Source organism: Pseudomonas nitroreducens (assembly GCF_010994165.1).
Taxonomy (GTDB): Bacteria; Pseudomonadota; Gammaproteobacteria; order Pseudomonadales; family Pseudomonadaceae; genus Pseudomonas; species Pseudomonas nitroreducens.
Genome location: NZ_WMBX01000006.1, coordinates 395264 through 450439 on the forward strand (window position 1 = coordinate 395264; position 55176 = coordinate 450439).

Annotated in this window: 55 protein-coding genes, 2 tRNA genes and 2 pseudogenes (2 of these 59 only partly in view); 24 read left to right on the plus strand and 35 right to left on the minus strand. The window is 62.4% G+C overall.

The features are described from left to right. The 3 genes in view from GJV37_RS25665 to GJV37_RS25675 are tightly spaced (at most 56 nt apart) and all read left to right on the plus strand, a layout consistent with a single transcriptional unit that may run on beyond the window. Positions 1-304, plus strand: the final stretch of a protein-coding gene (locus tag GJV37_RS25665) for an outer membrane beta-barrel protein (RefSeq protein WP_024763135.1). Its footprint begins 308 nt before the window's first position; only the last 304 of its 612 coding nucleotides appear in the window; the start codon falls outside the window, past its left edge; its stop codon occupies positions 302-304. A 56-nt stretch (positions 305-360) separates the two neighbouring features. Further along, the gene (locus GJV37_RS25670) at positions 361-1038 is read left to right on the plus strand and encodes a response regulator (protein WP_037009287.1); all 678 of its coding nucleotides are present in this window, start codon (positions 361-363) and stop codon (positions 1036-1038) included. Next, complete coding sequence (locus tag GJV37_RS25675) at positions 1035-2378, plus strand: ATP-binding protein (protein WP_193453071.1); 1344 nt, start codon at positions 1035-1037, stop codon at positions 2376-2378. The genes GJV37_RS25670 and GJV37_RS25675 overlap by 4 nt, the downstream gene beginning before the upstream one ends. A 61-nt stretch (positions 2379-2439) precedes the next feature. On the opposite strand, the gene GJV37_RS25680 is transcribed toward GJV37_RS25675, so the two are convergent. Then, positions 2440-3441 carry an AraC family transcriptional regulator gene (locus GJV37_RS25680; protein ID WP_024763137.1) on the minus strand — a complete coding sequence of 334 codons (1002 nt, stop codon included), beginning with the start codon at positions 3439-3441 and terminating at the stop codon, positions 2440-2442. A 363-nt stretch (positions 3442-3804) separates the two neighbouring features. On the opposite strand from GJV37_RS25680, the gene GJV37_RS25685 reads away from it, so the two are divergent. Further along, positions 3805-5106: a dicarboxylate/amino acid:cation symporter gene (locus GJV37_RS25685; protein WP_024763138.1), complete on the plus strand. Its 1302-nt coding sequence runs from the start codon at positions 3805-3807 to the stop codon at positions 5104-5106. 354 nt (positions 5107-5460) lie between these two features. Here GJV37_RS25685 and GJV37_RS25690 read toward each other — a convergent pair whose 3' ends face one another. The 3 genes from GJV37_RS25690 to GJV37_RS25700 all read right to left on the minus strand — a co-directional run bounded on the left by GJV37_RS25690 (position 5461) and on the right by GJV37_RS25700 (position 8547). Further along, a complete protein-coding gene (locus GJV37_RS25690) occupies positions 5461-6852 on the minus strand; it encodes an adenylate/guanylate cyclase domain-containing protein (RefSeq protein WP_170859724.1) in 1392 nt (463 codons plus the stop codon). 139 nt (positions 6853-6991) lie between these two features. Beyond that, positions 6992-7576, minus strand: a complete 585-nt coding sequence (locus GJV37_RS25695; RefSeq protein ID WP_024763139.1) for an HD domain-containing protein — start codon at positions 7574-7576, stop codon at positions 6992-6994. Between the two features lie 167 nt (positions 7577-7743). After that, positions 7744-8547: a helix-turn-helix transcriptional regulator gene (locus GJV37_RS25700; RefSeq protein WP_024763140.1), complete on the minus strand. Its 804-nt coding sequence runs from the start codon at positions 8545-8547 to the stop codon at positions 7744-7746. Positions 8548-8756: 209 nt separating this feature from the next. On the opposite strand from GJV37_RS25700, the gene GJV37_RS25705 reads away from it, so the two are divergent. Further along, a complete protein-coding gene (locus tag GJV37_RS25705) occupies positions 8757-10121 on the plus strand; it encodes an APC family permease (RefSeq protein ID WP_038803426.1) in 1365 nt (454 codons plus the stop codon). A 28-nt stretch (positions 10122-10149) separates the two neighbouring features. Continuing rightward, positions 10150-11247: a DmpA family aminopeptidase gene (locus GJV37_RS25710; protein WP_170859723.1), complete on the plus strand. Its 1098-nt coding sequence runs from the start codon at positions 10150-10152 to the stop codon at positions 11245-11247. A gap of 93 nt (positions 11248-11340) precedes the next feature. Here GJV37_RS25710 and GJV37_RS25715 read toward each other — a convergent pair whose 3' ends face one another. The 11 genes and pseudogenes from GJV37_RS25715 to gcl all read right to left on the minus strand — a co-directional run bounded on the left by GJV37_RS25715 (position 11341) and on the right by gcl (position 25848). Then, positions 11341-12339, minus strand: a complete 999-nt coding sequence (locus GJV37_RS25715) for a sulfate ABC transporter substrate-binding protein (protein ID WP_024763142.1) — start codon at positions 12337-12339, stop codon at positions 11341-11343. Between the two features lie 188 nt (positions 12340-12527). Then, a complete protein-coding gene (locus GJV37_RS25720) occupies positions 12528-14183 on the minus strand; it encodes a mucoidy inhibitor MuiA family protein (protein WP_281368016.1) in 1656 nt (551 codons plus the stop codon). Between the two features lie 151 nt (positions 14184-14334). Further along, positions 14335-15186: an ion transporter gene (locus GJV37_RS25725; RefSeq protein ID WP_170859722.1), complete on the minus strand. Its 852-nt coding sequence runs from the start codon at positions 15184-15186 to the stop codon at positions 14335-14337. Between the two features lie 76 nt (positions 15187-15262). After that, positions 15263-16507 (minus strand): serine/threonine transporter SstT, encoded by a 1245-nt coding sequence (gene sstT / locus GJV37_RS25730; RefSeq protein WP_037013914.1) that lies wholly within the window; start codon positions 16505-16507, stop codon positions 15263-15265. 204 nt (positions 16508-16711) lie between these two features. Continuing rightward, the gene (dapF, locus tag GJV37_RS25735) at positions 16712-17548 is read right to left on the minus strand and encodes a diaminopimelate epimerase (protein WP_024763146.1); all 837 of its coding nucleotides are present in this window, start codon (positions 17546-17548) and stop codon (positions 16712-16714) included. A gap of 32 nt (positions 17549-17580) precedes the next feature. Continuing rightward, the gene (locus tag GJV37_RS25740) at positions 17581-18495 is read right to left on the minus strand and encodes an urea transporter (RefSeq protein WP_170859721.1); all 915 of its coding nucleotides are present in this window, start codon (positions 18493-18495) and stop codon (positions 17581-17583) included. Between the two features lie 513 nt (positions 18496-19008). Continuing rightward, positions 19009-20439 (minus strand): pyruvate kinase, encoded by a 1431-nt coding sequence (gene pyk, locus GJV37_RS25745; protein ID WP_170859720.1) that lies wholly within the window; start codon positions 20437-20439, stop codon positions 19009-19011. A 271-nt stretch (positions 20440-20710) separates the two neighbouring features. Beyond that, a pseudogene (locus GJV37_RS25750) lies at positions 20711-21973 on the minus strand (glycerate kinase type-2 family protein); the annotation flags it as partial. A 220-nt stretch (positions 21974-22193) separates the two neighbouring features. Beyond that, the gene (locus GJV37_RS25755) at positions 22194-23084 is read right to left on the minus strand and encodes a 2-hydroxy-3-oxopropionate reductase (protein ID WP_024763150.1); all 891 of its coding nucleotides are present in this window, start codon (positions 23082-23084) and stop codon (positions 22194-22196) included. A 69-nt stretch (positions 23085-23153) separates the two neighbouring features. Continuing rightward, positions 23154-23936 (minus strand): hydroxypyruvate isomerase, encoded by a 783-nt coding sequence (gene hyi / locus GJV37_RS25760; protein ID WP_170859719.1) that lies wholly within the window; start codon positions 23934-23936, stop codon positions 23154-23156. A 136-nt stretch (positions 23937-24072) separates the two neighbouring features. Further along, positions 24073-25848 (minus strand): glyoxylate carboligase, encoded by a 1776-nt coding sequence (gcl, locus tag GJV37_RS25765; protein WP_054911137.1) that lies wholly within the window; start codon positions 25846-25848, stop codon positions 24073-24075. Positions 25849-26186: 338 nt separating this feature from the next. On the opposite strand from gcl, the gene GJV37_RS25770 reads away from it, so the two are divergent. Beyond that, positions 26187-26618 carry a GlcG/HbpS family heme-binding protein gene (locus GJV37_RS25770; protein ID WP_024763153.1) on the plus strand — a complete coding sequence of 144 codons (432 nt, stop codon included), beginning with the start codon at positions 26187-26189 and terminating at the stop codon, positions 26616-26618. 196 nt (positions 26619-26814) lie between these two features. On the opposite strand, the gene GJV37_RS25775 is transcribed toward GJV37_RS25770, so the two are convergent. Next, positions 26815-27468 carry a TetR/AcrR family transcriptional regulator gene (locus GJV37_RS25775; protein WP_037017082.1) on the minus strand — a complete coding sequence of 218 codons (654 nt, stop codon included), beginning with the start codon at positions 27466-27468 and terminating at the stop codon, positions 26815-26817. Between the two features lie 193 nt (positions 27469-27661). Here GJV37_RS25775 and moaA point away from each other — a divergent pair, with 193 nt between their 5' ends. The 5 genes from moaA to GJV37_RS25800 all read left to right on the plus strand — a co-directional run bounded on the left by moaA (position 27662) and on the right by GJV37_RS25800 (position 31486). After that, complete coding sequence (moaA, locus tag GJV37_RS25780; RefSeq protein WP_170859718.1) at positions 27662-28657, plus strand: GTP 3',8-cyclase MoaA; 996 nt, start codon at positions 27662-27664, stop codon at positions 28655-28657. 62 nt (positions 28658-28719) lie between these two features. Next, positions 28720-29550, plus strand: coding sequence for a substrate-binding periplasmic protein (locus GJV37_RS25785; RefSeq protein ID WP_193453072.1), 831 nt, complete (start codon positions 28720-28722; stop codon positions 29548-29550). Positions 29551-29609: 59 nt separating this feature from the next. Next, positions 29610-29945, plus strand: a complete 336-nt coding sequence (locus GJV37_RS25790) for a low molecular weight protein tyrosine phosphatase family protein (protein WP_170859716.1) — start codon at positions 29610-29612, stop codon at positions 29943-29945. Beyond that, positions 29942-30427: a hypothetical protein gene (locus GJV37_RS25795; RefSeq protein WP_037017080.1), complete on the plus strand. Its 486-nt coding sequence runs from the start codon at positions 29942-29944 to the stop codon at positions 30425-30427. Before GJV37_RS25790 ends, GJV37_RS25795 begins: the two co-directional genes overlap by 4 nt. A gap of 81 nt (positions 30428-30508) precedes the next feature. Continuing rightward, positions 30509-31486 (plus strand): formate/nitrite transporter family protein, encoded by a 978-nt coding sequence (locus GJV37_RS25800; RefSeq protein ID WP_024763158.1) that lies wholly within the window; start codon positions 30509-30511, stop codon positions 31484-31486. Positions 31487-31522: 36 nt separating this feature from the next. Here the strand turns inward: GJV37_RS25800 and GJV37_RS25805 are convergent, their stop codons facing one another. Next, positions 31523-32806, minus strand: coding sequence for an NAD(P)/FAD-dependent oxidoreductase (locus GJV37_RS25805; protein WP_054911130.1), 1284 nt, complete (start codon positions 32804-32806; stop codon positions 31523-31525). A 186-nt stretch (positions 32807-32992) separates the two neighbouring features. On the opposite strand from GJV37_RS25805, the gene GJV37_RS25810 reads away from it, so the two are divergent. Further along, a tRNA-Val gene (locus GJV37_RS25810) sits at positions 32993-33069 on the plus strand. Between the two features lie 139 nt (positions 33070-33208). Then, positions 33209-33730 (plus strand): DUF4946 domain-containing protein, encoded by a 522-nt coding sequence (locus GJV37_RS25815; RefSeq protein ID WP_170859715.1) that lies wholly within the window; start codon positions 33209-33211, stop codon positions 33728-33730. Positions 33731-33798: 68 nt separating this feature from the next. Here the strand turns inward: GJV37_RS25815 and GJV37_RS25820 are convergent, their stop codons facing one another. Both GJV37_RS25820 and GJV37_RS25825 read right to left on the minus strand, forming a co-directional pair. Beyond that, positions 33799-34023 carry a hypothetical protein gene (locus GJV37_RS25820; RefSeq protein ID WP_017516486.1) on the minus strand — a complete coding sequence of 75 codons (225 nt, stop codon included), beginning with the start codon at positions 34021-34023 and terminating at the stop codon, positions 33799-33801. A 443-nt stretch (positions 34024-34466) separates the two neighbouring features. Beyond that, entirely contained in the window at positions 34467-34820 is a 354-nt protein-coding gene (locus tag GJV37_RS25825; RefSeq protein WP_024763161.1) for a histone-like nucleoid-structuring protein, MvaT/MvaU family, read from the minus strand. A gap of 256 nt (positions 34821-35076) precedes the next feature. Here GJV37_RS25825 and GJV37_RS25830 point away from each other — a divergent pair, with 256 nt between their 5' ends. The 10 genes from GJV37_RS25830 (at position 35077) to GJV37_RS25875 (ending at position 43590) form a co-directional block, all read left to right on the plus strand. After that, positions 35077-35910: an alpha/beta fold hydrolase gene (locus tag GJV37_RS25830; protein ID WP_170859714.1), complete on the plus strand. Its 834-nt coding sequence runs from the start codon at positions 35077-35079 to the stop codon at positions 35908-35910. 241 nt (positions 35911-36151) lie between these two features. Further along, positions 36152-38074: a threonine--tRNA ligase gene (gene thrS / locus GJV37_RS25835; RefSeq protein WP_037015433.1), complete on the plus strand. Its 1923-nt coding sequence runs from the start codon at positions 36152-36154 to the stop codon at positions 38072-38074. Continuing rightward, complete coding sequence (infC, locus tag GJV37_RS25840; RefSeq protein ID WP_169887484.1) at positions 38074-38625, plus strand: translation initiation factor IF-3; 552 nt, start codon at positions 38074-38076, stop codon at positions 38623-38625. Before thrS ends, infC begins: the two co-directional genes overlap by 1 nt. A gap of 60 nt (positions 38626-38685) precedes the next feature. Next, on the plus strand, positions 38686-38880 hold the full coding sequence (rpmI, locus tag GJV37_RS25845) for a 50S ribosomal protein L35 (RefSeq protein ID WP_017516491.1): 195 nt from the start codon (positions 38686-38688) through the stop codon (positions 38878-38880). A gap of 21 nt (positions 38881-38901) precedes the next feature. Continuing rightward, positions 38902-39258 (plus strand): 50S ribosomal protein L20, encoded by a 357-nt coding sequence (gene rplT, locus GJV37_RS25850; RefSeq protein ID WP_003099086.1) that lies wholly within the window; start codon positions 38902-38904, stop codon positions 39256-39258. Between the two features lie 97 nt (positions 39259-39355). Then, on the plus strand, positions 39356-40372 hold the full coding sequence (gene pheS, locus GJV37_RS25855) for a phenylalanine--tRNA ligase subunit alpha (protein WP_170859713.1): 1017 nt from the start codon (positions 39356-39358) through the stop codon (positions 40370-40372). A gap of 34 nt (positions 40373-40406) precedes the next feature. Beyond that, entirely contained in the window at positions 40407-42785 is a 2379-nt protein-coding gene (pheT, locus tag GJV37_RS25860; RefSeq protein ID WP_193453073.1) for a phenylalanine--tRNA ligase subunit beta, read from the plus strand. A gap of 3 nt (positions 42786-42788) precedes the next feature. After that, positions 42789-43091: an integration host factor subunit alpha gene (gene ihfA / locus GJV37_RS25865; protein ID WP_003090661.1), complete on the plus strand. Its 303-nt coding sequence runs from the start codon at positions 42789-42791 to the stop codon at positions 43089-43091. Beyond that, a complete protein-coding gene (locus GJV37_RS25870; protein WP_015476661.1) occupies positions 43072-43428 on the plus strand; it encodes a MerR family transcriptional regulator in 357 nt (118 codons plus the stop codon). Before ihfA ends, GJV37_RS25870 begins: the two co-directional genes overlap by 20 nt. A gap of 85 nt (positions 43429-43513) precedes the next feature. Continuing rightward, positions 43514-43590, plus strand: a tRNA-Pro gene (locus GJV37_RS25875). A 372-nt stretch (positions 43591-43962) separates the two neighbouring features. Here GJV37_RS25875 and GJV37_RS25880 read toward each other — a convergent pair. From GJV37_RS25880 to GJV37_RS25955, 16 genes and pseudogenes are all read right to left on the minus strand, one after another. Continuing rightward, a complete protein-coding gene (locus GJV37_RS25880) occupies positions 43963-45078 on the minus strand; it encodes a tyrosine-type recombinase/integrase (protein ID WP_193453074.1) in 1116 nt (371 codons plus the stop codon). Continuing rightward, positions 45078-45290: a MerR family transcriptional regulator gene (locus GJV37_RS25885; protein WP_193453075.1), complete on the minus strand. Its 213-nt coding sequence runs from the start codon at positions 45288-45290 to the stop codon at positions 45078-45080. The genes GJV37_RS25880 and GJV37_RS25885 overlap by 1 nt, the downstream gene beginning before the upstream one ends. Beyond that, on the minus strand, positions 45287-45583 hold the full coding sequence (locus tag GJV37_RS25890; protein WP_343044086.1) for an AlpA family transcriptional regulator: 297 nt from the start codon (positions 45581-45583) through the stop codon (positions 45287-45289). Before GJV37_RS25890 ends, GJV37_RS25885 begins: the two co-directional genes overlap by 4 nt. Next, entirely contained in the window at positions 45549-46841 is a 1293-nt protein-coding gene (locus GJV37_RS25895) for a hypothetical protein (protein WP_193453076.1), read from the minus strand. Before GJV37_RS25895 ends, GJV37_RS25890 begins: the two co-directional genes overlap by 35 nt. Positions 46842-47080: 239 nt before the next feature. Then, positions 47081-48364, minus strand: a complete 1284-nt coding sequence (locus GJV37_RS25900; protein ID WP_193453077.1) for a zonular occludens toxin domain-containing protein — start codon at positions 48362-48364, stop codon at positions 47081-47083. Between the two features lie 3 nt (positions 48365-48367). Beyond that, positions 48368-48724 (minus strand): DUF2523 family protein, encoded by a 357-nt coding sequence (locus GJV37_RS25905; RefSeq protein WP_193453078.1) that lies wholly within the window; start codon positions 48722-48724, stop codon positions 48368-48370. 5 nt (positions 48725-48729) lie between these two features. Continuing rightward, entirely contained in the window at positions 48730-49944 is a 1215-nt protein-coding gene (locus GJV37_RS25910; protein ID WP_193453079.1) for a hypothetical protein, read from the minus strand. Positions 49945-50084: 140 nt separating this feature from the next. After that, positions 50085-50327 carry a major capsid protein gene (locus GJV37_RS25915; RefSeq protein ID WP_193453080.1) on the minus strand — a complete coding sequence of 81 codons (243 nt, stop codon included), beginning with the start codon at positions 50325-50327 and terminating at the stop codon, positions 50085-50087. A gap of 12 nt (positions 50328-50339) precedes the next feature. Beyond that, positions 50340-50591, minus strand: a complete 252-nt coding sequence (locus GJV37_RS25920; protein ID WP_193453081.1) for a hypothetical protein — start codon at positions 50589-50591, stop codon at positions 50340-50342. A gap of 1 nt (position 50592) precedes the next feature. Beyond that, the gene (locus GJV37_RS25925; RefSeq protein ID WP_193453082.1) at positions 50593-50814 is read right to left on the minus strand and encodes a hypothetical protein; all 222 of its coding nucleotides are present in this window, start codon (positions 50812-50814) and stop codon (positions 50593-50595) included. 16 nt (positions 50815-50830) lie between these two features. Then, on the minus strand, positions 50831-51265 hold the full coding sequence (locus GJV37_RS25930) for a DNA-binding protein (protein WP_193453083.1): 435 nt from the start codon (positions 51263-51265) through the stop codon (positions 50831-50833). Positions 51266-51699: 434 nt separating this feature from the next. Continuing rightward, positions 51700-52044, minus strand: coding sequence for a lysogeny maintenance protein PflM (gene pflM / locus GJV37_RS25935; protein WP_193453095.1), 345 nt, complete (start codon positions 52042-52044; stop codon positions 51700-51702). Positions 52045-52066: 22 nt separating this feature from the next. Then, positions 52067-52204, minus strand: a pseudogene (locus GJV37_RS29715) (Arc family DNA-binding protein); the annotation flags it as partial. Further along, the gene (locus GJV37_RS25945; RefSeq protein WP_045217776.1) at positions 52191-52463 is read right to left on the minus strand and encodes a hypothetical protein; all 273 of its coding nucleotides are present in this window, start codon (positions 52461-52463) and stop codon (positions 52191-52193) included. The pseudogene GJV37_RS29715 and the gene GJV37_RS25945, both read right to left, overlap by 14 nt. Positions 52464-53224: 761 nt before the next feature. Further along, the gene (locus GJV37_RS25950; RefSeq protein WP_193453084.1) at positions 53225-54190 is read right to left on the minus strand and encodes an O-methyltransferase; all 966 of its coding nucleotides are present in this window, start codon (positions 54188-54190) and stop codon (positions 53225-53227) included. Continuing rightward, positions 54187-55176, minus strand: the 3' portion of a protein-coding gene (locus GJV37_RS25955; RefSeq protein ID WP_193453085.1) for an ATP-binding protein. The gene runs 363 nt beyond the window's last position; 990 of the gene's 1353 nt are visible here — the last part of the coding sequence; the start codon falls outside the window, past its right edge; the stop codon is at positions 54187-54189. The genes GJV37_RS25950 and GJV37_RS25955 overlap by 4 nt, the downstream gene beginning before the upstream one ends.

Consider the following 55176-nt stretch of genomic DNA (forward strand, 5'->3'; position numbering starts at 1 on the left):
CTACGACGCCTTCCTGCCGCTGGGCGACCAGGGCACCAAGCTGTTCGGCGGCGGCACCGCCGGCCTGGTCAAGCTGGAGCAGGACTCCAAGGGCTACAGCCGCGACAGTGACGTGGGTTACGCCATCGGCGCCCAAGCCGGTATCCTCCAGGAACTCGGCAAGAACGCATCCGTGGAAGGCGGCTACCGTTACCTGCGTACCAACGCGAGTACCGAAATGAGCCCGCACGGTGGCAGCAAGGTGGGATCCCTTGACCTGCACAGCAGCTCCCAGTTCTACCTGGGCGCCAACTACAAGTTCTGACCGGTACCGCAACCGGGCCTCGCGTGGCCCGGTTGCCTGACTCAGGGAGCACGCGCATGAAACTGCTGGTGGTGGAAGACGAGGCGCTGTTGCGCCATCACCTGTACACCCGGCTCGGCGAGCAAGGCCATGTGGTCGATGCGGTCGCCAATGCCGAAGAGGCGCTGTACCGCGCCGCCGAATACCATCACGACCTGGCGATGATCGACCTTGGGCTGCCTGGTATGAGCGGGCTGGACCTGATCCGCGAATTCCGCAGCCAGGGCAAGACCTTCCCCATCCTCATCCTCACCGCTCGCGGCAACTGGCAGGACAAGGTCGAAGGCCTGGCCGCCGGCGCCGACGACTACGTGGTCAAGCCCTTCCAGTTCGAAGAACTCGAGGCCCGCCTGAACGCGCTGCTGCGCCGCTCCAGCGGCTTCGCCCAGTCGAGCATCGAGGCCGGCCCGCTGGTGCTGGACATCAACCGCAAGCAGGCGCTGGTCAACGGTGAGTCGCTGCAGTTGACTGCCTTCGAGTACCGCATCCTCGAATACCTCATGCGCCATCATCAGCAGGTGGTCGCCAAGGAGCGCCTGATCGAGCAGCTCTACCCGGACGACGACGAGCGCGACCCGAACGTCATCGAGGTACTGGTCGGGCGCCTGCGCCGCAAGCTGGAGAGCGCAGCGGGCTTCAAACCGATCGATACCGTGCGCGGCCAGGGCTACATCTTCAACGAGCTGTGTAAATGATCCGCTCGCTGCGCCTGCGCCTGATGATCGGTGCGGCGATTCTCGCCGTGCTGTTCATGGCCGCGTTGCTGCCGGCGCTCCAGCGGGCATTCAGCATCGCCCTGGAGAATGCCATCCAGCAACGCCTGGCGGCGGACGTGGCGACCCTGGTGTCCTCGGCGCGTATCGAAGGCGAAGTCCTGAGCATGCCCGACCATCTGCCGGTGGAGGACTTCAACCTTCCCGAATCCAAGTTGCTGGGCTTCATCTATGACCAGTCCGGCAAGCTGGTCTGGCGTTCCACCTCGGCCCAGGACGAGAGCGTCGACTACTCACCCAAGTACGATGGCATGATCGACGAGTTCACCCGCATCCGCGATGCCTCTGGCCAGGAGTTCTTCGTCTACGACGTGGAGATTGACCTGCTCGGCGGCAAGCGTGCTGCGTACAGCATCGTCACCATGCAGCCGGAGAGCGAATTCCGCGAACTGGTCAGTGGCTTCCGCGACCAGCTCTACCTTTGGCTCGGCGGCGCGCTTCTGTTGCTGCTGGGCCTGCTCTGGCTCGGCCTGGGCTGGGGCTTTCGCTCCATGCGCGGGCTGCGCTCGGAGCTGGACCAGATCGAGGCCGGTGATCGCGAACGCCTGAGCGATGACCATCCAGCCGAGATGCTGCGTCTGACCGACTCGGTCAACCGCCTGCTGGAAAGCGAGCGCGCCCAGCGCGAGCGCTATCGCAATTCCCTGGGCGACCTCGCTCACAGCCTGAAGACTCCGCTGGCGGTGCTGCAGGGCGTCAGCGAAACCCTCGCCGACCAGCCGCAGAACCGCGAGCAGATGCAGGTGCTGCAGACCCAGATCGAGCGCATGAGCCAGCAGATCGGCTACCAGTTGCAGCGCGCGACCCTGCGCAAGAGTGGCCTGATTCGCCACCGCTCGGCCCTCGATCCGCTGCTGGATACCATCGCTGGTGCGCTGGACAAGGTCTACCACGACAAGCGCGTGAAGCTCGAACGTGATATCCCGCCGGGCCTGGCCCTGCCGCTGGAAAAGGGCGCGCTGCTGGAGATGCTCGGCAACCTGCTGGAGAACGCCTATCGTCTGTGCCTGACCACGGTGAAGGTCAGCGCGCGCAAGGAGGGTCGAATATTCGAACTGATCATCGAGGACGACGGCCCCGGTGTTCCCGCCAGCCAGCGCGAGCGCATCCTCAAGCGCGGCGAGCGCCTGGATACCCAGCATCCCGGCCAGGGCATCGGCACGGCGGTGGTCAAGGACATCATCGACAGCTACGACGGCGAGCTGGCGCTGGAGGATTCCGCGCTGGGCGGCGCTTGCTTCCGCATTCGCCTGCCGGGTTGATCGAGAGTCGGCGCGAACACTCATCGCACCGCGCTCCCCCAGACGAGATCGTGCCTTCGTCTCATTCCCCCTGCTGTGCCCGATACGCCCCCGGCGTCAGTCCCGTCCATTTCTTGAACGCCCGGTGGAACGCCGATGGCTCGGAGAAACCGAGCTGGTCGGCGATATCCTGAATGGAGTGCTCGTCGCGGCCCAGGTAGTAGATCGCCAGGTCGCGGCGCAGCTGGTCCTTCAACTCCTGGAAGTTTGGCCCTTCTTCCCGCAGATGGCGGCGCAGGGTCTGCGGGCTCATGTGCAGTTGCGCAGCGACCTGCTCCAGGTCCGGCCAGCGGCGGCAGTCGCGGCCGAGCAGGCGGCGGATCTGGCTGGTCAGGCTGTCGCCGCCGTCGGGGCGGGCGAGCAGGTCGGCGGGCGAGTCCTTGAGGAAGTGCTTGAGCGTGCGCTCGTCCTGCAGCAGCGGCATGTCCAGGTAGCGCGCTTGCAACAGCAGGCTGGTGCTGCCGGCGGAAAAGCGGCGAGGGCAGGGGAACAGCAGGTCGTACTCGGCCTGGTGCTCGGGCGGCGGGTAGCTGAAGGTGGCTTCCTCCAGGCGGATGCGCTGGCCGATCAGCCAACTGGCCAGGCGATGCCAGATCAGCAGCAGGCTCTCGGCAAGGAAGTGGTCCGGGTCGCGCAGGTGGGTCTCGTCCAGGGTCAGCCGGGCGCGGTCACCGTCGCGCACCAGCTCGATCCGCGGCGCCTCGGGAAACAACCCGTAGAACAGCGAACCGCGGCCCAGCGCCTTCTCCAGCGTGCGGCAGTGGATGATCGCGTTGCACATCATGGCGAAGGTGCCGCGCTTGCTCGGCAGGCTGCCGAAACCCATGTATTCGTCGTCCAGCGCTTCCCAGAGTGTCTGCATCAGCCGGCTGAACTGCTCGGGATCGATCCGTGCGCGAGGTTCGTCGAGGATGGCCGGGACGATGCCGGCGTCGCGCAGCAGCGCCTGGACGTCGAGGCCCTTGCGCTGGGCGCCATGGACGGCGGCGCGGACGAAATGGCTGGCAATGGTGCGTTCACGCATGAGCGGTCCTTGTTGTTCTGTCCGCATGTCCGAAAGAACAGTGCGGCAAACCCGATCGAACCTGATCGGAGTTCTACAATCTACGGTACGAAGGCCGTGGCGGATACCCGCCAGAGGGCGGGAAACCCGCCAGCGAGGAGGCGGGTTTCCGCCAGATTCGGCGCCTTCCGTGCCCTGACTTTTTACGGAAGTCGTTGAATTTAAAGGGGTTACATATTTTCTAAAGGTCTGGCACAGCACTTGCGATAGGCGAGCAAGGCCTGCCGTCTGGCATGCCCTGAAAACAAATTCTCCCATTGCAGGGAGATAACGCGTTCGGTCTTGCGCCTCCCCCGGAGCGCAGGCCCAGAGGACAGAGCTGCCATGACCAAGCAACCCTTCTACAAAAGCCTGTATGTGCAGGTACTGATCGCCATCGCCATCGGTATCGCACTCGGCCACTTCTACCCCGACACCGCCAAACTGATGAAGCCGCTGGGCGATGGCTTCGTCAAACTGATCAAGATGGCCATCGCGCCGATCATCTTCTGCACCGTGGTTACCGGTATCGCCGGCATGCAGAGCATGAAGGCCGTGGGGAAGACGGGTGGCATGGCGCTGCTGTACTTCGAAATCGTTTCGACCATCGCGCTGATCATTGGCCTGGTCGTGGTCAACGTCGTCCAGCCGGGCGCCGGCATGCACGCCGACGTCGCCACGCTGACCGCCGAAATGAACAAGAACGCGGCGCTAACCGGCTTCATCGCTTCGGGCGAGAAGCAGAGCACCATCGACTTCTTCATGAACGTCATCCCGAGCACCGTGGTCGGCGCCTTCGCCAACGGTGACATCCTCCAGGTGCTGTTCTTCTCCGTGCTGTTCGGCTACGCGCTGCACCGCCTGGGTGACTACGGCAAGCCGGTGTTCGAGTTCATCGATCGCATCACCCACGTGATGTTCAACATCATCAACGTGATCATGAAGGTCGCGCCCATCGGTGCCTTCGGTGCCATGGCCTTCACCATCGGTGCCTACGGCCTCGGCTCGCTGGTGCAGCTGGGCCAGCTGATGCTGTGCTTCTACGTCACCTGCCTGCTGTTCGTGCTGATCGTGCTGGGCGGCATTGCCCGCGCCCACGGTTTCAGCATCCTGCGCTTCATCTCCTACATCCGCGAAGAACTGCTGATCGTGCTGGGCACCTCGTCCTCCGAATCGGCCCTGCCGCGCATGATCGCCAAGATGGAGAAACTGGGCGCCGACAAGAGCGTCGTCGGCCTGGTGATCCCGACCGGCTACTCGTTCAACCTGGACGGCACCTCGATCTACCTGACCATGGCCGCCGTGTTCATCGCCCAGGCCACCGACACCCCGATGGACATCACCCACCAGCTGACCCTGCTGGTCGTCCTGCTGATCGCCTCCAAGGGCGCCGCCGGGGTCACCGGTTCGGGCTTCATCGTGCTGGCTGCCACCCTGTCCGCCGTTGGCCACCTGCCGGTGGCGGGCCTGGCGCTGATCCTGGGCATCGACCGCTTCATGTCCGAAGCCCGCGCGCTGACCAACCTGGTCGGCAATGGCGTGGCCACCATCGTGGTCGCCAAGTGGTGCAAGCAGCTGGACGAGAAGACCCTGTCCGCAGAACTGGCCGCCGGCCCGGGCAACTCCGCGGAGCTGCAGCCATCCTGACGCGCTTTCCAAAGAGCAATTCGGCCCGGTGAACGTGAAGCACCGGAGCCTTTCCAGCCCGCTCGATTGAGCGGGCTTTTTTATGGGCGGGTGGTTGGTGGCGGCGCGCGTTTTGTAGGAGCGAGCTTGCTCGCGAACGGTTTCCCGGCAGCTTTGGAGGTGGGCGGGTTCGCGAGCAAGCTCGCTCCTACAGTGGCTGCGGGCGTGTGCAGCCAGGACGGGGCGTCGTCAGCCTTGCAACATTCCAGGGAGCGCCCGGCGCGCATGGGAGCGGACTCCGCTCGCGATTGGCCGGCCGCCAGCGGCGAGGGTGTGCATCAACGAGAAAGGCGCACGCAGAAAAGCGGAAAGGAATCAGAGAATGATCTTGTCCTTGAGCTTCTCCGCCGCCTGCTGCAGCGCCTGGATGACCCGTTCCTTGTCGTAGTTCTGCACGTTGTTGGTGTCCAGGTACATGGAGAAGCCCGGCACCTCGTGCTCGACGAAGCTGGGGTTGGAGCCCAGGTCGCGGCGGAAGTCGACCACCTGGTAGATCTGTACCGGCTTGCTGAAGCCCTTCACGGCGATCTGCCCCTTGTCGCGGCACATCAGCACGTCCTTCACCAGCGAGTAGGTTTCGTGGCTGATGAGGATCTCGCCGGCTTCGGCGGCGCTTTCCAGGCGGCTGGCGAGGTTCACTTCGCGGCCGATGATGGTGTAGTCCATGCGCGTGTCGGCGCCGAAGTTGCCCACGGTGCAGTAGCCGGTGTTCAGGCCCATGCGCACTTCCAGCGGCTTGGTGATGCCCTGGGCGCGCCACTGCTGGCGCATGACCTTCATGTGCTTGCGCATGGCCACCGCCATGGACACGGCGGCCACGGCGTCCTTCTTCGCGCCCTGGGTGGCCGGGTCGCCGAAGAACACCATCACGCAGTCGCCGACGAACTTGTCGATTGTGCCGCCGTACTTCAGGGCGATCTTCGACATCTCGTTGAGGTAGTTGTTGAGCATGTCGGTGAGGGCTTCGGCTTCCAGCTCCTCGGACAGCTCGGTGAAGCCCTTGATGTCGGAGAAGAACACCGTGAGCTTCTTGCGCTGGGTTTCCAGGCGCACCGTGCGCTTGCCGCTGAAGATCGATTCCCACACCTGCGGCGACAGGTACTTGGCCAGGTTGCTGGCCAGGCGCGCGGCCTTTTCCTGCTCCAGGGTGATGTCCGAGCGGGCCTGGGCCAGGCGCAGGCCCTGCTGGTGCACGAAGAAGGCGGTGATGCAGATGTACAGGGTCGAGAACAGCACGCTGACCAGCGAAACGATGGCGGGGGTCGCGCCCTTGTAGCCCGGAGTGATCAGCGCCGCAGACAGCACCGAGGCGCTCAGCCCCACCAGCAGCGCCAGCCCCAGCGAGCGCAGGCCGCCGATGATCAGTGCCGAGAAGGAAAGGATCAGCACCAGCATCAGGCTGGGTACCTCGGAGAACCCCAGCAGCGTGGTGGCGATACCGGCGTGCAGCGCGTCGATGAACAGCAGCACCAGGCGGGTACGCTGCGGGTTGTCGCGCTTGAAGCGGCGGCTGACCTGCTGGGCCAGGTGCGGGTAGAGCAGGACGTACGGGATCATCCAGAGGATGTCGTAGCCGAAGTACTTGGCGAAGGTGCCGGCGGTGATGGTCGCGGCGATGGCGATATAGGCCAGCACGCGGGAATGGTATTCGCGCAGAGGAGTGGGGGAGAGCGGACTACTGGATCGCTCGAGAACGTTAGGCTTCATGCGCAGGAAACTTCCCTAATGCGTGTGGGCTTGTGGCCAATTACGCGTCTGAATTTTGGGAATCTTATTCCATGCGCTACCCCGGAGCCAGCGGCGGCTAGCGACTGCTCGTCGCGGACCGCCGGTCGCTTCGGGACCCTCAGGCCATGCTGCCGTCGGGCTTCTGGTAGATCGAGCGGCGCGGCTGGGCGAAGACCCGGCGCAGCATGGGTTCGAAGAACTCCAGGGGCAGCACTTCACCGTCCGGATCGAAGGCGGCGGCGTCGTAGCGCGCGCAGAATTCGATGGTCCGCTCGAACTGCGGGTGGTCCTTGAACTGCTCGCGCAGGTGCCGGTCCAGGCCCAGGTGATGGAAGAAGTAGTAGCCCTGGAAGATCGCGTGCTTCTCGATCATCCACAGGTTCTCTTCGCTGACGAACGGCTTGAGGATGGCCGCGGCGATGTCGGCGTGGTTGAACGAGCCGAGGGTGTCGCCGATGTCGTGGAGCAGGGCGCAGACCACGTACTCCTCGTCGCGGCCGTCGCGGTGGGCCAGGGTGGCGGTCTGCAGCGAGTGGGTCAGGCGGTCCACCGGAAAGCCGCCGAAGTCGCCGTCGAGCAGGCGCAGGTGGGTCATGATCCGGTCGGGCAGAAGCGCGGCGTACTGGCCGAAGTCCTTGGCGATGATCGCCCAGTCCTCGGCGGTGCCGTCTTCCATGTGGGTGAAGTTGGCGCGTGCGTTCATCAGGCTGTGCTCTCTTGTGATTGTCGTGGCGTGTCTGGATGGCACCGATCCAGTCTAGAAGCCTGACGGGCACGCGGTAGTGTCCGCGCAGCGCCAGCGGGGTGTCCCGGCGCGCGCGAATGGTGCGGCATCAGCCGCGCGGATGGCGGCGGGTGTTCAAGGTTCGCTCAGGGGTTCTGCGGATCGTGCCCCAGCGACTGCAGGAACAGCGAGAACAGCTCCGGCTGCGAGGAGATGTCGAGCTTGTTGTAGAGGTGGCGGCGGTGGACCTTGATGGTCTCCGGGGAGATCGCCAGGCGCTCGGCCATGGCCTTGGAGGAGTAACCCCGCAGGATCAGCCGGGCGATCTCCAGTTCGCGTTCGGAGAGCACACCCGCGCCGAAGTGGCTCAGGGCGTCACGTACCTGCACTGCCACGCCGTCGCTGGCGCCCGGCAGCAGGCGCTGGCTGCGTTGCTGCCAGTGCTGCTGCATCAAGGCCAGCACCCAGGGGCAGAGCATCGCCAGCAGGCCGGTCTGCTCGCCATCGAACAGCCGGCGCATACCCAGTGACAGCGACAGCGCGCCCTGGCCGGGCAACTGCAGGATGAACTGCACCTCGTCCTCCAGCACGTTGTCGTGGAAGTAGCTGAGGAAGTACTCGCTCTGGCGGAACTGGTCCGGGGAGATTTCCTCCAGCCGGTACAACCCGCTGGGCACGCCCTCGCGGCAGGCCTGGTAGAACGGGTCGAGCTGGTAGAGGCCGTCCAGGTAGATGGCCATGGCGGCTGGGCCGGCGGTGGGCTCGGCATCGTATTCCTCCAGCGCCACCGGAGTGCCGCTGGCCGGGTAGAACATCGCCAGGGCGTTATCGAACGGCAACCACTGGTGCAGCAGCAGGACCAGTTGCTTCCAGAAGCGCGGCTGGCCGATCTGCTCGATGGCGCGACCAAGGTTGGCGTGCATGCCGACTTCGCGGAACAGGTTGTGCATCCGAGGGGATTCTCTGAGAGGGGTGGAGGAGTCGGCCCACGGTTTCCTCCTTTTAACCCGTCGCCGTCAAGGGGGCGTAACCCCAAATGGTGATTGGCCGCCCCCCTCGCCATGCCCAGACTGCACCCCACGCAGCGCCCCGCTCAGAGGGCGCATCAAGGTCTTCGTTCCTGCCTCAGCCACCAATAACAACACGAGGAAACAACGATATGAGCGCTTCCCCTGCGCCAGCGAGCGCGCTCAAGCCCAGCCTGGGCGTGCTCGACGTAGTCGCCATCACCGTCTCGGCGGTCACCCCCGCCAGCTCCGTTTTCGTCATCGCCCCCTTTGCCATCCAGCAGGCCGGCAGCGGGGCCTTCCTGGCGTTCGTCTTCGCCGGGTTCCTGGCCCTGATGTTCGCCTGGTGTTATGCCGAGCTGGGCCGGGCCCACAGCTCCGCCGGCGGCGAGTATGTCTACGCCAAGCGCGTGTTCGGCGGGCTCGCCGGCTACGCCACCTTCCTTACCGTACTGGTCTCGCTGCTGTTCATCCCGCCGGTACTGGCGACGGGGGCGGCGACCTATCTCAACAACGCCCTGGGGACGAACTTCGACACCCAGACCGTGGCCCTGGTGATAGTCGCCGCCAGCTACGTGCTGGGCATCCTGAATATCCGCGTGAACGCCTGGATCACTGGCGTGTTCCTGCTCTGCGAAGTGGCGGCGCTGCTGGTGATCGTGGTGCTCGGCTTCGGCCATGTCAGCCAGCCGGTGAGCGTGCTGGTGCAGCCGCAGCACATCGACGGCGGGATACTGGCCGCCGCGCCCTGGGCGCTGGTGGTCGGCGCCGTGGGTACCGCGCTGTTCTCCTACAACGGCTTCGGCGGCGCAGTGCTGCTGGCCGAGGACATGAAGTGCGGCGGCCGCAACGTACATCGTGCGGTGATCTGGTCGCTGGTGCTGGTGGTGGCGATCGAGATCGTCCCGCTGACCGCGCTGCTGCTGGGCGCGCCTTCGCTGAAAGATATGATCGCCAGCCCCGACCCGGTCGGCTACCTGCTCACCGCCCACGGCAACGAAACGCTGTCGCGGCTGGTCAGCGCCGGCATCTTCCTCTCGGTGTTCAACGCCATAGTCGCCATCGTCATCCAGGTCGGCCGGGTGATCTTCAGCAGCGGCCGCGACGAGCTGTGGACGCCGCTGATGAACCGCGCCTTCACCCGCATCCATCCGCGCTGGGAGTCGCCGTGGATCGCCACGCTGTTCCTCGGGGTGCCCTCGGCGGCGCTGAGCTTCAGCTCGAACCTGGAGGAGCTGACCTCCTTCACCGTGCTGCTGCTGGTGATGGTCTACCTGGTGGTGGCGCTCTGTGCGCTGTTCAGCCGCGTGCTGCGCCGCGATCGCGAGCACCCGTACCGCATGCCGCTGTGGCCGTTGCCCGCGATGCTGGCCGTGGTCGGCGCCGGCTACCTGTTGCTCAACCTGCTGATGGACGCTTCCTCGCGGGACATCATGATCATTGTCGGGATACTGGCCGTGTCGGTGATTCTCTACAGCACCTACGGCAAGCTCAGCCCGGCCTTCCAGAAGCTCTGAAACCCTGCTCGACAACCAAGGAGACAGCATGCGCGCTCGTCAACTCGGCATCACCCTCGGCCTGGGCACGCCCGGCGAGTTCAACGCCATCACCGACGTTCCCGGCATCCGCGTTGGCCACAGCACCCTGATCGGCGAGCGCGATGGTCGCGCCGTACGCACCGGGGTCACGGTGGTCCAGCCGCGCGAGGGGGCGGCACGCCAGCAACCCTGTTTTGCCGGCTGCCATGTGCTCAACGGCAATGGCGACGCCACGGGGCTGGAGTGGATTCGCGAGGCGGGCCTGCTGACCACGCCCATCGCCATCACCAATACCCACAGTGTGGGCGTGGTGCGCGATGCGCTGATCGCCGCCGAGCATGCCGAGTTGGCCGACCCGTCCATCTACTGGTGCATGCCGGTGGTGATGGAAACCTACGATGGGCTGCTCAACGACATCTGGGGCCAGCATGTGCGCGCCGAGCAGGTGCGCGAGGCGTTGGCCGCGGCCGAGTCCGGCCCGGTGCGGGAAGGCCCGGTGGGTGGCGGCACGGGGATGATCTGCCACGAGTTCAAGGGCGGTATCGGCACGGCCTCGCGCAAGCTGCCGGCGGAGCAGGGCGGCTGGACCGTGGGCGCACTGGTGCAGGCCAACCATGGCCAGCGCCGTGAGCTGCGGGTGGACGGCTACCCGGTCGGCCGCCAGCTGGGCGACCTGCCGTCGCCTTTCGCCGAACAGGGCACGCCGGGCATGGGCTCCATCGTGGTGATCCTGGCCACCGATGCGCCGTTGCTGCCGCACCAGTGCCAGCGCCTGGCGCAACGCGCCTCGCTGGGGATCGCCCGGACTGGTGGCGGGACCGACGATTCCAGCGGCGACATCTTCCTTGCCTTCGCCACCGGCAACCGCGACCTGCCGCCGGCGGACTACGGGCGCAAGAACCTGCCGTTCGCCACGGCGCTGGAGATGGTCAACAACGACCACATCTCGCCACTGTTCGCCGCCGCGGCGGAAGCGGTGGAGGAGGCCATCGTCAACGTGCTGCTGGCCGGCAAGGACATGCGCACCGACGACGGCGTGCTGGTGCCGGCGCTGAGCGGGGAGCGCTTGCTGGCGGCATTGCGTGAGACCGGCTGGAAGGGATAACCGGGGCATCCGGCACACTGTTGCATGAACGGAGCATGAAAAAAGCCGGGGCTGCTGGGCAGCTCCGGCTTTTGTCTTTGCCGTCCCGATGGATCAGTTCGGGGTATAGATCTGGTCGAACACGCCGCCGTCGGCGAAGTGCGTCTTCTGCACGGTGCGCCAGTCGCCGAAGGTCTTCACCACGGAGAAGAAGTCCACCTTCGGGAAGCGGTCGGAGAACTTGGCCAGTACTTCCGGGTTGCGCGGGCGCAGGTAGTTGTTCGCCGCGATGGTCTGGCCTTCGTCGGACCACAGGTACTTCAGGTAGGCCTCGGCTTCGGCGCGGGTGCCTTTCTTGTCGACCACCTTGTCGACCACCGCCACCGGCGGCTCGGCTTCGGCGGAGACGCTCGGGTAGACCACTTCGAAGCCGCCACGGCCGAACTCGCGGGCGATCATCTCGGCTTCGTTCTCGAAGGTCACCAGCACGTCGCCGATCTGGTTCTGCATGAAGGTGGTGGTCGCTGCGCGGCCGCCGGTGTCCAGCACCGGGACGTTCTTGAACAGCTGGGCGACGAATTCCTTGGCCTTGGCTTCATCGGCGCCGTGCTTCTGCGCGTAGCCCCAGGCAGAGAGGTAGGTGTAGCGGCCGTTGCCCGAGGTCTTCGGGTTCGGCACCACGACCTGGATACCCGGCTTCACCAGATCGTCCCAGTCCTTCAGGCCCTTCGGGTTGCCTTTGCGCACGATGAACACGGTGGCGGAGGTGAAAGGCGCGCTGTTGTTCGGCAGGCGGGTCGCCCAGTCCTTCGGCACCAGGCCGCCATTGTCGGCCAGGGCGTCGATGTCGGTGGCCTGGTTCATGGTGATGACGTCGGCCGGCAGGCCGTCGATCACGGCGCGGGCCTGCTTGCTGGAACCGCCGTGGGACATCTGGATGGTGATCTTCTCGCCTTTCTCGGCCTGCCAGTGTTTCTGGAAGGCGGCGTTGTAGTCCTTGTAGAAGTCGCGCATCACGTCGTAGGAGACGTTGAGCAGGGGCTGGGCGGCCTGGGCGGCGGAGGCCAGGGCAAGGCCGGCGGCCAGCAGCGAGGCGCTGAACAGACGTTTCACGAGCAGTTCCTTTTGGCAGTGTTGTTGGGCGTCGATTATGCCGACAGGTTATATGGCAATTAAATACTTAAAGGCTATTTGCTTATGCGGCGAGCCGTTTCCCGCGCCGCGCTGTTGCGCATGCCACGAAGAGGAAAGTTGCCCGGCAGCCTAGCAGGCCGGCCGGGCAAGGGCTGCTCCGGCAGTCGTCATTCCAGCCCGCTGACTTCCAGCTCCTTGGGATACTCGACGCTGAACTTGAGGGTGGTACTGCGTTTCTCGCCCGGTTTCAGCTGCCAGTCCCATAGCAGCTTGCCGTCGTCTTCGCGCCTGGCCTCCTGGCCTTCGGGCTCCAGCAGGGTGACCTTGATCTGCTCGTTGCGCGAGATCGGCAGCTGGTCCTTGAACTGCAGGCGCTGGTCGGTCTTGTGGTTGTTCTGCGCGTCGATGCGGAACTCGTAGGTGACGCGCTTGCGGCCGCCGGTGAGGCCGGTGTAGTCGGTGTAGCGGTTGACCAGCTTGCGCTTGATCGACATCGCTTCGTCGCCGCCCAGGGCCAGCTCGAAGGTCTCGCCCGGCATCACCGCGCGCAACTGGCCGCTGGCGACGAAGGTATTGCCCAGGTAGGTGTTGAGGGTCCCGGGCAACAGTGGGTAGTCGCTGGCATTGCGGGTATCGGCCTGCAGGTACGCGGCTTCGCGCAGTGATGGCGTGGCCAGGTAGCGGAAGGTCGTCGGCAGCTTGAACTGGGCGATGGAAACCTTCTGCGAGCTGCCATCGCTGTTGAGCGTGGCGCGGGTCGGGATATGGAAGGAGGCGCTGGTGGTGGCACCGCTGACGTCGGCGACGGCGACAGGCATTTCCGCCAGCGAACCGGCCACGGCCTGTTCGTCCGCGACGAAGCGCTGGGCCTTCTTCGCTTCCATCGCCATCATCGGTGCGGCCGGTGCTGGAGCGGGGCGGGCGGGCATTACCGTGCGTGGATCGAAGGTGTCGACGAACCATGGCGACAGCGCCGGCACGCTGCTGCCCAGGTTGGGGCGAGCGGTGGACAGGGTGAGGTCGACGTCCGTCCAGTCCTCGCCGCTGCTCTGCCGGACTATGCCTTGGTAGGTCAATTCGATCTTGTCCTCACCGTCGCGCAGACGGGCGTCGTAGGCCGGGCGCCAGGAGGCATCGTAGAGCGTGTAGCTGAGCTGCAGCTGGACTTGTGCCGGCTTCTCCAGCGCCACGCGCAGGATGGCCCGCTTGTAGTGGGTGCCGTCGCCGGCCAGGTGGCTGCGCTGGTTCTCCAGTTCCTGCTTGCGTTGCTGCAGTTCCTCGCCCTGCTGGTCGAGCTTGCGCTGCTCGTCGAGGATGCGGCCCAGGTTGCCTTCGCTCATCTGCAGCAGGTTCTTCAGTTCGTCGATGCTCGGCAGTGCCTGGTTCTTGCCCGGCTTGGTGCTGCTGGCCTGGATGTCGGCGAGGAACTGCTTCTGGTTTTCCAGCACGCTGCCGCGGTCGCTGATCTCGCGCTCCTGCCGTTCGAGGTCGCGCAGTTGCGCGTCCAGCTGTTGCAGGCGGTTGTCCTCGGAGGGCGGTGAAACCTGCGGCGCGCTGCTGACGTCGAACAGGGTCGCGGCGGCGCTGGCACTGAGCGAGGCCTGCAGGCTGTTGTCATCGATGCGCAGGGGCAACTGCTCCAGGGCGATCTCGTGCTGGCCGGCGGGCAGCTGCAGGGTGGCGGTGCGGGTGACGATGGCGCGGTCGGTGTAGACGGTCACCGCGCTGATGCGGCTGTCGGCCACCTGTGGCGCGGCCAGCAGCGAGGTGCTGGCCAGCGCACCGGTCATGGCGAGGATCAGTGGATGGAGTCGAAAGGGCATGTGCTCACCTCGGGGCCTGGAAGGCGACCGACACTGCGGAACGCCACCATGGCGTCCGTCCATGGTGCTTGTGACGCACCGGGCGTGAAGAACGGGTTGAGCGCGGGGGGTGTTCCGTCGCGATGGCCGACGAGCGGTAATCCAACCGGGATCAACGTGGCGTCGTGTCATTCATTCGCGGGAACAGCGCGTTGCCGCAGCGCGAGCAGAACGCCGCTTCGGCCTCGTGGCTGGCCTTGGCGCAGGCCGGGCAGGGCTTGTCCAGTTGCCCTGGCGGGCGCTCCTGGCGCATGGCGTTGTGCAGCTCGGCGCTGAAGATGCCGGTGGGCACGGCGATGATCGAGTAGCCGGTGAGCATTACCAGGCTGGCGATGGCCTGGCCCAGCGGCGTCTTCGGAGTGATATCGCCGAAGCCCACGGTGGTCAGGGTGACGATGGCCCAGTAGATCCCTCGCGGAATGCTGGTGAAGCCGTGCTCGGGACCTTCGACCACGTACATCAGTGAGCCGAACACCGTCACCAGGCTCATTACCGAGAGGAAGAACACGGTGATTTTCTGCCGGCTGCCGCGCAGCGCGGTGAGCAGGAAGTCGGCCTGGCGCAGGTACTGGCGCAGTTTGAGGATGCGGAAGACACGCAACAGACGTACCACGCGTACCACCAGCAGGTACTGGGCATCGGGATAGAACAGTGCGATGACGCCGGGCAGCACCGCCAGCAGATCGATCAGGCCGTAGAAACTCAGGGCGTAGCGCAGCGGTTTGGGTGAGCAGTACAGGCGCAGCAGGTATTCGATCAGGAATAGCCCGCTGATGAACCATTCGATTCCACTGAGCAGGGTGCCGAACTGCTGGTGAATACGCCCGACGCTGTCGAGAAAGGCCACCAGCAGGCTGGCCAGGATGACGATCAGCAGTGCGCTGTCGAAGCGCCGCCCGGCTGCTGTGTCGGACTCGAAGATGATGATGTAGAGGCGCTGGCGAAAGCTTTGGGGGTCGGCCATGGATGAATCCGCGGAACGGGTTCAGTCACCTTAGCCGAGATGCGGCGGGGCGGCTGATGCCGCCCCGCCGGGAGCATCAGGCGCGCTCGGTCGCCTGCTGCTCGTCCACGTCGCCTTCGGCCATGCAGGCCGCGGCGGTGAACAGCACGTCGGTGGAGGAATTCAGCGCGGTTTCGGCCGAGTCCTGGAGGATGCCGATGATGAAGCCGACCGCCACCACCTGCATCGCCACCTCGCTGGAGATGCCGAACAGGCCGCAGGCCAGCGGGATCAGCAGCAGCGAGCCGCCGGCCACGCCGGAAGCGCCGCAGGCGCAGACCGAGGCGACCACGCTGAGCAGGATGGCGGTGGGCAGGTCCACGGCGATGCCGAGGGTATGCACAGCCGCCAGGGTCAGCACGCTGATGGTGATGGCGGCGCCGGCCATGTTGATGGTCGCGCCCAGCGGGATCGACACCGAGTAGGTGTCCTCGTGCAGGCCCAGGCGCTCGCACAGTTGCAGGTTGACCGGGATGTTGGCCGCCGAGCTGCGCGTGAAGAAGGCGGTGATGCCGCTCTCGCGCAGGCACATCAGCACCAGCGGGTAAGGGTTGCGACGGATCTTGGCGAAGACGATCAGCGGGTTGACCACCAGCGCCACGAACAGCATGCAGCCCAGCAGCACGGCCAGCAGGTGCAGGTAGCCGAGCAAGGCGTCGAAGCCGGATTCGGCGATGGTGCCGGCCACCAGGCCGAAGATGCCCAGCGGGGCGAAGGCGATGACGACGCGAACGATCAGGGTGACGCCGTTGGCCATGTCATCCAGCAGGTCGCGGGTGGTCTGGCGGGCGTGGCGCAGGGCGATCCCCAGGCCGATGGCCCAGGCCAGGATGGCGATGAAGTCCGCCTCCAGCAGCGCCTTCACCGGGTTGGTGGTGACGCTGAACAGCAGCGAGCGCAGCACTTCGCCAATACCGCCGGGCGGTGCCAGTTCGCTGCTGGGCGCATGCAGTACCAGGTTCGACGGGAAGGCGAAGCTGGCGATCACCGCGACCACCGCGGCGGAGAAGGTGCCGATCAGGTAGAGCACCAGGATCGGGCGGATATGGGTGCGCTGGCCCTGCTTGTGGTTGGCGATGGAGGCCATCACCAGTACCAGCACCAGGATCGGCGCCACGGCCTTCAGCGCGGAGATGAACAGCTTGCCGAGCAGGCCGACCGCCTGTGCGCCTTGCGGCCAGAGCAGGGCGAGGGCGATGCCGCAGAGCATGCCGATGAAGATCCGCAGGACCAGGCTGGTGCCCTTGAGCCGCTGCAGGAGGGTGGGAGTGGGAAGCGTCATGACATCGTTCGCTGCGTGAATGAGGGGACGCACCCGTGGCCGGATGCGCAAGGGCGCGGATTATGCCGTCTGAAGCCGGCAAATGCGCGGCTACCCGTCGATTGATCGGTCAGGTTGTGCTTCTTCAGGTGTCAGGTCGCAGTCTGGACGGCTGCGCGCGCGCCGGCATTGATCCATGCCGGTCGCCTTGGCAATAAGGGGAATTCAGCGCAGGTCGGCGAAGGTTTCCGGGTCCAGGTCGACGGCGGCGACCCGTTGCACGGCGCCACGCATGGTGACCTGAAAGTCATCAGCGACACGGATTTCCAGGCGGCCGCCAGCCAGGTGCAGGTCGATGTGCTCATCGCACAGCCCCAGCCGGCGTGCCACTGCGGCCGCCGCGCAACTGCTGGTGCCGGAGGACAGCGTGTAGCCGGCGCCGCGCTCCCAGATTTCGACGCGCAGCGCGTCGCGGGCGAGCCACTGGACGAACTGCACGTTGCTGCGCCGGGGGAACAGCGGATGATTTTCCAGCAGCGGACCGAGGCGGCGTGCCAGTTCGGGGCTGGTCTGTTCGACGAAGACCACGCAGTGCGGATTACCCATGGAAACGGCGTTGATCTCCAGCGCGACGCCGTCGATTTCCAGTGGATAGCCCAGCGCCTCGGGGGCATCGACCCGCACCGGAATCCTTGCACAGGCGAACTCGGCGCGGCCCATGGATACCTCGACGGTGCGCCCCTCGTCGAATACCTGGCTGGTGACCGTACCGCCGGCGGTGACGACGTCGAACGGCTGGTCTGCGACCAATCCGCAATCCCACAGGTAGCGGGAGAAAATGCGCAGGCCGTTGCCGCTCTTCTCCGCTTCCGAGCCGTCCGGATTGAGGATGCGCAGGCCGAAGGCGCTGTCGCTGTGATTCGCCAGCAGGATGCCGTCGGAGCCGATGCCGAAGTGGCGGTCGCAGACCCGGCCGATCTGCGCCGGCGTCAGGGTAAAGGGCGCTTTGCCGGCGTACACCAGATAGTCATTGCCCAGTGCCTGGTATTTCACGAAGTGCATGGTCGCGGTCCGTCGCCAGTGGAAAGCTCCGACTATACACGCGGCCCGGTGTGTTCCGTGCCCTGGCTCAGCAGCGCATCCAGCACGCGCTGGCCGAGAATCACCAGCCAGCAGGCGAGGATGAAGGGCGCGGTGAAGGCGGGCAGGCCGACCAGCGCGAAGCAGGGTTGCAGCAGCACCGCCAGGAGGATGCCGCACAGTGGCGCCAGGGGGCTGCGGAAGCGCAGCGACAGGGCGATCCCGGCCAGCGCGCCGTTCAGCCCGAGCAGTCCGGCCTGAGCGGAGGCGGCCGGCAGGCCGAGCAGCGGCGCGATGGCCAAGGCGCCTGCGGCGCCGAGCAGCGCCCAGAACGCGGCGCGACGATCCGCCAGCAGCAGGCCGAGGGCGATGGTCAGGCCGGCGAGCGGTTCACCGAGGAAGATCACCTCGCCGAAGCCCTGCGTCGTCGAGTCCAGCAACGGGTTCACCGTGCCGCAGGACAGGCAGGCGGTCGCGGCCGCTGGCGCGAAGCCAAGGGCCTTGCCCAGCGTCACCGACACCCAGCCCAGCAGCACGAAGGCCGAGGTATAGGCCGGCAGGCCGAAGCGCTGGCGTGACTGCCGCAATAGCACGGCCTGCACCGCCACCGAGGTGAGGATGGCGGCGATGGTCAGCATCACCAGCCCCAGCGACCACTGGAATACGAAGGGCAGCAGCAGGCCGATGAGGATCGGGTTGTAGTCGTGCAGGCCGGCGTCGATGTCCGCCTGCGGCTCGCGCACGAAGCGCGCGGTGAGCGGGCCGAGCAGGGCGCCCAGCAAGGCGCCGGGCAGCAGCTGCGGTGCGGACCAGGCGATGGTCAGCAGCAGGATCAGGCCGAAGCGTGCGTCAGCCTGCAGGTAGATCTGGCCGAAGCCGATCAGCCGGGTGCGCAGCGGATGTTTCCTGGAGAGAGGATTCAGGTGCATGTGGGTACAGGGCAGGTTAAATGAGGCTCCGCAGCGCTTCGCTAGGTGTGGAGCATCGAGGCCCCATCGACGAGCAGTGCGTGAGCATTCTGTGACGCCGCCATACGGGGCCGCGCCACGGGGTTGGAAAAAGAAAAGAGGCTGCCGGCGGGATCGCCGCCAACAGCCTCAAAGTTCCATGGCCAGCATTGGGAGTTGCTGCGTGGGGGCCATGGACCGACAAGCATTCGGTGCTCATGTTTCTGCTGCTGAAGCACTCAGTAGCAAGGTCAAACCCGGACGGACGGGGACGCGGCCCCGTATTCCCGGCCCCGTCCGTCCGGGAGTGACTCGGTGCGGAGGCACGCGCGTTGGCGTGGCTCCTGAACTCGGTTGCCCTCTCCCCAGCCCTCTCCCGCAAGCGGGAGAGGGGGCTTGAGCGGCAGAAGGCGGAACACCGGAGTCACTGGCGGCGCCGAACTGCCCCCTCTCCCTTCAGGGAGAGGGTTGGGGAGAGGGGCTCTCAGGCTTGCATCAAACTTCCAGCGCCGGCGCCACCGTTTCGATCCGCAGCATGTTGGTGCTGCCCGGCTGGCCGAAGGGCACGCCAGCGGTGATCACCACGGTGTCGCCACGGCGTGCCATGCGCTGGGCCAGGGCGATGTCCAGGGCGGTGGAGCAGATCTCGTCGACATGGGCGAGCTGCGCGTTGACCACCGAATGGACACCCCAGGCCACGGTCAGGCGGCGGGCGGATTTCAGTTGCGGGGTGAGGCTGAGGATCGGTGCCTTGGGCCGCTCGCGGGAGGCGCGCAGGGTCGAGGCGCCGGACTCGGTGTAGTTCACCAGCACCGCCACCGGCAGGATGCGGCTGATCCGGCGGATCGCGCAGCTGATGGCGTCGGAGACGGTGGCGTCCGGTTCCGGGCGGTTGATCTCCAGCGTCGCCTGGTAGTCCGGCTCGGCTTCGACCTGGCGGATGATCTTCGCCATCATCTCCACCGCTTCACGCGGGTACTGGCCCGAGGCGCTTTCGGCGCTGAGCATCACGCAGTCGGCGCCTTCGCTGACGGCGTTGGCGACGTCGGTCACCTCGGCACGGGTCGGCGCCGGGGAGAAGCGCATGGATTCGAGCATCTGCGTCGCCACTACCACCGGGCGGCCGAGCTGGCGGCAGACCTGGATGATGCGCTTCTGGATGCCCGGCACGCTCTCGGCCGGCATCTCCACGCCGAGGTCGCCACGGGCGACCATGATCGCGTCGGACAGGCGGGCGATGGCTTCGATGGACTGCACCGCCGAAGGCTTCTCGATCTTGGCCATGAGGAATGCCTTGTCGCCGATCAGCGCGCGGGCTTCCTCGATGTCTTCGGGACGCTGCACGAAGGACAGCGCCACCCAGTCCACGCCCAGCTCCAGGCCGAAGGCCAGATCACGGCGGTCCTTGGCGGTCAGCGGGCTGAGCTTGAGCACCGCTTCCGGGACGTTGACGCCCTTGCGGTCGGACAGCTCGCCGCTGTTCATCACGCGGGTTTCGATGGCATCGCTGTGGGCGTTGAGCACCTGCAGGCGAATCTTGCCGTCGTCCAGCAGCAGGCTCATGCCCGGTTCCAGCGCCTGGATGATTTCCGGGTGGGGCAGGGTGACGCGCTGCTGGTCGCCCGGTGCGTCGTTGAGGTCGAGGGTGAAGGTCTGGCCCTTCTCCAGCTGGACGGCGCCCTCGGCGAAACGGCCCACGCGCAGCTTCGGCCCTTGCAGGTCCATGAGGATGCCGATGGGGTAGTTCAGTTCGGCTTCCACTTCGCGCACCCAGGCGAAACGCTGGGCGTGGTCGCTGTACTCGCCGTGGCTGAAGTTCAGGCGGAACAGGTTGGCGCCGGCTTCCACCAATGCGCGGATGTCGTCGCGGCTTTTGATCGCCGGGCCCAGGGTCGCGAGGATTTTTACTTTCTTGTCAGGAGTCATAATCAGGCTCGAATCAGGTGATTTCGTGGCCGCGTTGCTGGGTCAGCGTTCGCCAGGCTAGACGCGGAATGCAGCTAATGGCGTTCCCTTCGCAAATTCCGCAACGACGCATGGCGAACGCAGACACGCTACCCGAAGGGACGGGGCCAGCTTGTCGCAGTGCAGCGTTGCTCGTCGGTCATTTGGAATCACCAAATCTCTCTCCTCGCGCCTCGCCCTGCGACAAGCTGGCCTCCGTCGCGGCCGACGAAATCACCTGATTCGAGCCTGCATTCTCGAGGACCAGGATGGCGCGGAAGTCGTTGACGTTGGTGCGGGTCGGCCTGGTGATCACCAGGTCGCCCAGTTCGGCGAAGAAGCCGTAGCCGTTGTTGTTGTCGAGCTCGTGCAGCGGGTTCAGGCCGGCCTTGGCGGCACGGCTGTAGCTGCACGGGCTCATCAGGGCACCGGCGTTGCTTTCCATGCCGTCGATGCCGTCGGTGTCCCCCGCCAGGGCCCAGATGTTCGGTTCACCTTTCAGGTCGGCGGTGAGGCTGAGGAGAAACTCGGCGTTGCGTCCGCCGCGGCCATTGCCGCGCACGGTCACGGTGGTCTCGCCACCGGAGAGGATCAGGCACGGCGCCTTCAGCGGCTGGCCGTACTTGCGAACCTGCCGGGCGATGCCGGCGTGGACCTTGGCCACTTCGCGGGACTCACCTTCCAGGTCGCCGAGGATCAGCGTCGGGATGCCAGCGGCTTCAGCCTTGGCAGCCACGGCGTCGATGGCATGCTGGGGTGTGGCGATCAGCTTGAAGTGGCTGCGCGACAGGCACTCGTCGCCGGGCTTTACCGTTTCCGAACGCGGGTCTTCCAGCCAGGCGCGCACGTTCGCCGGGACTTCGATGGCGTAGCGCTTGAGGATCGCCAGTGCGTCGGCGGAGGTGGTCGGGTCGCCCACGGTGGGGCCGGAGGCGATCACCGTGGCCTCGTCGCCGGGCACGTCGGAAATCGCGTAGGTGTACACGCTGGCCGGCCAGCAGGCGCGTGCCAGGCGGCCGCCCTTGATGGCCGAGAGGTGCTTGCGCACGCAGTTCATTTCGCTGATGGCCGCGCCGGATTTCAGCAGTGCCTTGTTCACGCTGCGCTTGTCGTCGAGGCTGATGCCTTCGGCCGGCAGGGCAAGCAGGGCAGAGCCGCCGCCGGAGAGCAGGAATATTACCCGGTCGCTTTCGGTCAGGCCGCTGATCAGTTCCAGTACGCGACGGGCAACGCGTTCGCCGGCGTCGTCCGGGACTGGGTGCGAGGCCTCCACCACTTCGATGCTGTGGCACTGCGCGCCGTAGCCGTAGGGCGCGACGACCAGGCCTTCGACCTGGCCGTTCCAGTGTTGCTCGGCGACTTCGGCCATGGCCCCGGCGGCCTTGCCGGCGCCGATGACGATGGTGCGGCCACCTTTATCGGTGGGCAGGTGCTGCGCCAGTACCTGGGCCGGATGCGCGGCGGCAATGGCGGTGTCGAACAGCTCGCGCAGGAAGGCGCGTGGGTCCAGGCTCATGACAGGCTCCCGTGATTCTTGTTGTGGTGTATCCATGGCTCAATCTCCTTGGCAAAGGAGACTCAGCGATGGATTCGAACGCCCCGGCCGGCAAGGCCGTGATTCCCAACGGCCGGGTGTTCGAGTCGCTTTGCAGCATGGCGGGCGACGCCACTCCCATAACCTCGCCCGTCACCTTGCTCTTGCTGGCGGATAACGCCGTGGCGTTATCCGCCGCCTCTCAATCCTTGCGGATGGAGAAGTTGGCCATGTGCTCCAGGCCCTTGATCAGGCCGGAGTGGTCCCAGTTGCTGCCGCCGATGGCCGCGCAGGTGCTGAACACTTGCTGGGCGTTGGCGGTGTTGGGCAGGTTCAGGCCCAGTTCGCGCGCGCCGGCCAGGGCCAGGTTGAGGTCCTTCTGGTGCAGGCTGATGCGGAAGCCCGGATCGAAGGTGCCCTTGACCATGCGGTCGCCGTGCACTTCGAGGATGCGCGAGGAGGCGAAGCCGCCCATCAGCGCTTCACGCACCTTGGCCGGGTCCGCGCCATTCTTGGCGGCGAACAGCAGGGCTTCGGCAACGGCCTGGATGTTCAGGGCGACGATGATCTGGTTGGCCACCTTGGCGGTCTGGCCATCGCCATTGCCGCCGACGCGGGTGATGTTCTTGCCCATGGCCTGGAACAGCGGCAGGGCGCGTTCGAAGGTATTCGGGCAGCCGCCGACCATGATGCTCAGGGACGCGGCCTTGGCGCCGACTTCACCGCCGGAAACCGGGGCGTCCAGGTACTGCGCGCCAGTGGCCTTGATCTTCTCGGCGAAGGTCTTGGTGGCGGTGGGGGAGATCGAGCTCATGTCGATCACCACCTTGTTCGGGCCCACGCCCTCGGCGATGCCGTCCTTGCGGAACAGCACGTCTTCGACCTGCGGGGTGTCCGGGACCATCACGATGATGAACTCGGCTTCCTGGGCGACTTCCTTGGGATTGGCCAAGCCGATGGCGCCGGCTTCGACCAGGGCGGCAGGCGCTGCATCGTGGTGGGTGGAAACGAAGATCTGGTGACCGGCTTTCTGCAGGTTCTGCGCCATGGGCAGGCCCATGATGCCGGTGCCGATGAATCCGATTTTGGCCATGAGGAATTCTCCTGGTTGTTCTTGTTAGGCTGGCTGGCGCGGTGCGTACCTACCGCGCCAGCCGGCGAATCAGATGACGTTGTGGCTCTTCAGCCAGCCAAGGCCGGCTTCGGTGGTGGTCTTGGGCTTGTATTCGCAGCCGACCCAGCCGCGGTAGCCGATGCGGTCCAGGTGGTCGAACAGGAAGCGGTAGTTGATCTCGCCGGTGCCCGGTTCGTGGCGGCCGGGGTTGTCGGCCAGCTGCACGTGGTTGATCGAGGCGAGGTTCTTCTCCAGCGTCCGCGCCAGGTCACCTTCCATGATCTGCATGTGGTAGATGTCGTACTGCAGGAACAGGTTGGCGCTGCCGACCTTCTCGCGGATGTCCTGGGCCTGCTGGGTGGTCTGCAGGTAGAAGCCGGGAATGTCGAGGGTGTTGATCATTTCCATGACCAGCTTGATGCCCGCGGCTTCGAGCTTGCCCGCCGCGTACTCCAGGTTGTTCAGGAAGGTATTTTCGATGGTCGCGCAGTCATGACCCTGCGGCCGGATGCCGGCCAGGCAGTTGACCTGGGTGTTGCCCAGGACCTTGGCGTAGGCGATGGCCTTGTCGACGCCGGCGCGGAATTCCTCGACGCGGTCCGGGTGGCAGGCGATGCCGCGTTCGCCTTTCGACCAATCGCCGGCAGGCAGGTTGAACAGCACTTGCTCGAGCTGGTTGGCGTCCAGGCGGGCCTTGATCACCTTGGCCTCGACGTCATACGGGAACAGGTACTCGACACCGCTGAAACCGGCGCGTGCGGCGGCGTCGAAGCGGTCGAGGAAGTCCACCTCGGTGAACAGCATGGACAGGTTGGCGCAGAAACGGGGCATGGGGTCACTCCTGTTGAACGGGTGGTGCGTGGTGCTCGGCTTCTTCTTTAGAGAGAGCTGGGGGTGGGGGACTCCCCGCCAGGAAATGTCCACCCCCAGCTCCTCCCCGCAGGGAGGAGTCGTTCGGTCCGACTAATCAGTCGAGCAGCGAGATGGCCGTCGGCGCGTCGACGCCTTTCAGGGCCAGCTCTTCGAACTCGTTGACCGCGTTGATCTCGGTGCCCATGGAGATGTTGGTGACACGCTCCAGGATGACCTCGACCACCACCGGTACACGGTGCTGCTGCATCAGCTCGCGGGCCTGGGCGAAGGCCGCGCCGATCTGGTTCGGGTCGGATACGCGGATCGCCTTGCAACCCAGACCTTCCACCACGGCGACGTGGTCGACGCCATAACCGTTGAGCTCCGGCGCGTTGACGTTCTCGAACGCCAGCTGCACGCAGTAGTCGATCTCGAAACCGCGCTGCGCCTGGCGGATCAGGCCCAGGTAGGAGTTGTTCACCAGCACGTGGATGTACGGCAGGTTGAACTGCGCGCCGGCGGCCAGCTCTTCGATCATGAACTGGAAGTCATAGTCGCCCGACAGTGCGACGACCTGGCGGCTCGGGTCGGCCTTGACCACGCCCAGCGCTGCCGGAATGGTCCAGCCCAGCGGGCCGGCCTGGCCGCAGTTGATCCAGTGGCGCGGCTTGTACACGTGCAGGAACTGCGCGCCGGCGATCTGTGACAGACCGATGGTGCTGACGTAGCAGGTGTCCTTGCCGAAGAACTCGTTCATCTCTTCGTAGACGCGCTGCGGCTTGACCGGCACGTTGTCGAAGTGGGTCTTGCGCTGCATGGTGCGCTTGCGCTCGCGGCAGGATTCGACCCAGGCGCTGCGGTCCTTGAGCTTGCCGGCGGCTTTCCATTCGCGGGCCACTTCCAGGAACACGTCCAGGGCGGAGCCGGCGTCGGAGACGATGCCCAGGTCCGGGGTGAATACGCGGCCAATCTGGGTCGGTTCGATGTCCACGTGGACGAACTTGCGGCCAGCGGTGTAGACGTCGACCGAACCGGTGTGACGGTTGGCCCAGCGGTTGCCGATGCCGAACACCATGTCCGACTCCAGGACGGTGGCGTTGCCGTAGCGGTGCGAGGTCTGCAGACCGCACATGCCGGCCATCAGCGGGTGATCGTCGGGGATGGTGCCCCAGCCCATCAGGGTCGGGACTACCGGCACGCCGGTCAGCTCGGCGAATTCCACCAGCTTGTCGGATGCGTCGGCGTTGATGATGCCGCCGCCGGCGCAGATCAGCGGACGCTCGGCATCATTGAGCAGGGCCAGGGCTTTCTCGGCCTGGGCGCGGGTGGCCTTGGGCTTGTTGACCGCCAGCGGCTCGTAGGCGTCGATGTCGAACTCGATCTCGGCCATCTGCACGTCGAACGGCAGGTCGATCAGCACTGGGCCGGGACGGCCGCTGCGCATTTCGAAGAAGGCCTTCTGGAAGGCGTAGGGCACCTGGCCCGGCTCCAGCACGGTGGTCGCCCACTTGGTGACCGGCTTGACGATGCTGGTGATGTCCACGGCCTGGAAGTCTTCCTTGTGCATGCGCGCACGGGGAGCCTGGCCGGTGATGCAGAGAATCGGGATGGAGTCGGCGGAAGCCGAGTACAGGCCGGTGACCATGTCGGTGCCGGCCGGGCCGGAGGTGCCGATGCACACGCCGATGTTGCCGGCGTTGGTGCGGGTGTAGCCCTCGGCCATGTGCGAGGCGCCTTCTACGTGGCGGGCCAGGACGTGATCGATGCCACCGAGTTTCTTCATGGCCGCGTACATGGGGTTGATGGCGGCGCCCGGTACGCCGAAGGCGGTATCGACACCTTCGCGACGCATGACGAGTACGGCAGCCTCGATTGCTCTCATTCTGGCCATATTTTGTTCCTCGGTTCTTATACTGATTGTGTACAAAAGTTGAGGCGATTCTAGGCAGGCAACTCGACGAAGGTCAAGACGGGTTGTATACGAGGGACTGAGCGGTCATTTTTCACTGAAAGCCTTCTGCTGCGCTGGTTTCCGAGAAAACCTGAACGCAGGGTCAAACTATCGTTTGAAAAAATGTATACAAAAATAGATGCAGATTGTCCTTTTAAGTTGCTTTGGGTGAGACCTTCGGCTACTAGATTGCGTACAGATTTCTGATGCGCGTGTGTGCAGCATTCATCGGTGCGCACAGCGTGATCCGGCTTATCACCCTTGAAGAGGAAAACCTCATGACCACCCTGAGCCTGGAAACCGCACTGGACATTACCCGTCACGCCCTAGTGGCCAGCCGCGAGCTGTCCACTGCGCCGCTGACCATCGCTGTGCTGGACGCTGGCGGGCATCTGTTGAGCCTGCAGCGCGAGGATGGCGCGAGCATGCTTCGCCCGCAGATCGCCATCGGCAAGGCGTGGGGGGCGGTGGCGCTGGGCAAGTCGTCGCGCGTGCTGGCGGCGGACGCTCAGCAGCGGCCGTCATTCATTGCGGCGGTGAATACGCTGGCGCAGGGCAACGTCGTGCCGGCGCCAGGTGGTGTGCTGATCCGCAATTCGGCCAATGAAGTGATCGGTGCCATTGGCATCAGCGGCGATGTGTCGGATATCGATGAGCAGTGCGCTATCCGCGGCGTTCAGGCGCTGGGCCTGGTCGCGGACGCGGGCTGATCGAAGACGGGAAGGGCGCGCGTTCGTCGTGCGCCTGGGCGAACTTGTAGGAGCGAGCCTGCTCGCGAACCTCCATTAACACCGGTCGTTTCAGGTGTGAAGCGGGATCGCGAGCAAGCTCGCTCCTACGCGTTTCCGGGGTGCCAGTAGGATGGGTGGAGCGAAGCGATACCCATGCTGCAACGGTTGAAAACGCTTAGATCGAGAGCGGCCGCAAACGCCCCTGCGCCTTCGGCTCGCTGCCGTTGTCCGGCGCCGTTCCACGCAGCACCAGGCGAGTGATGGTCTCGGTGGCCGCCTCGAAATCCGCATCGCTCAGGCTGGTCTTGCCGGTGACCATGGAGATCTGCCAGTCGAAATCGGCATAGGTCTGCGTTGCCGCCCAGATGGTGAACAGCAGGTGGTGCGGGTCCACCGGTGCCAGCAGGCCGCGGTCGATCCAGCTCTGCAGGCAGGCGATGTTGCGCTGGGCCTGGGCGTTCAGTTCCTCCAGGTATTCCTTGGGCAGGTGCGGTGCTCCGTGCATCAGCTCGCTGGCGAATACCTTCGAGGCGTGCGGCAACTCCTGGGAAATCTTCACTTTGGAGCGGATGTAGGCGCGCAGTGCTTCGCTCGGCTCGTCGTCCTCGCGGAACGGCGCGGACGCCTGCAGCAAGGGTTCCACCACGCTTTCCAGCACGCTGCGGTAGAGGTTTTCCTTGGACTGGAAATAGTAGTAGACGTTGGGCTTGGGCAGCCCGGCGCGAGCGGCGATGTCGCTGGTCTTGGTCGCCGCGAACCCCTTCTCGGCGAACTCCTCGCTGGCTGCGCGCAGGATCAGGCGCCGGTTACGCTCGCGAATGCTGGTCATTGGCTGGTCTTCTTTCTTGTATTGCGTGGTCACCAAATATAAGCCGGGCATGGTAGCACCGGGCTCCGGAAGCCCTCAACTCAGGCGCTTGTACGCATTTTCCTGACTCATGGGTCGGTTTTTTGTGTACAGCGGCAAGGTTCTGCGGTATTTCTAGCGCACTTTCGTTCGGCACCTGCCATCCGGAACCCCAATGTCCGATTCCCAGTTGGTCGACCCCTTCGGTCGACGCATCACCTACCTGCGCCTGTCGGTCACCGACCGCTGCGACTTCCGCTGCACCTACTGCATGAGCGAAGACATGCAGTTCCTGCCGCGCGATCAGGTATTGAGTCTGGAGGAGCTCGAAGCCGTCGCCGACGCCTTCATCGGCCTGGGTGTGAAGCGCATCCGCATTACCGGCGGGGAGCCGCTGGTGCGCAAGGGGCTGACCGGCCTGCTGGCCAGGCTGGGCGCGCGGCCGGAACTGGAAGACCTTTCCATCACCACCAATGGCTCGCAACTGCGTGAGCGCGCCGTTGAGCTGCGAGCTGCGGGTGTGCGCCGCCTGAACATCAGCCTCGACTCCCTGCGCCGCGAGCGCTTCGCCGCCTTCACCCGTTCCGACAGGCTGGAGCAGGTGCTCGACGGTATCGACGCCGCCCGCGAGGCCGGCTTCGAGCGCATCAAGCTCAATGCCGTGGTGCAGAAGGGCCGCAACGACGATGAGGTGTGTGACCTGGTGGAGTTTGCCCTGGCCAAGGGCATCGACATCAGCTTCATCGAAGAGATGCCGTTGGGCGCCGTCAGCAGCCACGAGCGCAAGCAGACCCTGTGCAGCAGCGACGAAGTCCGCGCGCAGCTCGCCGAACGCTGGCAGTTGCTGCCCACGCCCGAGCGCAGCGGCGGGCCTTCGCGCTACTACCGCATCGACGGTTACGCCAGCCGCATTGGATTCATCTCCCCCCACAGCCACAACTTCTGTGGCGACTGCAATCGGGTGCGGGTGACCGCCGAAGGCAAGCTGGTGCTCTGCCTTGGCCATGAAGGCGCGCTGGACCTGCGCCAACTGCTGCGCGAACACCCCGGCGACAGCGTGCGCCTGCGCGAGGCGCTGATGCGCGCGCTGCAACTCAAGCCTGAGCGCCACCATTTCGAAGCGGATCAGCAAGTACAGGTGCTGCGCTTCATGAGCATGACCGGCGGCTGAGTCCGCCACGGCGGGTTGCCTGACCTGCCGATAGAACAACAACACGTCACAAGGAGAGTCGTTTGAAGCTCAAGGCCTTCTGCTGGGCGCTCGCCAGCATCCTGTCCCCCGTCATTTCCGCTCCTGTCGTGGCGCAGACCTACGTGGTCGGCGTCGAGAACCTTCCCTTCGCTCCGCACTACAGCACCGATGCCCAGGGCAATTACCAGGGCTTCGCCCGCGATGTGCTGGATCTGTTCGCCAGCAGCAGCGGCATCACCCTGGAATACCGTCCGCTACCGGTGGACGCGCTGCTGCCGGCGCTGCTTTCCGGCGAGGTCGATCTCAAGTATCCCGACAACCCCGACTGGGCTCCGGAGCAGAAGGCCGGCAAGACCCTGCGCTATAGCCAGCCGGTGACGCAGTACGTCGATGGCGTGCTGGTTGCGCCGGAGCGCCTGGGGCAGGGCATCGGCGCGCTGAAGCGGCTGGCGCTGGTGGAAGGCTGGACGCCGCGGGGCTACGAGGCGCCGATCCAGGCCGGGCAGATCAGCCTGGCGCCCAGCGCCGACCTTCGGCAGATGGTTCATACCGCGCTGAAGAGGCAGGCCGACGGCGCCTACTTCAACGTGGTGGTCGCCACTTACTACCTGGACAACATTCGCGCCAAGCCCGGTGCGCTGGTGTTCGATCCTTCGCTGCCGCATACCCGCAGCGCGTTCCACCTGTCCACGGTGAGGCAGGGCGACCTCATCCAGCGCTTCGACCGCTTCCTCGTCGACCATGCCAAGGAAGTCGCAGCGCTCAAGGCCAAGTACGGCGTCGAGGCGAGCCTGGACTCCGAGCACCTGGGCGTCGAGCAGTGGAAGGTGGATTTCCTCGAGCGGCAGAAAGCGAAACAGAAGTCGCCCTGATCCTCCATCTTCCCTAGAATCGCCGCTGTCGTTTGCGCGCCAGCCGTAGGGAGGATGAAGTGCGCCGCGCTTTGTTCATCTGTAGCCGCAACCGCTTGCGCAGTCCCACTGCCGAAGCTGTCTTCGCCAACTGGCCGGAGGTCGAGACCGACTCCGCTGGGTTGGCGCAGGACGCGGAGGTTCTGCTGGGCGTCGAGCAGTTGGAGTGGGCTGATCTGGTGTTCGTCATGGAGCGCAGGCAGCGACAGGCGCTGCTGCGCCGATTCCCCATGGCGATGCGCGGCAAGCGCCTGGTATGCCTGGATATCCCCGATAACTACGGCTACCTGCAACCGGAGCTGGTGCGGATTCTCGAGCACAAGGTCGGGCCTTTCCTGCGGCAGGCTCAGGCGTGAGCGAAGTCCGTATTGCGCTCCGGGATGCAGTGCTGGTCTGCCCGGGGTTCCGTATCCAGGCCCAGCCCGAGCCTTCGCTGGAGATCGATGGCGACCTGCTCTGGGCGCTGGAGCAGCCGCAATGGTGCGAGCTGGCCGTGTTGCTGGAAGAGCGCGACGGCGCGTTGTGGATTGTGCCGGTGCCGCTTGCGCAGCAGGCGGGGTTCGATCCGCAGCGGGTGATCGGCTGGCGTGATGAGCCTGTGCGCATCATGCAGCCCGAAGGTGTGGAGGATGCCGAGGCCGCCATCCATTGGTGGCGCGGCGGGGCGGTCGAGGACGTGCGCGGGCGCGTCAGTCATCATCCCTGGGGGCGCCTGCTGCGTCTTGAGGGGCCGGGGATCGGCCCCGAGCACATTCTCTTTCCCCGTGGGCACGGCTGCGTCTACCTCGGTCATCTGGACACGGACTGGCGCCGGCTGCGGATCGAGCCGACTTCCTGATTTCGGCGCACCCTAAGATTTCCGGAACCGAAGCGCAGCGGTCGCAGCCTAAATCTGCACTGTCCCAGCGAGGTGCTCCGCATGGCCACCGAAAAACCGCCCGCTCGCGGCGCAGCCCAGTCGCGGCCGCGTAGCAAGGGCAGCGACTCTGCCGCAACGCGCAAGACCGCACCAGGCACCCAGGCCAGGGAATCGAAGGCGGGCAGTGATACCGCGGACGATCTCTCTGCCGAAGAGCGTCGCAAGGTCGAGAAGAGCCAGCCGCCGCGCGCACTGGTGTTGCACGAAGTCATACGCCTGCAAGGCAACCACGAACTGGAGCGCACCCTGGCGGCGCTCTGGTGGTCGGCGCTGGCCGCCGGCCTGACCATCGGCTTGTCGCTGATGGCCATGGGGCTGTTCCGCGCGCGTCTGCCTGATCACGACATGGCAGTGATCACCACCAGCCTCGGGTATCCGGTGGGCTTTCTGGCAATCATTCTCGCGCGCCAGCAACTGTTCACCGAGAACACCCTGACGGCGGTATTGCCGGTCATGAGCGAGCCGACGCTGGAGAAGTTCGGGCAGCTCCTGCGGCTGTGGTCGGTAGTGTTGGCGGGCAACATCGTCGGTGCGCTGCTGTTCGCCTACGGCATGCTGCACCTGCCGATCTTCGATACCAAGGTGGATCAGGCTTTCCTGGAGATCGGCCGCGAGGTCATGGAGAACGACCATTGGCAGATGTTTTCCAAGGGCATCGTCTCTGGCTGGATGATCGCCACCATGGTCTGGCTGGTGCCGGCGGCGGAGAACGCCAAGGTGTGGATCATTTTCCTGGTCACCTACCTGATGGCGCTGGGCAGTTTCAGCCACATCGTGGTCGGCACCTGCGAAGTGGGTTACCTGATGTTTGCCGGGGAGGTCGGGCTGGCGGCGTTCGTCGTCGACTTCGCGTTGCCCACGCTGGTGGGCAATATCGTCGGCGGCAGCCTGATCTTTGCCTTGATGAGCCACGCCCAGGTTCGCAGCGATACCTCATCGCCGCCGGAAAAAGTCCCGAAAAAGAAAACGGCGCCCTGAGGCGCCGTTTTTCTTCGTGCGGTTTGAAGCGAGGCGTCAGATGCCCAGCTTGTCGCGCATGGTGTAGTACCAGGCGCCGATCGCGGAGAACGGAACCTGGAACATGCGACCACCCGGGAAGGGGTAGTGCGGCAGGGTGGCGAAGGCGTCGAAACGTTCGGCCTGGCCACGCAGCACCTCGGCCAGCAGTTTGCCTGCCAGGTGGGTGTAGGTCACGCCGTGGCCGGAGCAGCCCTGGGAGTAATAGATGTTGTCGCCGATGCGGCCAACCTGCGGCAGACGCGAGAGGGTCAGCAGGAAGTTGCCGGTCCAGGCGAAGTCGATCTTCACGTCCTTCAGCTGTGGGAAGACCTTCAGCATCTTCGGACGAATGATCGCCTCGATGTTCGACGGATCGCGCGCACCGTAGACCACGCCGCCACCGAAGATCAGGCGGTTGTCGCCGGTCAGGCGGTAGTAGTCGAGCAGGTAGTTGCAGTCCTCGACGCAGTAGTCGGTCGGCAGCAGGGACTTGGCCAGGTCGGCGCTCAGCGGCTCGGTGGTGATCACCTGGGTGCCGCACGGCATGGACTTGGAAGCCAGCTCCGGCACCAGGCCGCCGAGGTAGGCGTTACCGGCTACCACGATAAACTTGGCTTTCACGCGGCCCTTCGGGGTGTGCACGACCGGGTTGGCGCCACGGTCGATCTTCACGGCAGGGGACTGCTCGTGGATCACGCCGCCCAGGGATTCCACGGCTGCGGCTTCGCCCAGGGCGAGGTTCAGCGGGTGGATGTGGCCGCCGCTCATGTCGAGCATGCCGCCGACATAGCTGTCGGTGCCCACGACTTCGCGGATGCGCTTGGCGTCCATCAGTTCCAGCTGGGTGTGGCCGAAGCGCTCCCACAGCTTTTTCTGCGACTCCAGGTGGCCCATCTGCTTGGCGCTGAGGGCTGCGAACACGCCGCCGTCCTTCAGGTCGCACTGGATGTTGTACTTGGCGATACGCTCGCGAATGATGCGGCCGCCTTCGAAGGCCATGTCGCCCAGCAGCTTGGCCTGCTTGGCGCCAACGGAGCGCTCGATGACGTCGATGTCGCGGCTATAGCTATTGACGATCTGGCCGCCGTTACGGCCCGACGCACCGAAGCCAACCTTGGCGGCTTCCAGTACGGTGACCTTGAAACCGTTTTCCAGCAGGAACAGGGCGGTCGACAGGCCGGTGTAGCCAGCGCCGATCACGCAGACATCGGTTTCCACCTCGCCCTGCAGTTCAGGACGGGCCGGGACCGGGTTGGCCGAAGCTGCGTAATAGGAAGAGGGGTAGGAAGTGTGCGGCATAATGCACCTGTGTTTGTTATTTTTTACGAGATGTGCGGATGCTACCTGAGTCGAATCTGGCCGGCTAGTGCCCGTGCAAAATAATTTACGGACGGTCGAACATAAAAAAATTCACTTTTTCAGTGGCTTAGCTGAAAAAAGTGCTTGACCGGTGAAAACGATCGCGTAGAATGCGCCCCACACGACAGGCACATAGCTCAGTTGGTTAGAGCACCACCTTGACATGGTGGGGGTCGTTGGTTCGAGTCCAATTGTGCCTACCAAACATAATCGCTTCGGCGATTTCAGAAAGGGCGATCCGAAAGGATCGCCCTTTTTGTTTGTCTTTAGGAAAGTGGCTTCTCTGCAGGGGGGGATGTCGCGCCTGCTATGTTTTCTCCTGGCTGATGGTCGGAGGTGGTGATGCTCGGTCTGCGATCCTGGTTGTTGTTCGGTGCGCTCTTGGTGCCGTTGCCGGCGCTGGCGGAAATGCAGGTGATCTGGCCGCAGGGTTGGGAAGTGTCGCGCTCGCCGGTTGATGCGGCAGCGGACGCGCCAGTGGTTCGTCAACGCGGCGTGCGCTTGGCTGAAGACGGTTCTCAAGACCTGGTCATGGAGGTCACGCGCAGTCGGCTCGGCTCCGGCGTCAGGGTCAGTGCCGAGAATGTCATCGTCGAGATGCGCAAGGCGTTGCAGAAGGACTTCATGCGCCAGGGCTTCCAGGCGGCTTGCAGCAAGCCGTTGGATACCCTGCTTGGTGGTCTGGAGGGTCTGGAGGTGCATTGCGGGATCAGCCAGAACGGCACTGAAGTGCTCAAGCAGACCGTGCAGGTGGCGCTGGGTGATGGCGCGGCCTATTCATTGACCTATGCGGCGCCTGCGCAGCGCTATGCGGAATTGCTGCAGGAGATCGAGACGGTGAAGGCGGGCATCAGCCTGCGCTGACTTCTTCCTTTATATGGATGGCAGAAAAGCAAAAGCCCCGCTCATGCGGGGCTTTTTCGATTCCGGGCTCAGGCAGCGATGGTGGCTTGCACTCGCTGGATCACCGCGTTCAGCGGCGCCTCGCCCTGATATTGCTGGGGGTAGAGGCGTTCGGTGTGCTTGGCGATGCCATGCTCGTTGACCAGGGTGAAGCTGAAGCCATGCTTGCGCTTGGCCTGGATGACGCAGTTCAGAGGGGCGAAGGCCGCCGAGAGGGTGCCAATCGCCTCCAGGATTTGCGGGGAGGTTTTCATTGTCTTGTCTTTCCAAATAGGTAACGGTCCTATGACCGTCGAAATCGTCAAAAGCTCCGGTTGCGATCTGAGAATGCAGAAAACGTATGACCGGGATATGGCAGCGATTGGAAACTTGGGGGTCGGTTCGCGTCACTCTGCGGTGTTGGGTAATTGCAGGTGATTTGACGTGGGGCGCTGGTCGCTCGGGCAAGCTTTCCTGGCACGGTTGGCGTGCTCTGGAATCGATGCGGAGGATGCGCTGGCCGTGGCCCTGTAGACCCCAGCTTCTGCCCTGGATCAGGTAGGGAGTGCTGGGAGGGGCGACCTTGGGTTTGGTTTTCGCTGGGGGGATTATAAGGATTTCTGCTAACGATGGCTAGTTTTTATACAGCCGCCGGTCAGTTCCTTCTGGGAGGGTGAGAGATTCCGCGGAGCGGGAGCGCTCCGCGGAACAATCGGACTCACTGCAGCCAGGATTCCACGGTGTCGCCACCGTACTGTTGTTTCCAGGCTTTCAGGGTCTTGTGGTTGCCGCCCTTGGTCTCGATGGTCTCGCCATTGTGCGGGTTCTTGTAGATCTTCAGTTGGCGAGTGCGGCGCGCCGGCTGTGCGGCTGCGGGCTCGGTGGAAGTCTGCGGGTCGAGAATCTCGATGACGTTGCGCAGGTTCATGCCGTACTGGTCCATCAAGGCTTGCAGTTGATCCTTGAACTCCAGTTCCTTTTTCAGGCCGCCATCGCTCTTGAGTTTCTCGAGCAGGGCGAGTTGTTCCTGGAGTTTGCGCTCGGCTTCGCGGAATTCCGCAAGTTTGGACATCTGGGTGCTCCCGTATGTAGGGTGATTTGTACGGGGCGATTCTGTGTTCTGGTGATTGTTCGCGTCAACTGAATATATGAATTGTTGCGATTGGGAAAACACACTTTAAATGTAATCAGCGGATGAAGGGTTGGTGGATTAATTGAGTGATTGGGGATAATGCGCGGGCTAAAGGGTGTGGTTGGGTTTCGTTCGGGCTGAGTAATCCCTGCAAATCCTGTGTGATTTATTGTGGTGCGTTGCCTGTGGGTGCTGGATGAATTTCGAGATTGTGAAATACCGGGTCAATGACTATGAACTGACGTGCCAGGTTGCCGGGCAGGGCGTGCCCCTGCTGCTGGTACACGGGTCGCTTTGCGACTACCGCTATTGGCAGGCACAGGTCGAAGCCTTGTCTGCCCGTTACCGTGTGATCGTGCCCAGCTTGCGCCATTATTTCCCGGAGCAATGGGGCGGCCAGGGGATTGGCTTTTCGACGGAACAGCATGTTGATGATCTTCTCGCCTTGATCGACCAGTTACCTGCGCCGGTCCATCTGCTGGGGCATTCGCGGGGCGGCAACATCTGTTTGCGAGTGGCACTGATGGCTCCGCATAAATTGCTCTCTTTGGCGCTGGCTGATCCAGGTGGAGACTTTGCGGACAATGTCTTCACTGGAGCAAATATTGAAGCGCCGGTATCTCCTGTCGAACGCAATCAGTTTCGCCAGCAGGCGCTTGGAATGATTCGCGAGGGAGATGTTGAAGGAGGGTTGCAGCTCTTTGTCGATACTGTCAGTGGGGCGGGAGTCTGGTCGAGGTCATCTGCACAGTTTCGTGAAATGGCGACGGCCAATGCCATGACCTTGGTTGGGCAGGTTGCCGATCATCCTGCGCCTATTAATCGGGAGTCGATATCGCAGTTGCAGTTGCCAGTATTGCTGATCGGCGGAGCCAGAAGTCCGGAGCCGTTTCCGCGAATCCTCCAGGCGCTGCAACTGAGTCTTGCGGATGCGCGCTTGGTGACGATTTCCGGCGCCTCCCATGGCATGAATGTGATCCGTCCGGCGTCCTTCAATCGCGCTGTGCTGGAATTTGTCGATCAGTACTGAGCGAAGTCAGGCTCTGCGCTCGTCAGCTTGCGCAACTTGCAGTAACATCCAGCGCCCTGTCCGCTATTGTTTGCGATCAGGTTTTCGATTTCTTCCAGTGATCTACGTCCGCGCGCGAAAGCGCAGGGTGCCGACAAGGCGCCTGCCACTGTGAGGCAGGCCTGCCCGGCGGGCGACGCTTACTGGCACATCCCAACCCATGTGGCCTTTCGTAGGGGTCACCACTAGGAGAGGAGGCGCCATGCCCATCATTACTCTTCCCGACGGTAGTCAGCGTTCCTTCGATCATCCGGTCAGCGTGACCGAGGTGGCGCAATCCATTGGTGCGGGCCTGGCGAAAGCCACCCTGGCCGGCAAGGTCAACGGCCGTCTGGTCGATGCCTGCGACATCATCGACAGCGACGCGACTCTGCAGATCATTACCCCGAAGGACGAGGACGGGCTGGAAATCATCCGCCACTCCTGCGCTCACCTGGTGGGCCACGCGGTCAAGCAGCTGTATCCGACCGCCAAGATGGTCATCGGCCCGGTGATCGACGAAGGCTTCTATTACGACATCGCCTTCGAGCGTCCCTTCACGCCGGAAGACATGGCCGCCATCGAAAAGCGCATGGCCGAGCTGATCGAGAAGGACTACGACGTCATCAAGAAGATGACGCCGCGTGCCGAAGTCATCGAGACCTTCAAGGCTCGTGGTGAGGAGTACAAGCTGCGCCTCATCGACGACATGCCGGACGAGAAGGCCATGGGCCTGTACTTCCACGAGGAGTACGTGGACATGTGCCGTGGCCCGCATGTGCCCAACACCCGGTTCCTGAAAGCCTTCAAGCTGACCAAGATTTCCGGCGCCTACTGGCGTGGCGACTCGAAAAACGAGCAGCTGCAGCGCGTCTATGGCACCGCCTGGGCGGACAAGAAGCAGCTGGCTGCCTACATCCAGCGCATCGAAGAAGCCGAAAAGCGCGATCACCGCCGTATCGGCAAGCAGCTCGACCTCTTCCACCTCCAGGAAGAAGCGCCGGGCATGGTCTTCTGGCACCCGAACGGCTGGACCGTCTATCAGGTGCTCGAGCAGTACATGCGCAAGGTGCAGCGCGACCACGGTTACGTGGAGGTTCGTACCCCGCAGGTCGTCGACCGCATCCTGTGGGAGCGCTCCGGCCACTGGACCAACTACGCCGAGAACATGTTCACCACTTCGTCGGAAAGCCGCGACTTCGCGGTTAAGCCGATGAACTGCCCATGCCACGTGCAGATCTTCAACCAGGGCCTGAAGTCCTACCGCGACCTGCCGCTGCGTCTCGCCGAGTTTGGCGCGTGTCACCGCAACGAACCGTCCGGCGCGCTGCACGGCATCATGCGTGTACGTGGCTTTACCCAGGACGATGCGCACATCTTCTGCACCGAAGAGCAGGTAAAGAAGGAAGCGGCCGACTTCATCAAGCTGACCCTGCAGGTCTATTCGGACTTCGGTTTCAGCGATGTCTCCATGAAGCTGTCCACCCGTCCGGCCAAGCGCGTCGGTTCCGAAGAGCTGTGGGATCGGGCCGAAAGTGCTCTGGCCGACGCTCTGAACGAATCCGGCCTGGAGTGGGAATACCAGCCGGGCGAAGGTGCCTTCTACGGTCCGAAGATCGAGTTCACCCTGAAGGACTGCCTTGGCCGTAACTGGCAGTGCGGCACCCTTCAGTACGATCCGAACCTGCCGGAGCGCCTGGATGCCAGCTATATCGCCGAAGATAACAGCCGTACCCGTCCGGTCATGCTGCACCGCGCGATCCTCGGCTCGTTCGAACGCTTCATCGGTATGCTGATCGAGCACTACGCCGGTCTGTTCCCGGCCTGGCTCGCACCGACCCAGGCGGTGGTGATGAATATCACTGACAAGCAGGGCGAATGGGCCGAAGAAGTGGTGCGTCAGCTCGAGCAAAGCGGATTCCGTGCCAAGTCTGACTTGAGAAACGAGAAAATTGGCTTTAAAATCCGCGAGCATACTTTGCTCAAGGTTCCCTATCTGCTGGTTATTGGTGATAGGGAAGTTGAATCGCAGGCCGTCGCCGTACGTACGCGCGAAGGGGCAGACCTCGGCTCGATGCCGGTCGCCCAGTTCGCGGAGCTTCTCGCTCAGGCGGTTTCCCGGCGTGGTCGCCAAGACTCGGAGTAATCATTATTAAGCGTGAAATGAGACAGGATAAGCGGGCTCTCCCGAAACCACCGATCAACGAAAACATCACCGCCCGTGAGGTGCGTCTGATTGGTGCCGACGGTCAACAGATTGGCGTGGTCTCCCTCGACGAGGCCCTCCGTCTAGCCGACGAGGCCAAGCTGGACCTGGTGGAAATTTCTGCTGATGCGGTGCCTCCTGTCTGCCGCATCATGGACTACGGCAAGCACCTCTTCGAGAAGAAGAAGCAAGCCGCTGCTGCGAAGAAAAACCAGCACCAGCAACAGATCAAAGAAATCAAGTTTCGTCCAGGGACGGAAGAAGGGGATTACCAGGTAAAACTACGCAACCTGGTACGTTTCCTTAATGAAGGGGACAAGGCCAAGGTATCGCTTCGATTCCGTGGTCGTGAGATGGCCCACCAGGAGCTGGGCATGGAGCTGTTGAAGCGAGTCGAAAACGACCTCGCCGAAGTCGGCACCGTGGAACAGCATCCTAAGCTGGAAGGACGCCAGCTGATGATGGTCATCGCTCCCAAGAAGCGTAAATAACCTCCCGGGCACTGGCAGGCCTGATGGTTATCAGTTGTTAACGAATGCGGAGTACTAAACATGCCAAAGATGAAAACCAAGAGTGGCGCCAAAAAGCGCTTCAAAGTGACTGCTGGTGGCATCAAGCACAAGCACGCTTTCAAGAGCCACATCCTGACCAAAATGACCACCAAGCGTAAGCGTCAGCTGCGCGGCACTTCGATGCTCGCTGCTTCCGACGTTCGCCGTGTAGCGCGCTCCCTGCGTCTGCGTTGATTTCTGGTAGAGGATAAATAAATGGCTCGTGTTAAGCGTGGCGTAATTGCCCGTCGTCGTCACAAAAAGATTCTGAAGCTCGCAAAAGGCTACTACGGCGCGCGCTCGCGCGTGTTCCGTGTTGCCAAGCAGGCGGTAATCAAAGCAGGCCAATACGCCTACCGCGACCGTCGTCAGCGCAAGCGTCAGTTCCGCGCCCTGTGGATCGCCCGTATCAACGCTGGTGCTCGTCAGAACGGTCTGTCGTACAGCCGTCTGATCGCTGGCCTGAAAAAGGCGGCCATCGAGATCGACCGTAAGGTACTGGCCGATCTGGCTGTGAACGAAAAAGCGGCGTTTACCGCGATTGTCGAGAAAGCGAAGGCCAGCCTGGCTTAAGCCCCACGACAGTTACCGGATCTCGGTCCGGACGTAACGTCACCGATAGGGGAAGAGCCTTACCGCTCTTCCCCTATTTTGTATCTGGAGTTGGTACATGGAAAACCTGGACGCGCTGGTTTCGCAGGCCCTGGACGCCGTGCGAAACACCGAAGACGTCAACGCCCTGGAGCAGATCCGGGTTCACTACCTCGGCAAAAAAGGCGAGCTGACCCAGGTCATGAAGACCCTGGGCGACCTGCCGGCCGAAGAGCGCCCCAAGGTCGGCGCGCTGATCAACGTTGCCAAGGAAAAGGTTCAGGATGTTCTGAACGCCCGCAAGGCTGAGCTGGAGGGCGCCGCCCTCGCCGCCAAGCTGGCAGCCGAACGCATCGACGTGACCCTGCCGGGCCGTGGCCAGTCCTCCGGTGGCCTGCATCCGGTCACCCGCACCAAGGAACGCATCGAGCAGTGCTTCACCCGCATCGGCTATGAAGTGGCCGAGGGTCCGGAAGTCGAAGACGACTACCACAACTTCGAAGCGCTCAACATTCCGGGCCACCACCCGGCTCGTGCCATGCACGACACCTTCTACTTCAATGCGAACATGCTGCTGCGCACCCATACCTCGCCGGTACAGGTCCGCACCATGGAAAACCAGAAGCCGCCAATTCGCATTGTCTGCCCGGGCCGCGTCTACCGTTGCGACTCCGACCTGACCCACTCGCCCATGTTCCACCAGGTCGAAGGTCTGCTGGTCGATGAAGACGTCAGCTTCGCCGACCTCAAAGGCACCATCGAGGAATTCCTCCGCGCCTTCTTCGAGAAGGAATTCTCCGTCCGCTTCCGTCCGTCCTTCTTCCCCTTCACCGAGCCTTCGGCGGAAGTCGACATCCAGTGCGTGCTCTGCAGCGGCGAAGGCTGCCGCGTCTGCAAGCAGACCGGCTGGCTGGAAGTCATGGGCTGCGGCATGGTCCACCCTGACGTGCTGCGCATGTCTGGCATCGACCCCGAGAAATACCAGGGCTTCGCCTTTGGCATGGGTATCGAGCGTCTGGCCATGCTGCGCTATGGCGTGAACGACTTGCGCCTGTTCTTCGACAACGATCTGCGGTTCCTCGGCCAGTTCCGCTAGCCCGCACGACCGTCAACGCATTTAGGAGAGCAGGATGAAATTCAGTGAACAGTGGCTGCGGAGCTGGGTAAATCCGCAGGTATCCCGTGACGAGCTGGTGGCTCGTCTGTCCATGGCCGGCCTTGAGGTCGACGCCGTGATCCCGGTTGCTGGCCAGTTCAGCGGCGTGGTCGTGGGCGAGGTGCTGTCGACCGAGCAGCACCCGGACGCCGACAAGCTGCGCGTCTGCCAGGTCAGCAACGGTTCGGAGACCTTCCAGGTCGTCTGTGGCGCGCCCAACGTGCGCCCGGGTCTGAAGATCCCCTTCGCCATGATCGGCGCCGAACTGCCGGGCGACTTCAAGATCAAGAAGGCCAAGCTGCGCGGCGTTGAATCCAACGGCATGCTCTGCTCGGCCAAAGAGCTGGAAATCAGCGAAGAGAACGCCGGCCTGATGGAGCTCGCCGCGGATGCGCCGGTGGGCGCCAATATCCGCGACTACCTCGAACTGGATGATGCCTCCATCGAGATCGGCCTGACCCCGAACCGTGGCGACTGCCTGTCCCTGACCGGTCTCGCTCGCGAAGTCGGCGCGCTGTACAGCGCCGAGGTCAGGCCGGTAGTGGTCAACGCCGTTGCCCCGCAGATCGACGAGGTGCGCAGTGTTGAGCTGCTGGCGCCCAAGTCCTGCCCGCGCTACCTCGGCCGCGTCGTTCGTAACGTCGACCTGAGCAAGCCGACTCCCCTGTGGATGGTTGAGCGCCTGCGCCGTTCCGACATTCGCAGCATCGACGCCGCCGTCGACATCACCAACTACGTGATGATCGAACTGGGTCAGCCGATGCACGCCTTCGACCTCGATGAAATCAAGGGCGGCGTGCGCGTGCGCATGGCGGAGGAGGGCGAGAAGCTCGTCCTGCTCGACGGCCAGGAAGTCACCCTGCGTGCCGACACCCTGGTGATTGCCGACCACGAACGCGCCCTGGCCATTGCCGGCGTGATGGGGGGCGAGCACAGCGGCGTCAGCGCCAAGACGCGCGACCTGTTCCTCGAAAGCGCCTTCTTCGACAACATTGCTGTTGCTGGCAAGGCTCGTTCCTACGGCCTGCACACCGATGCCTCGCATCGCTTCGAGCGTGGCGTGGACTCGCAACTGGCTCGTCGCGCCATGGAGCGTGCTACCGAGCTACTGTTGCAGATCGTCGGCGGCGAAGCTGGTCCGATCGTGGAAGCATTCAGTGAAGCGGACCTGCCCAAGGTTGCTCCGGTTACCCTGCGTGCCGAGCGCGTTACCCAGATGCTGGGCATGACCCTGGAAAACACCGAGATCGAGCGTCTGCTCACCGCCCTGGAGTTCGACGTCCAGAAAGCCGGTGCCGATGCCTGGACCGTTGGTGTGCCGAGCCATCGCTTCGACGTATCGATCGAAGTCGACCTGATCGAAGAGTTGGGTCGCCTGTACGGCTACAACCGTCTGCCGGTTCGCTACCCGCAGGCGCGCCTGGCACCGAACACCAAGTCCGAGTCCCAGGCCGAGCTGCCGGCGCTGCGCCGCCTGCTGGTCGCCCGTGACTACCAGGAGGCCATCACCTATAGCTTCATCGATCCCAAGCTGTTCCAGCTGTTCCACCCCGGTGTCGAGCCGCTGATGCTGGCCAACCCGATCTCCGCCGACATGGCCGCCATGCGCGCCTCGCTCTGGCCGGGGCTGGTGAAGTCCCTGCAGCACAACCTCAACCGTCAGCAGACCCGCGTGCGCCTGTTCGAAAGCGGCCTGCGCTTTGTCGGTCAACTGGAAGGGCTGGTGCAGGAAAACATGCTCGCCGGCGTCGTCTGCGGTGCACGTCAGCCGGAAGGCTGGGCGAATGGTCGCGAGAGCGTCGACTTCTTCGACGTGAAAGCCGACGTCGAAGCGCTGCTGGGTAACGCCGGCGCCATCGAAGCCTTCACCTTCTCCCCAGCGGAACACCCAGCGCTGCACCCGGGCCAGACCGCCAAGATCGAGCGCGATGGCCTGCTGGTCGGCTACATCGGCGCGCTGCACCCGGAACTGGCCAAGGCGCTGGACCTGGATCGCCCTGTGTACCTCTTCGAGCTGGTCCTGGCCGAAGTAGCCAAGGGTCGTCTGCCGAAATTCAGCGAACTGTCGCGCTTCCCCGAAGTACGTCGTGACCTGGCGCTGATCGTCGATCTGGATACTCCGGCCGAGTTCGTGCTGGCCAATATCCGTGAAACGGCGGGCGAATGGCTGACGGATCTCAGGTTGTTTGACGTCTACCACGGTAAAGGCATTGATCCGCTTAGAAAAAGCTTGGCCGTTGGCTTGACCTGGCAGCATCCATCACGCACTCTTAATGATGACGAGGTGAACGCGACTACGCAGAATATCGTCGCCTCGCTGGAACAAAGGTTCAACGCCACGTTAAGGAAGTAGCGTATGGGGGCTCTGACGAAAGCTGAAATTGCTGAACGTCTGTACGAAGAGCTGGGCCTGAATAAGCGGGAAGCCAAGGAACTGGTGGAGCTCTTTTTTGAAGAGATCCGCCAGGCGCTGGAGCATAACGAGCAGGTGAAGTTGTCGGGTTTCGGCAACTTCGATCTGCGCGACAAGCGTCAGCGTCCCGGACGCAACCCAAAGACGGGAGAGGAAATCCCGATCACAGCCCGGCGCGTCGTCACCTTTCGTCCAGGGCAGAAACTGAAGGCCAGGGTTGAGGCTTATGCTGGAACCAAGTCATAACGACGAGCTGCCCCCCATTCCGGGCAAGCGCTACTTCACCATCGGTGAAGTGAGCGATCTTTGCGCGGTGAAGCCGCACGTGCTGCGGTACTGGGAACAGGAGTTCCCGCAACTCAATCCGGTCAAGCGAAGGGGCAACCGGCGCTACTACCAGCGCCAGGACGTGCTCATGATTCGTCAGATCCGCGCACTCCTCTACGACCAGGGCTTCACCATCGGCGGCGCTCGCCAGCGCCTCACCGGCGACGAAGCACGCGAGGACGCCACCCAATATAAGCAACTGATCCGGCAGATGATCGCCGAATTGGAAGATGTACTGCATGTGCTGCGCAAGTAACTGAAAAAAATGAAAAAAGCACTTCTCCAATACAAATGTTTGGGGTATAGTGCGATCCGCTTCTGAGGGAACTCAAAAGCAACGTCGGGGCGTAGCGCAGCCTGGTAGCGCACTTGCATGGGGTGCAAGGGGTCGAGTGTTCGAATCACTCCGTCCCGACCAAATTTGATAAGCGGCTCAAGTACTTACAGTGCTTGGGCCGTTTTCATTTCTGGCTTGCGCAAAACTGGCGCAATATGAGCGCAAAAAAGTGCTGGAATCTCTGAGAATAGTCGTTCGCTGGAGCTGCAACTTGGTGGCGGCGATAGCGAGTGTCATGTCGGGCTGGTTCTGGTACCTATCTGCGGATCAGCAACAGATTGCTTATAGCTATTCTGTCCGGCCTCTGTGTATTGATCCTGCACAAACTGAGCACGTTGCCACTGTAATTTCTGAAATAACGGCCATGTCGCTGCAGTTAAACACTTGGGCTGCGATGGGGGCTGCTGTGGTGGGGTTCTCCGCGGGCATTGCGTTTTTCCTGTCCCTGCCGGACTAACTGTCTCCAATAATAATGCTCAGGTCTAGGTCGGGAATTGCGTCAGACCAAACCACCTCAGCATGGTCACGCTGATAGTTCTTCGTCATCTCCACGCTGGCATGCCCAGCGATCTTCTGGCCATCTTTCCCTGCCTTCTTATACAAATGCAGCGACAGGGCCCTGATCTCATGGAAGCCCGGCATCTCTTCGTCTTTCCATCCTGAATAGCAGGCTGCAGCGTCCCGCGCTTCCTTAAATGCCCTGGACAGATAACGCCCATCGATCTTCGTCCAATGATCCTTTCGGTCAGCAAGCCCCAGCTTCCGGTCCGGTCGCCGATGGATCAGGAAGGGGGAGGGGATGCCATCGTTACACCGATCCAATACATCCTGCAGCTCGCGGGTTACACGGAAGCGGATCCACGCGGCATCCGATACCTTGGCTGTCTTCTGCTGGATGACGTACAGAAACCCGTCCCGGACATCGTCGAATTTCATGGACAAGATATCTGATCGCCGTTGGCCAGTGATTAGCGCAAGATCAATCGCGTTCCGCAGCCAGGTCGGAGACTGTTCTCTGATCGCCTTGAGTCCATCCCCGGTGTGACGCTTCCGCTGCTTCTTTTCGATCCTGGGGATAGTCCCGGTTGCAGGATTATCCGGGCATAGTCCTTTGGCGGCGGCATGGTTGAAGATATCGATAAGTAGGGCTCTGGCTTGGTTGGCGGCTCGCGGGGTTAAACCATCGAGTAGTTCTGCGGCCATTCGAAGAGTGATTTCATCCACGGCCTTAGACGGCCAGGCTGCTCGGAACTGCCTGAATCTCACGGCGTAGAGTTCCAGGGTGGCCTTTGCCAACTCCCTTGGCGGCAATACTTCGCGTTGGTAGTAATCCAGAAAGTCGACGAACAAGGTTGTAGCCAGGCCTTTAACCTTGGCAACCAAGTCGGCACCCTCCATGAAGGTGAGATTCAGTTGTTTGGCAGCGTCAATTGCCTTGAGCCGATCCTTTCCGAATTGAAACCAGACACCATCAGTAGGGCGCCTGTACCTGAAAGTCCCACGCCGACTATCGAGGTAGAGATTCTGCGGAAGGGATCTATTTGCCTTATTGCGAGGACGCGGTGACATCAGCAGTGGTCCTTAAGCACCATGGTGACCAGTTCGTTGCTTGTCCCCTTATTGAACGCTCGCCAATCGACATACCAAAGCTTGCCGATCCTGACGCCCGGAATATCACCATTTCGGATCTGGTTACGTATTGTCTGACTGCAGAGCGGCGTGCCATTTGCTCCCCAGTACCGACGCTGAAACTCGGCAATCTTGATCAGTTCTCTGCTCATGCTTCCCCCTCAGGCTTCCAGTCCTCTCCATTGAGTCGAGCGGAGATCCACTGATCGATTTCCAGGGAGTCCCACCCCACTATCGATGGGCCAATCTGTTTGGCCTTGGGAAACGCTCCCGTGCTCATCCAGAGATAGATGGTCGAGCGCTTGATGCCGCAAAGATGAATCACCTCGGGTAGGCGCAGTATTCTGCGAGTGCGTGCCTTCGATTCCATTTCTCTTACTCCATCGCTGCTACTTGATCCGCTGATGTCATCAAATGGCGTAGCCCCGCCTGATGTAGCGATCATTTATGAGTCCAATGACGTGCTTTTCGAGGTCGCGAGTGCTGTAGCCCTTGGCGGTGTAGTGATCCTCGATCACGTGCCAAAAGGGCAAAGTACGCCCGACCTCTAAGGCTTTTTTTGGCGGGATGCGCTCCCGTGCGATCAGGCTGGCGAACTGGCCCAGGAACATCTCGCAGTTCTTGCCGGAGAAGCCCTGTGCGGTCTTGTAGTAGCGGCGGTATTCGGTGCGCTCGATGAGCGGATCTGCTTCCACCTGAACCTGGGTGTCGAGGCTGATCAGCGACCAGAAGGCGTCGAAGATCCCTTCCCGGGAAATCAGCTTGTAGTTGTCACAGGCGTACTGCCAGAGGCCTTGCAGGTGAGGGCAAATGCCCTCATAGGTACGGCAGCCGATCACCTCGCCGGAGGACATCGTGGAGCCTTCGGAGAATTGCTGGATGATGGAGTGGTGATAGCGGAACTCGATGCGCCATACGGTTTCCAGCGGGTTGAAGGCAGGTTCACCATCGCCGAAGGGATCGCCATTCAGGGACGCCCACACCGATTCCCAATAGTCGAGCTTGTCGGTCGCTCTCGCCTGTAGCGTCTTGTTGTACAGGCACATTTGCAGGCCGTTGGCCGAGCCAAACATGAAGGTTTCACCACGCCCATAGACCGAGGCGTTGCCGTCGTACTCGATGCGGTCGATGCCGCTGATCTGGCGTACACGCCGGGAACGGCAGTGCATGCGATCCACGAAGTCCACGGGTGGGGTCCAGCCCTGGACGTCGAGGGCGATGTGGACGGCGCACTGGTTCACCTCGCAGGCCGAGAGCACGCCAGCGGCGAGATCATCCATTACGCCCTGCAGGATCTTCGGATCGGCACCATCCAGGGCGTGTGGCGACACTTCAATCTTGAGGTGCGGGCCGATGTTTTCGAGCTTCACGTTATGGTTCTTGATCAGCAGGATCAGCCCCATGTCGGCGTTCTGCAGACGGTACTGGTAGCCCGAGTCGCGACCGATGCGGCCCTTGGCCCACTTGTAGCCGGCAAAGTTGACGAGATCCTCTGGCTCATCGAATAGCGCCATCACTTCCGGCCGGATCATGCCGTTGTACAGCTGCCGCACGGTATCGACGCCACAGCGCAGCAGGCGCACACCCGACAGGTCAGCAAATCTGCCGTTGCTCGGGTCCATGAAAATCCGTCCTTCGGACGACTCATAAAAATCCCCGTTCTCCTTGAGGATCAAGCGAAGGGGGTGAACTGCCTTTTTCATTCTTTCGTACCTTCAATGAGGTTTATTGAGGTGCTTACTCGTTAGCTATCCGACGTGTTACAGGGTCGTCGGCCGCGCCTTCGGCCTACCGCTCGTGCCTGGCGCTCCCGGCCGGCGGCGCAGCTCGCCGACTCAAAACGGGAACGCCGCCACCGGCTGCATGACCTGCAGGGCGGTGAGAAAGCCGAGCGCATACGCGAGCGCGAGCAGCCCGAGGGCGTTGATGAGGCCGTGCAGGGTCATTGGGTCCTCCAGGGGCGTGCCGGGTATTCGGAGTCGGGGACGATGGTGAGCGTCGTCTGAGCAGGCTCTGTAGGCGCTGCTGGCGGGGCGATGGCGGGCGGTGTGGCAGGCATCTGCGCCGGCTTGGGGAAGCTTCCTGCGCACACAATGGTTTCGTGGTAGTCGCCGTAGAACAGCTCGGCCACGCATTCGGAGCGGGCCTTTACGCCGTAGCCGGACTCGCCCATCTGCCAGGAATTGAGCATCAGCCGTCGCCCTTCAGCATCGGTGATGACAAACATGTACATCTCGCGCTGCATGCCCTTCACGATGCCTTTCACGCGGGCCGCCACGGCGATCTGCCGGCCGGCGAAGGGATGCACGCTCAGGTCAGGAGGCGGCCCAGCCAGCCCAGCGCCAACAAGACCAACAGGAAGAGCGCTATTCGCAGCAGGACGCGGCCCAGGAGCCAGCCCAGCGCCTTGCCCACTGGCCGGGTGAGCAACAGCAGCAGGCTGAGCAGTTTGCTGAACAGGTTCGGAACGCAGGAGGCTGCTAGGCCAATTAACGCTGACATAGCCAACAGTGCCGGCCAGCAGTGCCAGTAGAAGAACCAACTTAGGCGACCGGAGCAGACTCTTGCCGGCTTTGGTGTCCTGGGTCTTGCCGGTGGCGGTGGACTGGTAGAGGGCGAAGGTCTGCTTTCGGATACGTTTGTATTCGATGATGGTGCCGTCAGCTGGGGGTCGGTTGAGCTGGGCGTCATGCTGGGCCTCCTTGTACCGGCCGGGGATGCCGATGACGGCGAGATTCGAATGCCGGTAGGCCATCTCGCAGGTCATGCGGATGTCGTCGCGGATGTAGCTGATGTTGGGTGTGGTCAGGACGATGTCCCAGTTGAAGTGACGGTGCCGGGTCCAGGCATCCAGCCAGCCCATGGGGCGGTCCGCTTCGTGTGCCGCCTCGGGACCGCCAGGGAAGTCGAACTTCTCCAGGTCCTTTTCGCGCCAGGACTTGGGAAACAGCAGCTGGGTTTCGTCGAAGATCAGGAACGCGCCCCGCGGTGCCCACTGAAACCACGTGCGCATCTTTTCGAGGTCGGCCAACGATTCGAGATCGAGGTTGATGATCTGCGCCGTATTGGGCAGATCGGGGAACACGGTGTAAGCGCGCTCCAGGGTGAAGCCCCGGACGTTGGTGATGATGACGCGGCCTTCCTTGAGGGCGGGGACGGCATCGTCCTGAATTGCGCCGGAGGTTTTGTAGGAGCCGTTGGGGCCGTGGTGAATCTTGATGGACACGGATCACCTCCCAATGAACGGCACGAAGCGCATGCAAAAGCGCGTGGCCAGGGCGGAGAACATGATGTTGAGCGCCTGCGGCACCCCGAGGAATTGCAGTGCGGCCGCCAGTGGGCCGGGAAGCGTGGCGTACATGGAGCGGACCAGGCTGGAGACGCCAAGGCTGTCGATCAGCTCGCGCGCCACGGTGTAGCTGATGTCGAGCAGGAACAGAAACGACTGGAGCGCGCTGTACATCGCCCACTGCGTTGCGACGACAAAGCCATCCTTGATGAAGTCGTAAATCCCTTGGCTCATGAACTCCCAGATCCACTGGAAGAACAGGACGATCTGGTCAAAGAAGCTGGATAACCATTCCATGAGACTTACTCCTTCAGAATGACGAACGCCGCCAGCACCGATGCCATGAACATCAGCGCGTAGCGCAGGTAGGAGAGTTTTTCTTCGTACTCGGTGAAGCAGAGGCTGAAGGTCTTTTTCCAGGCCACGAAGGAGCCGCACGGGAGCTTGCCGCCGCCCTCGCCGAGGTTCAGATCGAACACGCCCTTGAGCTGGTCGGCGTTGTCTTTGATCTTCTCGGAGAACTCTTTCTTGGCTGCGTCGACCTTGGCGGTCCACGTCTCCAGCGCTTCATCCCAGTTGCCTTGCTTGGGCTGCCCCAGCGATTGCTTCGGGCCGTCGCCGCCATTGGTGCCGCCATCCCCGCCACCCGTGCCTCCACCCGTGGAGCCGCCGCCGTCACCGTTGCCCGTGCCGGGGTTGGTGCCGCCGTCGCCCCCGTTGTTTCCGCCATCGCCACCACCGGTATTGCCGCCAGAGCCATCGGGGTTTTCATTGCCGCCGCCCGTAGTGGGGAAGCAAGCGGTACCCGACCACGAATAGCCAGGGGGGCATTTGTCGTCGGGGTCGATATCGGGAGGGGTGGTTTGCGCGCCCGTGCAGCCGACCGTGCCGTTCGCGGTCTTCTTGCACTCGAACTTCTTGGCGAGTTCGTCGAGGTAGTCCTGCAACTGCTGATCAGGGTTGTCCGGGTTATCCGACATGTCGTCGTTACCCACCGGATTCATATCGACGGTGCAAACGTTGTCGTTGCAGTTCTCCGGCGAGCCGGGCTCATACACGCAGCCGTCTTTGATTTCGGGGTCGAGATCGAGCACCGCACCGCCATCGGTGAAGACGAATTGCACGGCCTTGGTGTATTTGTCGCGAGTCTTGCACTCGGCGTCGGTGGGCTTGTCGACGACGCATTTGTCGACGCCCACGGTATCGTCGTAGACCTGGCCCTCGGGGCAGCTGTCACCAATTCGATCGATCAGCCACGAACTGATGTTCACCTTGCCGCTGCTGTTCCAGTAGGAGCAGTAGTACTGGGTAGGTGAACGTCTATCGAAGCCGCTTCGCTCCCCGGTGTAGTTCCCCGTAGCCTGCATGACGCCCAAGCGGGAATCGCAGGCCTCCAGCGGGCTGTTGTAAATGCTCCCGGTGCTGGTGATCTTCCATTGATAGGTGGCCGCGAATGCCACGGGAGACAGACCAGCCAAGAGCAGCATCAGCGCGGAGAGGATCAGCCGTAAATTCATGGCGGACTTTCCAAAAAAGAACCCCGCCGAAGCGGGGTCCAGGTTCGGCACATCAGTGCGAGTCAGAAGAATTCGCCGCATCGGTACCCGGTGATGAAGGCGCCGGCGAAGAACGCCCCCAACCACACCGACCAGAGCACTTACGCTTTGCGCAACATGCTGTAGATCAGTCCGGCCACAGCCAGGATGACCAGGGCACCCACCACGGCGGTGCCGATCACTTCCATCTTGTCGCCGCCATCCTTGAGGGAGGCTTCGACGGCGGCGGTGTCGATGGCCCAGGCCGGCATCGTGGTCGCGGCGGTGACGGCACCCGCGATGCAGACGTTGCGGAACGAGCGGATCGGGTTGAACTTGGCGATCTGTTGTTTCATGGCGTTCATGGTGTTTCCTCTCTACTTGGCTTTACGAAGAAGTGACGCGACCCAGCCAGTGATCAGTCCCGTCACGAAGGCTCCCAGGACACCCGCAGCACCGATGCCGAAGGCTTCCGGGGAGAACCCGCCGTTGACCAGCAGGTCGACGTAACCTGCGGCCTCGGGCGGAATGAGGTAGGCCTGTTGCCACTCGATCTGCTGGCAGCGCATCAGGCCGTCCGCCGTGGACGCCCAACTGGTGCAGACCTGAATGGCAACCACGCCTGACATGTCAGCGGGCCTCCTTGCGCGGGCGGTCGCACCAGCACCAGAACGAGCGCAGGACGAACCACCACAGGGCGAAGAAGGCGAACGCCGCCGCAACCACGGCGATTACGGAATCCAGCGGGTAGGGTTGGAGGAATTCGCGCACCGCACGCACGGCCGGCGATACCGCGCAAAGAATTGCCACGTACAGAACCCAGCCGAAGGCGAAGCGGAGCGGCGCTTTCATCTACCTACCCTCCCCGTCAGGACTTGCTGGTGTCGGAGGGTTTGTCAGCGGCGGGCTTGTCGCTGACTGGCTGCTGAGTCGGGCGCTGGGCTTGTGCTTGGGGTTGCGGCTGGCGGCTCGGTGCAGGGGTGTGCACGTCTTTGCCGGTGGCGAGTAGCTCGGTGAGCACCTGGGTGTTCTTGGTGTTGCCGAAGCGGTCCTTGGTCGGGCGGACGACGCTGGCGAACTTGCAGAGCACCGGGGAGCCTTCGAAGACGATGCCGTCGAGCAGAGTTGGCTCAATGTCGTACTGGGTGATTTCGAAGCCACGGGCATTGCCGCGAGCGCCATCCGGGATCGGCGAAATGGCCTGAACGCTGGCGTAGATTTCGCCGGAGGTTTTGGAGGTGAAGGTATCGGTCTGGATGACCCACAGTTCAACGACGCCGCCAGTGGTTGCAAACATGTTCATCTGAAGCTCCTTTGCCTTTTTCGGGCATGAGTTGGCCCGCTGCTGCAAATTGGGCGCGTTGATGGCCGTCTTTCAGCGGGTGTGGTGGTGCCTGGGTTTTGCGGTGTTGCTGGCGGTGAGTGGGGGCAACACAAAGGGCTCTGCCCTTGTCATCCCGCTCTCGCCGCCGAGGGCTCAGGAGCGCGGGGCGGTGGTGCTGCCCCTCACTCCCGAGCGGAGGCTATTCAGGGAGGGGGACGGTCAAGGGTGCGCTTCGCCCGGCGCTCCGTTTGTCCGAACGGGAAAACGCGTTCGGACAAGCCGGTGCGGCGGCCCTGGACCTGATTGGCCCATGCCGGGATGGTGTGGCGAGCGTGGTAGCGGCCAACTACAGCGCCAACCGCCAGCAAAACGAGCCAGAAGATCAGGTGCGGGATCGGGTTATAGACCATGGTTCAGCCCTCCAGCTCGAATGGCTCGCGCACGGGTACGAAGGGCGTCGGCCTGCCGCTGTCGTAGATAACGTGCCAGTACTTCGGGGGACGGCGTGCGGGTTGATGCTTCACGCAGGTAAATCCCGGCTCCACACGATAGGTACTGGAGACCAGCCTCCAGACACCGGATACCAGACTCATGGTCCCAACGACCGTGAATACCCGCGTAGGGCGGCACTGGCTGCAGCGAGTGAATCGGCTGGAGTCTTCCGGATCTGATTGAGCCCGAAGGATGCGATCCGCTTCGCATACAGAGCAGGTACAGGACGCGGGATGAGGTTGATGCAGGTACTTGCTCGGAAACATCGGCGGGCACCTCCCCTTCGAAGCTCTGTTGAAGGCGGAGGACCAGTTCGGCGTTCAGGGAGCGCAGGGAAGCTTCGGCGGCTTGCTCAACCTGGGAGCGCAGGGCAGGGGGCATGCGCAGCTTGAACTGGGAGAAGGACCGGGCGTCATTCATCGTCATAATCCCCTTGGCAGAAGATCGACTTACCCCGGTCGAGGTCGCGGCGGATTTTGTGGAGGTTGATGACGCGGCGGCGGCCGATCTTGGCGGTCGGCACGGTCTTGGTTTCGACCCAGCCACGCACCACGTCTTCCGTGATGTCCTCCAGGCCCAGCATCTGAGCGAATACCGCCTGGGAGCAGAACGGAGCGGTACGGAAGTCCGTGACCTTTTCCATCGCACCTGTGACGGTGAACCCCACTATTCCAGACTCTTCCATGTGAACCCCCTATAATCGCGGCTACCTGCACATATCGAGCAGGTGGAATATTTCCACAAGACGTGTGGAATATTACCACTCCCCGCGAAGAGTGGAATAATTCAACATCATCTTTTTAGACCAATATGGAATCAACACAGGAAAGAGTTCGCATCTTTATGTCTAAGCTGGGCCATCGTGAAGTAGGCCTAGCCACGGGCATAAAGGAAGAACGGTGCAAAACCATCCGGTACGACAAGAGGGCAAACCTCCGTACCAATGAGCTTGATCTCATTGCAGAGCACTACCCTCAGTACTCTCTATGGTTGCGCACGGGCAGGGTTGACCCAGCCAATGGGGAAATTAGCCCTGAGTACGATGAAGCTGATCGAAACTTGGCCGGACAAGACGCGGGATAGAGATAACTCAGACGGTCGCTAGGCGTTGGTTTGCCCGAAAGAAGGCCGCCAAGGAGAAGTGAGGCAGAAGCAGCCGATAATATCTATTTAGGCAAACGTAAGGTGATGAGGATGAAATAAGAGTCGCTATAACTTTCAGAATATTCTTATTGGAGCTGGATTTAATTAAAATAATTTCTAGCCAGCTCTTTATGCTTTTCATTACTCGACGATACTGGCAAAGCTGAAGAAAAATCCACATTCACCCCGCCGCGCTCCTTTAAGTCTTCAGGCTCTCGCCTCGTAAGACTAGAAGAATCTCTTTCGAATTGATCAATAAAAAACCGCCTTGCGGCCTCATAAGGCCATTAAGAAAAAATAGCTCTAACTCTCCATAACAGCGAAATTTGGAAAATAACGATACATTCTGGCAAATTTACGTGCGTCTGACTCTGGGATTGCTCCTAAGTTAAGAGCTCCATTTGATGGAAGTTGTTGCTCAAGATAACGCAGCTCTCTAATAGTGAGCTTTGGCATTTCAATTTTAATCGGAGCGCCTGCCTCCGACATAAAATCAAGCCGATCAAAACCACAGCTGTGAAAACGCTGTCGATCCTCCCCCGAGACAACCAAGCCTACTAAAGTTGTCATGCGGGCATCGTCTTGATACTCGATTTCGCAAATCAACTGGAACTCGAACTCTTCAACGTTACCGATACTTCGTGCTCCAAGAGTTCTCTCTAATTCTGCCTTGAACATACCACGAACCAAGCGACCATATGGCCAGGAGGTCAGGTCCTCGTCTGAAGCGCCTTGAGGTACACGCTCTCGCCCAAAGCGCTGTATAAAACGCTCGATAGCACCTAATGAATGCTCATCAGTAGCAGAATCCCTTTCGTACTCTGCATACTCAGGAGCTTTCATGCATTGCACCGAAACCGCAATTAAAGAACCGGACTTACACCTAGCCGCAACGGTATTAATATCTTGCAACATAGAAGGAACGAGTGGCTCATCATAATCAAGCCAAACTATAGACCGTTTAGTCCAATCTAATCGCGTCAATGCAAGCGAAGAGTCCGAATAGTCCACTCGAATTTGGAAGGGCTTATTGGCTTCAATTCGTTCCCGAGCACTGTCTACGCGCTCTATAGAAACCATATCCCTAATTCCTAACGCCCTGTGAAAAAGAGTGAAATCAGAAAACCATACCGAACCAAAACCAATGTAACTGTAGTCCTCGACCGGTTGGTAGGCGGCGAGCCTTCTTAAGACCTCAACTAGCATTTTCCTTTCTGCGTACTTCGCAGGCCGGAGTGAGTAATCAATCTTACGAAAGCTTGCACTCATTCCTTGTGCCTCTTAAGAATCAGATCAAAGGACGCCTCTCCGACTGCCTTAGCAGATGGAGCCCCGAGAGCATCTTGTAGAAACTGTACGTCTTCAAGCTTTCGAGAGTATTGAATCTTCACATACTTAGGGCCTTTCTCAATACTGCCTCGTGCGGGAGCAATAAAATCAGATTTATTTGTTATACTTTCAGGGCGGGCCGATGCAGCTTTCGAAACGTGATCTAATAAGGGGCTTTTCTCTCTAGTAAACTCATCAATATCGCTATCCAACTCGTTCAAAAAATCTATCACAGGCCGCATCATTTCCAGCATCCGATGGAAAGTCTTAATCCAAACGACACTATCTAAATCAACATCCGTCTTCGTGGTATTCCACGGGACCTTAGAAGAATCTTCGGAGTCGAAGGAGACAATCCCTCTAAATCTCGCGAATTGATTATGGAAAGCAGGCATCATCGTTCTACCCGCCTCCTCTTCAAGGACCCCCCAACCAGTTACATTCCTACGATCAGCCTCAAGAACAACCCTACCATTACATATTACATACCAGCCTGCTTCTCTTGGAGAGGACAGCCCCACTCCAACAATAATACTTACTGAAACTTTCGCCTCACCAAGGTCAAATTCGAAGGCATCTTTCCCTGGCTTTAGCTTATCCGTCATCAATAAATAGATATTTGTTGCATCTATCCTTGTCCCATTAACAAAAACCTGTAACCCCTCAGCAATGAACTGTCTATGCTTTGATTTTATCAACCCAATAATTGAGTTGGAAAAGAGAGATGTAGAAAATCGAAAAGCCACTTCGGAGCGAAGGTCAGTTACTACTATCTCCGTGCCCGGCGACTCTGTCGAAATAACTTCCGAAGAAAATTCTGACCACGGGAAAGTCCAGTTTTCTTCGTCAGACTCCCATTCAGGGACATTGACATCAATAGCCCATTCTTCTGCCTGAGTGGCCGATAAAACAGAGAAATGCTTTCC

What these genes read in the sequence shown, in the direction of transcription:
- GJV37_RS25815 (WP_170859715.1), top strand. Translation starts at nt 33,209, where the DNA reads ATGCTCGGTCTGCGATCCTGGTTGTTGTTCGGTGCGCTCTTGGTGCCG.
- GJV37_RS25805 (WP_054911130.1), bottom strand. Translation starts at nt 32,806, where the DNA reads ATGCCGCACACTTCCTACCCCTCTTCCTATTACGCAGCTTCGGCCAAC.
- GJV37_RS25820 (WP_017516486.1), bottom strand. Translation starts at nt 34,023, where the DNA reads ATGAAAACCTCCCCGCAAATCCTGGAGGCGATTGGCACCCTCTCGGCG.
- gcl (WP_054911137.1), bottom strand. Translation starts at nt 25,848, where the DNA reads ATGGCCAGAATGAGAGCAATCGAGGCTGCCGTACTCGTCATGCGTCGC.
- GJV37_RS25725 (WP_170859722.1), bottom strand. Translation starts at nt 15,186, where the DNA reads ATGGCCGACCCCCAAAGCTTTCGCCAGCGCCTCTACATCATCATCTTC.
- GJV37_RS25740 (WP_170859721.1), bottom strand. Translation starts at nt 18,495, where the DNA reads ATGCACCTGAATCCTCTCTCCAGGAAACATCCGCTGCGCACCCGGCTG.
- GJV37_RS25915 (WP_193453080.1), bottom strand. Translation starts at nt 50,327, where the DNA reads ATGAACGCCATGAAACAACAGATCGCCAAGTTCAACCCGATCCGCTCG.
- GJV37_RS25690 (WP_170859724.1), bottom strand. Translation starts at nt 6,852, where the DNA reads ATGAAGCCTAACGTTCTCGAGCGATCCAGTAGTCCGCTCTCCCCCACT.
- GJV37_RS25720 (WP_281368016.1), bottom strand. Translation starts at nt 14,183, where the DNA reads ATGCCCTTTCGACTCCATCCACTGATCCTCGCCATGACCGGTGCGCTG.
- sstT (WP_037013914.1), bottom strand. Translation starts at nt 16,507, where the DNA reads ATGACGCTTCCCACTCCCACCCTCCTGCAGCGGCTCAAGGGCACCAGC.
- pyk (WP_170859720.1), bottom strand. Translation starts at nt 20,439, where the DNA reads ATGACTCCTGACAAGAAAGTAAAAATCCTCGCGACCCTGGGCCCGGCG.
- GJV37_RS25870 (WP_015476661.1), top strand. Translation starts at nt 43,072, where the DNA reads ATGCTGGAACCAAGTCATAACGACGAGCTGCCCCCCATTCCGGGCAAG.
- rpmI (WP_017516491.1), top strand. Translation starts at nt 38,686, where the DNA reads ATGCCAAAGATGAAAACCAAGAGTGGCGCCAAAAAGCGCTTCAAAGTG.
- GJV37_RS25925 (WP_193453082.1), bottom strand. Translation starts at nt 50,814, where the DNA reads ATGAAAGCGCCGCTCCGCTTCGCCTTCGGCTGGGTTCTGTACGTGGCA.
- GJV37_RS25670 (WP_037009287.1), top strand. Translation starts at nt 361, where the DNA reads ATGAAACTGCTGGTGGTGGAAGACGAGGCGCTGTTGCGCCATCACCTG.
- thrS (WP_037015433.1), top strand. Translation starts at nt 36,152, where the DNA reads ATGCCCATCATTACTCTTCCCGACGGTAGTCAGCGTTCCTTCGATCAT.
- GJV37_RS25950 (WP_193453084.1), bottom strand. Translation starts at nt 54,190, where the DNA reads ATGAGTGCAAGCTTTCGTAAGATTGATTACTCACTCCGGCCTGCGAAG.
- GJV37_RS25880 (WP_193453074.1), bottom strand. Translation starts at nt 45,078, where the DNA reads ATGTCACCGCGTCCTCGCAATAAGGCAAATAGATCCCTTCCGCAGAAT.
- GJV37_RS25920 (WP_193453081.1), bottom strand. Translation starts at nt 50,591, where the DNA reads ATGTCAGGCGTGGTTGCCATTCAGGTCTGCACCAGTTGGGCGTCCACG.
- GJV37_RS25695 (WP_024763139.1), bottom strand. Translation starts at nt 7,576, where the DNA reads ATGAACGCACGCGCCAACTTCACCCACATGGAAGACGGCACCGCCGAG.
- GJV37_RS25755 (WP_024763150.1), bottom strand. Translation starts at nt 23,084, where the DNA reads ATGGCCAAAATCGGATTCATCGGCACCGGCATCATGGGCCTGCCCATG.
- dapF (WP_024763146.1), bottom strand. Translation starts at nt 17,548, where the DNA reads ATGCACTTCGTGAAATACCAGGCACTGGGCAATGACTATCTGGTGTAC.
- rplT (WP_003099086.1), top strand. Translation starts at nt 38,902, where the DNA reads ATGGCTCGTGTTAAGCGTGGCGTAATTGCCCGTCGTCGTCACAAAAAG.
- pheS (WP_170859713.1), top strand. Translation starts at nt 39,356, where the DNA reads ATGGAAAACCTGGACGCGCTGGTTTCGCAGGCCCTGGACGCCGTGCGA.
- GJV37_RS25685 (WP_024763138.1), top strand. Translation starts at nt 3,805, where the DNA reads ATGACCAAGCAACCCTTCTACAAAAGCCTGTATGTGCAGGTACTGATC.
- GJV37_RS25945 (WP_045217776.1), bottom strand. Translation starts at nt 52,463, where the DNA reads ATGGAAGAGTCTGGAATAGTGGGGTTCACCGTCACAGGTGCGATGGAA.
- GJV37_RS25825 (WP_024763161.1), bottom strand. Translation starts at nt 34,820, where the DNA reads ATGTCCAAACTTGCGGAATTCCGCGAAGCCGAGCGCAAACTCCAGGAA.
- hyi (WP_170859719.1), bottom strand. Translation starts at nt 23,936, where the DNA reads ATGCCCCGTTTCTGCGCCAACCTGTCCATGCTGTTCACCGAGGTGGAC.
- pflM (WP_193453095.1), bottom strand. Translation starts at nt 52,044, where the DNA reads ATGTTTCCGAGCAAGTACCTGCATCAACCTCATCCCGCGTCCTGTACC.
- GJV37_RS25895 (WP_193453076.1), bottom strand. Translation starts at nt 46,841, where the DNA reads ATGAAAAAGGCAGTTCACCCCCTTCGCTTGATCCTCAAGGAGAACGGG.
- GJV37_RS25770 (WP_024763153.1), top strand. Translation starts at nt 26,187, where the DNA reads ATGACCACCCTGAGCCTGGAAACCGCACTGGACATTACCCGTCACGCC.
- GJV37_RS25910 (WP_193453079.1), bottom strand. Translation starts at nt 49,944, where the DNA reads ATGAATTTACGGCTGATCCTCTCCGCGCTGATGCTGCTCTTGGCTGGT.
- GJV37_RS25775 (WP_037017082.1), bottom strand. Translation starts at nt 27,468, where the DNA reads ATGACCAGCATTCGCGAGCGTAACCGGCGCCTGATCCTGCGCGCAGCC.
- GJV37_RS25905 (WP_193453078.1), bottom strand. Translation starts at nt 48,724, where the DNA reads ATGGAATGGTTATCCAGCTTCTTTGACCAGATCGTCCTGTTCTTCCAG.
- GJV37_RS25680 (WP_024763137.1), bottom strand. Translation starts at nt 3,441, where the DNA reads ATGCGTGAACGCACCATTGCCAGCCATTTCGTCCGCGCCGCCGTCCAT.
- GJV37_RS25710 (WP_170859723.1), top strand. Translation starts at nt 10,150, where the DNA reads ATGCGCGCTCGTCAACTCGGCATCACCCTCGGCCTGGGCACGCCCGGC.
- GJV37_RS25930 (WP_193453083.1), bottom strand. Translation starts at nt 51,265, where the DNA reads ATGAACATGTTTGCAACCACTGGCGGCGTCGTTGAACTGTGGGTCATC.
- GJV37_RS25705 (WP_038803426.1), top strand. Translation starts at nt 8,757, where the DNA reads ATGAGCGCTTCCCCTGCGCCAGCGAGCGCGCTCAAGCCCAGCCTGGGC.
- GJV37_RS25675 (WP_193453071.1), top strand. Translation starts at nt 1,035, where the DNA reads ATGATCCGCTCGCTGCGCCTGCGCCTGATGATCGGTGCGGCGATTCTC.
- moaA (WP_170859718.1), top strand. Translation starts at nt 27,662, where the DNA reads ATGTCCGATTCCCAGTTGGTCGACCCCTTCGGTCGACGCATCACCTAC.
- pheT (WP_193453073.1), top strand. Translation starts at nt 40,407, where the DNA reads ATGAAATTCAGTGAACAGTGGCTGCGGAGCTGGGTAAATCCGCAGGTA.
- GJV37_RS25890 (WP_343044086.1), bottom strand. Translation starts at nt 45,583, where the DNA reads ATGATCGCTACATCAGGCGGGGCTACGCCATTTGATGACATCAGCGGA.
- ihfA (WP_003090661.1), top strand. Translation starts at nt 42,789, where the DNA reads ATGGGGGCTCTGACGAAAGCTGAAATTGCTGAACGTCTGTACGAAGAG.
- GJV37_RS25885 (WP_193453075.1), bottom strand. Translation starts at nt 45,290, where the DNA reads ATGAGCAGAGAACTGATCAAGATTGCCGAGTTTCAGCGTCGGTACTGG.
- GJV37_RS25700 (WP_024763140.1), bottom strand. Translation starts at nt 8,547, where the DNA reads ATGCACAACCTGTTCCGCGAAGTCGGCATGCACGCCAACCTTGGTCGC.
- GJV37_RS25830 (WP_170859714.1), top strand. Translation starts at nt 35,077, where the DNA reads ATGAATTTCGAGATTGTGAAATACCGGGTCAATGACTATGAACTGACG.
- GJV37_RS25800 (WP_024763158.1), top strand. Translation starts at nt 30,509, where the DNA reads ATGGCCACCGAAAAACCGCCCGCTCGCGGCGCAGCCCAGTCGCGGCCG.